Origin of the sequence: Streptomyces sp. NPDC058086 (genome assembly GCF_042885015.1) — a bacterium.
Classification (GTDB): domain Bacteria; phylum Actinomycetota; class Actinomycetes; order Streptomycetales; family Streptomycetaceae; genus Streptomyces.
The window spans coordinates 42,213-83,870 of the sequence record NZ_JBHVST010000051.1 but is presented as its reverse complement, the minus strand read 5'-3'; the positions used below and the strand labels follow the sequence as shown (position 1 = coordinate 83,870).

Sequence of the window (41,658 nt, the reverse complement as noted above, 5' to 3'; positions counted from 1 at the left end):
GTTGGTTTTTTTTATAACGTCCCGGGGCGGGGGGGGGGCGGGCGCGGGTTAGACCCGGGGCCCGCCGCCCCCGGCCCTACGCAGGGGGGGGCCCCCCAAACCCCCCGGGGCCCCCCCCGACGTCGTACGGGGACACCCTCGGGTCAGGGCGAGTCGGGGCCTCCGACGCCTCGGAGGCGTTCCATCTCACGGCGGTCGCGCTTGGTCGGGCGGCCCGCTCCGCGGTCGCGGACACCGGCCGGGGCGACCGCCTCGCGCGGCGGGGGCGGCGGGCTGTTGTCGACGTAGCACTCGACGGCGACGGGCGCGCCGACCCGCTTGCGGATCACCCGCTGCACGACGACGACCCGTTCCCGGATCCCCTGCCGCAGGCGCACCTCGTCGCCGACCCGCAGGGCGTACGCGGGTTTGACGCGCTCCCCGTTCACCCGGACATGTCCGCCCCGGCACGCGGTCGCACCCGCCGAGCGGGTCTTGACCAGACGTACGGACCAGATCCAGCTGTCGACCCGCACGCTCTCGCCGCCCGCGGGACGGGCGGCCTCAGCGGCGGCCACCGCCTTCTCCTTGTCGACCTTCTCGTCGATCTTCTCGTCGTTCCGCTCGACGTCCGCACCCTCAGAAGCCATGCCTCGACTCTAGAAGAGTCCGGGCCCGGCATGTCCCGATGGCTTTACTGCGAATTTGTTGCAGCTGCGACCTCTGTGCCAGAGAGTGGCTTCGGCGCTTGCGCTGACAGCAGGAAGCCCGCAGCAGGAAGCGCAGCAGGAAGCGCACCAGGCAGTAAGGACAGCACGTATGGTCACCGTCCCGGCTCCCGCCTCCCCGCAGCCCGCCGCCTCGGCGGGTTCGCGCCTGCAGCGGATCCGTACCTCGATGACCCGCAGGGAGTGGGCCCGGCTCGGCGGCATGGCGGCCTTCGTCCTCGCGCTGCACGTCATCGGCTGGTTCATCCTGGTGGTGATCGTGGCCCCGGAGCACTACAGCATCGGCACCAAGAGCTTCGGCATCGGGATCGGCGTCACCGCCTACACCCTCGGTATGCGGCACGCCTTCGACGCCGACCACATCGCCGCCATCGACAACACCACCCGCAAGCTGATGGGCGAGGGCAAGCGCCCGCTCTCCGTCGGCTTCTGGTTCTCGCTCGGGCACTCCAGCATCGTCTTCGCGCTGGCCCTCCTGCTGTCCCTGGGCGTCAAGGCGCTGGCCGGACCCGTCCGGGACGACAACTCCCAGCTGCACAGCGTCACCGGCATGATCGGTACGACCGTCTCCGGTGTCTTCCTCTATCTCATCGCCGGGATCAACCTCCTCATCCTCGTCGGGATCTGGAAGGTGTTCCGCCAGATGCGCACCGGGCACTTCGACGAGGCGGCGCTGGAGGAGCAGCTCGACAATCGCGGGCTGATGAACCGCCTCCTGGGCCGGCTGATGAAGTCGATCAGCAAGCCGTGGCAGATGTACCCGCTCGGCATGCTCTTCGGCCTCGGTTTCGACACCGCCACGGAGATCGCCCTGCTGGTCCTCGCCGGTTCCGGTGCCGCCTCCGGCCTGCCCTGGTACGCGATCCTGTGCCTGCCGGTGCTGTTCGCCGCGGGTATGTCGCTGCTGGACACCATCGACGGGTCCTTCATGAACTTCGCCTACGGCTGGGCGTTCTCCAAGCCGGTCCGCAAGGTCTTCTACAACCTCACCATCACGGGTCTGTCCGTCGCCGTCGCCCTGATCATCGGCACCGTGGAACTGCTGGGGCTGCTCGCGGAGAAGCTCGCTCTGCACGGAGTCTTCTGGGACTGGGTCGCGGGTCTGGACCTGAACGTCCTCGGCTTCGTCATCGTCGGACTGTTCTTCGTGACCTGGATCGTCGCCATGGCGGTGTGGAAGTTCGGCCGGATCGAGGAGAAGTGGACCGCCGGGCTGCGCCCCGCCGAACAGCCCACCGACTGACCCGCCGGGGGCAGGGCCGGGGGGAGGGCCGGGCGCCCGGTCGTACGGTGGGGGCATGGACAGCAGCCCGGCAGGCAGCAGCGATCCCGGCATCGTCGCCGGCCTGGGCGGTCAGGACGGCCTGGGCGCACTGGGTGATCTGCGTGATCTGGACGCACTGACTGATCTGGACGCTCGGATCGCCGGGTGCCGGGCGTGTCCGCGGCTGGTCGCGTGGCGCGAGGAGGTCGCCCGTACCAGGCGTGCCGCCTTCGCCGACCAGACGTACTGGGGCCGCCCGGTCCCCGGCTACGGACCGGCCGACGCCTCGCTGCTCATCGTCGGGCTCGCACCCGCCGCCCACGGCGGGAACCGGACCGGACGGATGTTCACGGGGGACCGTTCCGGGGATGTGCTCTACGCGGCGCTGCACGACGTGGGGCTCGCCTCGCGCGGGACCTCGGTGAGCGCGGACGACGGACTGGAGCTGTACGGCGTACGCGTCACCTCGCCCGTGCACTGCGCGCCGCCCGCCAACAAGCCGACACCCGGCGAACGGGACACCTGCCGCCCCTGGCTCGTACGGGAGTTGGAGCTGCTGCGGCCCACGCTCCGGGCGGTGGTCGTGCTGGGAGCCTTCGGCTGGCAGGCCGCGCTGCCCGCCTTCGCCGCGGCGGGGTGGACGGTGCCCCGGCCCAGGCCGGTGTTCGCGCACGGGGCGAGGGTTTCCCTGGGGGCGCAGGACGGTCAGGCGGCGGGATCCGTCGAGCTCTTCGGGTGCTTCCACGTCAGCCAGCGCAACACGTTCACCGGACGGCTGACGCCCGCCATGCTGCGGGACGTGCTGCGTACGGCGGCCGGGGCGGCCGGGCTGACGACACGACCGTACGACGGGTAACCTCGCCCGATGGGCCTGTATCCGGAGATCGAACCGTACGACCACGGCATGCTCGACGTCGGCGACGGCAACCGCGTGTACTGGGAGGTCTGCGGGAACCCCGACGGCAAGCCCGCCGTCATGCTGCACGGCGGTCCGGGGTCCGGCTGCGGTCCTTGGTTCCGGCGCTACTTCGACCCCGCCGAGTACCGGATCGTGCTGCTCGACCAGCGCGGCTGCGGACGCTCCACACCGCACGCCGCCGCGTACGGGACGGACATGGCCGTCAACACGACGGCGCATGTGATCGGCGACCTGGAGCTGCTGCGACGGCACTTGGGCATCCCGCGGTGGCTGGTGTGGGGCGTGTCGTGGGGATCGGCGCTGGGGCTGCGGTACGCGCAGACGCATCCGGACGTCGTCTCCGAACTGGTGCTGACCGCGGTGGCCACCGGCGCGAATTCCGAAGTGGCCCTGCTGACCAGGGGACTTGGGCGGTTCTTCCCCGAGGCCTTCGAGCGGTTCCTCGCCGAACTGCCCGAGGGAGAGCGGGACGGGAACCTCGCCGCCGCGTACAGCCGACTGCTCGAATCGCCCGATTCCGAGGTGCGGGCGCGGGCGGCGCGGGCCTGGACGGACTGGGAGACGGCGATCGTTCCCGCGCCGCCGCGGTCGGAGAAGCGCTACGAGGACCCGGAGTTCCGCATGGCGTTCGCGCGGACCGTCACGCACTACTTCGGCAACGACCACTTCCTGGGGGAAGGCAACGACGAAGGCGTCGTGATCCGCGACGCGCCCCTGCTGAAGGGCATCCCCGGCACCCTCGTCCAGGGCAGTCTCGACTTCGGGAACCTGCTGGGCACGGTGTGGCGGCTCCACCACGGCTGGCCCGACAGCGAGTTGATCGTCGTGGACGACGTGGGGCACACCATGGGGGCGAGGGGTGTGGTGGAGGCGTTGGTGGCGGCGACGGACAAGTACGCCCTGCGTTAGCCGACTTCAGGCTCGGGGAGTCTCTGTCTCGCCGAAGAGGTGCCGCACCGTCGACCGGTAGTTGGCCTGGACGTGGGCGAGGGCGTGCGCGCGGTCGCGCTCCGGGTCGCCGGAGGCGATGGACTCGTACAACTCGTCGTGTTCGGTGAGAAGTTGGAGCCACTCCTCGTTCTGCCGGGTGAGCCAGCGCAGTCGGCCGTCGACTGGCTCCATGACGGAGATCAGTGCGCTGCCTGGCAACGCCGTGCAAGCGCCCACTGATCATTCGAGGCCTTGGTGAGTGCACCGGCCCAGCGGGACGACGACAACGGCGTCAGCCCGCGCTTGCGCACCGCCCACGCGTCCGCGGAGTGTTCCAGGCCATCAGCACACCGCGCCTTGAGATCCCGAGACGCCAGCGCGCCGAGGTGCGCGCCGACCAGCCGCAGCACCCTCTCATCCTCGGCCGTCAGATGCTTGAGCCGGCCGCGTACCGCCACACCGGACGGGCCCGGAGCGACGAACGGCCCGGCCATCGTCCGTAGCCCGGAAGCCGATCGAGATCAACGAACCACCACGGCAAAGGTCACCCGTTCCCACCCCGAACATTCAAACGGCCCCTCCATCACGAGCAGGCGAAAGAGAACGCGCCCACTCCCGCACGCTCACACGCAGTAATCCGCAGTAATCCGCAGGAAACGCAGAGCAGTTGAATACCCCTCGGTGACGAGCGCGCGGATCGCCTCGCGCCCGGGAACTTGTGAGACCCCGAAACACTCGGCCAGTTCGTGTTCGACGAGACGGTCCCCGGGGCGCAGCCGCCCCGCGTCTCCGCCGTGATCGGCCGGACAGACCCTAGTCGCGGCCGTCGGACTTGGACTTGGACTTGGACTCGGATCCGAACTCGGGCTTGGACGTGGGGGTGAGGGTGGGGGTGGACTCGAACCTGGGCTCGGGTACGACCGCCGTCGCCGTGATCTCCACCAACTGCCCTGTGTACCCAAGGCAGGCCACCCCGAGCAGCGTCGACGAGTGGGGCCCCGTACTGAGCCCGGACGCCTCGACGACAGCCCACACGTCGGACAGCACCCTCGGCTCATCGCTGACGACATACACATCGGTCGCCACCACGTGTGCGAAGTCACTTCCCACCGCGCGGAGTTGTTCGCCGAGATTGGCGATCACCTGCTCGGCCTGCCGTACGGGATCCCCCACGCCGACGATCTTCCCCGCCGCGTCCAGCGGCACGGCCCCGGCGAGGAAGGCGAGCCGCGTACCCGCCTCGACGACCGACGCGTGAGCGTAGCCGGGAGGCGGAAAGAGACTGGGTACGGTGACGCGTGCGGGCACGGGAACTCCAGGAATCCTCGGCTGGGCGGGCAACCTTCCCATGATGTGGGCGGACGGACGGGGGCGCATGCGACTTTCCCCCGACTCCGGCCTTCCAGCGGCCGGAGGAAGCTCGAGCGCCCTCGCCCGGCGGGCGTTGCGCACCCACCCGACACCGCGGCGTTCGGCACGCTCGTCTACCGATTTCCTGGTCGCCGTCGAGATCGTCGAACGTCTCGCCGCTCGGTAACGAGCGCTGATCCGAGGATCTGCCGAGTGGTCCGGCAGCTGAGGGCGGCAGGATCCGCGTCGGTCACACGGCCCCCGCAGCCACCAGGTGGCCGCGCAGTACGGCCTCCACCTCGGCCGTACCGCCGACGGCGGGCAGCGGCTCCGGGGTCTCGTCGCCGTTCTCCATCGCCGCGCTGCTGGTGAAGCGCACGCAGGTTGGCGAGGGGACGTAGGAGTCGCGCAGCCACACGGCGAAGAGAGCCGCCTCGTCGGCGGTCACGCTGCCGAGGGTGATGTAGGCGTAGTCGGGGGAAGGCATCGCCGCGCTGCCCGTGACCCAGACCTCCGGTGCCACCTCGATGTCGAAGTCCACCACGCTCGTTCCGCGCAGGGGATCCACACGAGTCTCCAGGACCGCGTCGGGGAAGCCACGCTCGAGCGCTGCCATGAAGGTGTCCAGGCTGGACTGCCAGGCGGCTTCGTTGTTCTCCGGCGGATAGAAGCCGAAGGTGGTCCTGACGTTGCGCTGCGCTGTCACTGGATTCCTCGATCTCAAGGTACGTACCGTGCGGAGCCGGTGACGCCGTTCATGGAATCGATGACCGGGTCCCATGTGGGGTTGCCCTTGGCGTCGACCTTCACCGGCTTGGCGAGCGTCTCGTTGACCCGTTCGATGCTGCGGAAGCTCCGCTTCTTGCAGTCCGGGTCGCGTACGTGCTTGGCCTCGACCAGATAGCCGTCCGCGGGGCGTATGCCGTCGACCATCAGACCGCGCTTGCGTCCTTCGAGGGGGACTTCCCGCTCCGGATAGCCCGCCATGCGCAGTTGGTAGGCGTTGTCCGGATTGGTGGGGCCGCCGCCGCCCGCGAAGCCGCCGGTGCTGAGGGAGTTGAGCCAGGTCCGGAACTGCGGTTGTTCGCCCGGGCCGAGGATGCGGGTGGTGCCCGGCTGGGGCGGGATGGGGTCCTGAGCGGGGATCGACGGGTCGACCTTGTTGCCCATCGGCAGGATGCCGGGGGCCTGGCCGCGGTACGAGGCGAGCACGATCGGTACAGGTATGGGAACGGGTATCGGGAGCAGCGGCAGCCCGGGGAGGCCGGGCGGGCTGTCCGACCCGTTCGGCAGCTTGACGCGTTTCTCGGACTCGTCCAAGGCGTGGGCGACATCCCCGAGGCGGTGTATCCAGGGATCGTTCAGCACCGCGTTCTTGAGCCCGCCGTCGTCGCCGTTCCCGCCGAACATGGGCGAGTCCCACGGCGCGTCGATGTGGAACGGGTCCAGGTCATTTTGCTGGATCTGCTGCTTCGCCGACTCGACATGGTCGGCGTACTGGTCACAGGCCTTGGCCAGCTGGTTGCAGGCCGCCACGAGGTTCGCCACGAGGGTCTCGTCCTGCTGGGCCTGGTCCGGTGGGGCGGCGAAGCCGACGAACCCGGCGAAGTAGCGGCGGAACGCGTCGGCGGCTTCACCGGAGTGGGCCTTGTCGGCTGTGTGCGCGTAAGCCTGGGCGTCCTCCAGGAAGCGCAGCATCATCTTCCCGCCGGCACGCCAGGAGCCGGCGACATCGCGCAGCTTCTCGGGGGAGCCTCGGAAGCGGTCGCTCATGCCGCCGGGCGCGTACTGGTCGTACCAGGCGGTGTCGCCGACCACCTCGGGAAGCTCCTGTCCCAGGCCGAGGAAGCTCTCCGTGCAGTCCGTCCCCGGGTCGCCCATTCCCGGCGTGAGGTCGACCTGCTTCTTGAGGATCTCGGAGGCGATGTGACTCTCGCGCGCCATGAACTCACGGGCGTTGCGCATCAGCCCTCTGCCGGTCTCGCCCATGACGTAGGAGCTGAAGCCCATCTTGTCGAGGGCCGTGGCCGCGGCCGACCTGTACACCTTCGCGAACGCGTGACCCGCGTCGTCGTCCCCGGCATGCCGTGCTGCCGGTCCAGTTCGTGAAAGAGCGCGATGGCGGTGTCCCGGGCGCCGGGCATCACCGTGGTGACCATTCCCATGGACGCCTTGACCATGCCCTCGGCCATGACCTTGAGGTCCGGCGCCAATCCCACACGCATCCACTCCCCGTGAACAGGCCCCGTGGTCAAGGGTGTTGAGTGTCCGTTCCATCGCATCGAGATCACGCGCCACGGGCGGCCTCGCGCGCCGCCGCCCCGCGCCGGAAGGGCTGGTGCACACACTCGGGCGGGCGGAGGCGGTCTCGGACGCGGCGGTCATCCGGGCCGAGGAGGTCCTGGACGCCGGGGTCACCCGGGCCCGGGAATCCGGAGTCGAATAACCCCTTCGAAAAGCCCCCGCCGCCACTGCTACCGTCACCGACGTGGCGAAACTCAATCAGATCATCGCAGTGGAGAAGGGCATCAAGTCCAAGTCCCATCAGGACCTGACGGCCGCTCATCACGGGCTGCAGAAGCCCGCATTGCTGGCCGGTATCTCGCGGACCTATCAGCCGAAGGACGAGGAGGGTGAGCAGCTGCCGCCCGAGTCGACGCGGGTGCAGGTGCAGGCCGAGGACGTGTTGCGGGAGACCGCGGGGACACTCACCCGGCTGTTTGACGTGACCGCCACCAAGGACTGGGCGAACTGCACGGCCCGGGCGGATGTGAAGGTGGACGGACGGGTCCTCGTCGCCGACGTGCCCGTGTCGTATCTGCTCTTCCTCGAGAAGCAGCTCACCGATCTCAACACCTTCGTGAGGAAGCTGCCCGTTCTCGACGCCTCCGAGTCGTGGGTGCAGGACCCGTCGACGGACGCGTGGAAGACCGAGCCCGTGCGGACGCTGCGTACGAAGAAGGTGCCGCGCAACCACGTCAAGGCCGAGGCCACCGAGAAGCATCCCGCCCAGGTCGAGGTGTACTACGAGGACATTCCCGTCGGGTACTGGACGACCGTGAAGTTCTCCGGCGCCCTGCCCGCGCGGCGCGTGAACGAACTGCTCGACCGGGTCGAGAAGTTGCAGCAGGCCGTCAAGTTCGCCCGGGAAGAGGCGAACGGCGTGGACGTCGTCGACCAGCGTGTCGGGGACTCCGTGTTCGGCTACCTGTTCGGGTAGCCTCTAGAACTCCCCGGCCACAACGCACCACGGCCGGGGTGCGCGAGGAGCGCAAGCTGAACCTGAAGCTTGTCGTGAATGCACGGTTCCAGTGGAGGTTCGAGTCCTCCCCGCGGCACCACACGGCACTCCACCGAGTGCCCACGCGCCGCGGTAGCCCAACTCGGCAGAGGCAGACCGTGATCAAACTCAGACTCTTGCTCCAGACTCAGCATTCGCCGCCGATCGCCGGATCGACCGGGCCCAGGCCCCGGGACGCCGAAATGCTGGTTCAAGTCCAGTCCGCGCAGCTCGATGCGTGGTGGTCCAAAGGCAGGACGCGGCGACATAACGACTGACCTGGGTTCTCAAGCGTGCCGGCGTGTGACATGGGTGGCATCACAAGGGTCCGGGGGCCGGCTACGCCCTCGGACCCGCTCCATTTCATCCCCGGCTTCATGCCCGGCTTGATCTCCAGCTTCATCCCCGGCTTCATGTCCGGCCGACCGGCAGTTGCGTTCATAAAGAACGCGGCATCCTCGCGATGCGTCACCTTCCGGAAATACATACGTTCCATTTCCTCCAGCAACGCGATCTACCGTAGGTGGTACACCGCCCGGCCGACGTCGCCCGAAGGCGCCCCCGCCCTCGCCCGACAGGAGCCCCGTGTCCCGCCTCAGTGCCGCCGTACCACCCTGGCTCGCCCATGCCCTGCGCGCACAGCGCGGCCCCGTGCCCTGGAGCGCGGTCGTGCGGGGCGCCCTGGCCGCCGGGCCGCTGCTGCTCGTGGCGGTGCTGAGCGGGCGTACGTCCGTCGGTGTCGTCGCCGCTCTGGGCGCCATGCTCGCCGGGATCAACGACCGCCCGGGCAGTCGTAGGGCCGCGGTCAGGCGGCTCGGCGTGCCGGCGCTCGCGGGAGCCGGCGGGCTGCTCGTGGGGTCGTACGCGGGACAGCACGTCGGCGCGGTGACGCTCACCCTTCTTCTCACCGTGCTCGGGCTGCTCGCCGGAGCCGTCAGCGCCGTCGGGCCCGTCGCGAGCGGAGCGGGTACGCAACTGCTCGTCGCCGCCGCCATCGGGGCCGGGATGCCGCTGCCCGAGCCCGGCTGGCAGCGTGCGCTCATCTTCGTCGCCGGTGCCGGGTGGCTGCTCGCGCTGCGGCTCGCGCTGCCCACACCCGGGGCCACCGCCGGCGACTACCGGTTCGACGGTGAGCGGGACGCCGTCGGGAGTGTGTACGACGCCGTCGCCGCGCTGCTCGAAGCGGTCGGGGGGCCGGACGCGCCCGGTCGCCGGGTCGCTCTCACCGCCGCGCTCGACCACGCCCAGGACGCGCTCGGCGGGCCCCGGCTGCGGCGGTACGCCAGTTCCGCGGCCGAGCGGCGGTTGCACGCGCAGTACGCCGCCTCGCTCCCGCTCGCCGAGGCCGCCACCGCGCTCGCCTGGGCAGGCGAGGCGGTGCCCGCACGCGCCGCCGAAGGGCCGCGGCGGCTCGCCCTCGCCGTACGGACCGATACACACACCGGGTCGCTGCCCGCGCCCAAACGCTCCGCACCGGCCCTGCGCGCCCTAGACGACGCACTCCTGCACGCGGCCGACGCCTTCGACGGGGGTGGCGACGACAACGCGCTGCACACGCGGCGCCGTACCGGCACGTCCCTCGCCCGCACGGCCCTCGGTTCCGCAGGACGCGAGTACGGGCTCCGGGTCGCCCTCTGCTTCGGCGCCAGCGCGGCCGTGGCGCAGGCCCTGCACCACGCCCGCTGGTACGGCAGCCACGCGCACTGGTACTGGCTCCCCGCGACCGCCGTCTTCCTGGTCAAGCCCGACCTCGGACCGCTCGCCTCACGCGTGATCTGCCGGGCGGCGGGGACCGTGCTCGGCGCCGTTGTCTTCGCCGGGTTCGCGGCGCTGCTCCCGCGCCCCGCCGGGCTGGTCGCCCTGGTGGCGCTGTGCGGCGCTCTGATCCCCGTCGCCACCCGGCACTTCGCGGCGCAGACCGCCGTCGTCACCGTGCTCGTCCTCTCCCTCGTCATGGTGGGCGGGGAGCCGGGCGCCTCCTGGAGCCGGATCGGCGAGACGCTGCTGGCCTGCGCGATCGTGCTGCTCGTCGGACATCTGCCCGCGCTCGGACAGCGCGGGGGAGGGGTACGGGCACGGCTCACCCGCGCCGCCGAGGCCGCGCACATGTACCTCGCCCACGTACTGGACGACGGCACGACCGACGACCGGGCCGGCCGCTGGGCCCTGCGCCGCGAGGCCTACCGCGCGCTCGCCGAGGCCCGCGCCTCGATCGACCTCGCCGCCGCCGAACTCCCCGCCCTGGCCCGGCACGCCGAGGGAACGGACGAGGTCGCGGCCACCCTCGAACGCCTCGTCGACACCACGACCGCGTGTGCCGTGCAGCTCGACGACACCGGACGGCTCACCCCTCAGCACTCCGAACGCATCGCCGAACTCCTCGACGAACTGGCCGAAGGACGGGAACGCGCGGGGCTGGCGGTGAAGGAGAGGCAGGCGCCCCCTGTTCCGCTCGCGGGCTGAGCGCCGGGAGCCCGACGCGTCGTACGGTGACGCCATGACGCCGTCCGTCCCGGCCCCGTCCGCCACCACCCCGTCCGCGGCGGGCCCCGCCGACCTCCTCATCACCGGATGCACCGCGCTCGTGCACGACGAGCACGAGGAGATCGCGTTCGTCGAGGACGCCTCGATCGTCGTACGGGCCGGGGTCATCGAGGCGGTCACGCGCGAGACGCCCCTTCCGGACGCCGCCCTGCGCATCGACGCGCGCGGCCAGGTGGCGATGCCCGGCCTGATCAACTGCCATACGCACACCCCGATGGCCGCCCTGCGCGGGATCGCCGAGGACCTGCCCGCCGAGGAGTGGTTCAACGACTTCATCTGGCCCATCGAGTCCAACCTCACGCAGAGGGACGTGGAGTTGGGGGCGCGGCTCGCCTGCGCCGAGATGATCCGCGGAGGCGTCACCTGCTTCGCCGACCACTACTTCTCGATGGACGCGGTCGCCGCCGTGGTGACCGAGAGCGGACTGCGCGCGCACCTCGGCGAGGCCTTCTTCTCCTCGCAGGGCGCCGAAGGCCGCGAGAAGTCGCTGGAGTTCGCGCTGCGACAGCGCGGCGGCGCAGACGGCCGCATCACCACCGCCCTCGCCCCGCACGCCCCGTACACCGTGGACGGCGCCGATCTCGCCGCGACCGCGACCCTCGCCCACGAGCACGGCCTTCCCGTGCACCTGCACGCGGCCGAGAGCCGAGGCCAGACCGACACCAGCCTGGCCCGGTTCGGCCGCACGCCCATCGAGATCCTCCAGCGCGCCGGGCTCCTCGACAACGAACCCGGTCTGCTCATCGCGCACGGCACCGGCATCGTCGAACGCGACCTGCCGGTGCTGGCGGGCGCGGGCGGACCCGTCGCCGTCGCGACCGCACCCCGCGGCTATCTCAAGTTCGCCTGGGGCCCGACCCCGGTACGGGCCCTGCGTGAGATCGGCGTCCCCGTCGGACTCGCCACGGACGGGGCCGCGTCGAACAACTCCCTGGACGTGTGGGAGTCGATGGCGCTCACCTCACTCGTGCAGAAGTCCGCCGAGGGCGACCCACGATGGCTGACGTCCCGTCAAGCCCTGCACCACGCGACGCTCCAGAGCGCGCGGGCCGTCGGCCTGGGCGAGCGGATCGGCAGCCTCGCACCCGGGCGGCGGGCCGACATCGTCCTCGTCGACCTCAGCGGCCCGCACACCCAGCCCGTGCATGACCTCGCCGCCACCCTCGTCCACAGCGCCCGCTCCGCGGACGTGACGACGACGATCGTCGACGGACGCGTCCTGATGCGCGACCGTGTGCTGCTGACCGTCGATCTGCCCGCCACGGTCAGGGAGATGGGGGAGCGGCTGCCCGCGCTCGTCGACCGGGACCACGACAGTCGGATTCAGGAGTACGACACCTGATCCACTCTGCCTAGGGTGGAGGACATGGACCCCGCAGAAGGCCTCATCGACCACCCGTACGCCGTCTATGACCGCCTGCGCGACACCGCGCCCGTACATCGCGTCGCCGGTACCGACGGCAACCCCGCCTGGCTCGTCACACGGTACGAGGACGTCCGCGAGGCGCTCGCGAACCCGCTGCTCTCGGTGGACAAGAGGCATGCGCTGCCCGGGAGTTACCAGGGGCTGTCGCTGCCGCCCGCCCTCGACGCCAACCTCCTCAACATGGAGGCGCCCGACCACACCCGCATCCGGCGTCTGGTGGTCCGCGCCTTCACCTCGCGCCGCGTCGAGCAACTGCGCACACCCGTGCGGGAAACCGCCGACCGGCTCCTCGACGCGCTCGGACCGCACGGCAGCGCCGACCTGATCGCCGCGTACGCCGCGCCCCTGCCGATCACCGTCATCTGCGACCTGCTGGGCATTCCGGAGGAGCACCGCCGGGACTTCCGGGCCTGGACCGACGTGCTCGTCGCGCCGGACCCGACGCGTCCCGGAGCCGCCAAGGAGGCGGTCGTGGCCATGCTCGGGTTCCTCACCCAACTCCTCGCGGACAAACGGAAGAAGCCGGCGGACGACCTGCTCTCCGACCTGATCGCGGTGCGCGACGAGGGCGACCGGCTCACCGAGGACGAGCTGACGTCGCTCGCCTTCCTCATCCTCTTCGCGGGCTACGAGAACACCGTGCAGCTCATCGGCAACGCCATCCTGGGACTGCTCACCCATCCCGACCAGCTGGCCGCCCTGCGCGCGAACCCGGAGCGATTCCCCGACGCGGTCGAGGAGTTCGCGCGCCACGAAGGGCCCGCGCTGCTCGCCATCCGGCGCTTCCCCGTACAGGACGTGACGATCGGCGAGGTCACCGTGCCCGCGGGCGAGACCGTTCTGCTGTCCCTGGCCGCGGCCAACCGGGACCCGGCCCGCTTCCCGGACCCCGAGCGCCTCGACCTCGACCGGGACGCCTCCGGCCATCTCGCCCTCGGCCGGGGCATCCACTACTGCGTGGGCGCGCCGCTGGCCCGCCTGGAGACGGAGATCGCCGTGTCCGCGCTCCTGGCACGCCTTCCGGACCTCGCGCTCGCCGCCGACCCGGCCGAGCTGCGATGGCGGCCCTCCCTGCGCGCCCGCGGCCTGCTCGCGCTCCCGGTGACGTACTGAATCCAGAAATTCTCCGCCGGCGCCGATGAGTTCCGCTCCCGCGCCCGGTCACCACTGCGAAGGCACCGTTCCGTCCGGAGGAGGGGCACATGACGCTTCCGCAGATCGTCTCGAGCGAGGAGTGGCGCGCCGCGCGCGAGAAGCTGCTGGTCAAGGAGAAGACGGCGACCCGCGCAAGGGACGCGCTCAACGCGGAGCGGCGCGGGCTGCCGATGGTCGAGATCGACAAGGAGTACGTGTTCGAGGGCGGAGACGGCAAAGCGGCCTTGCTCGACCTCTTCGAAGGGCGCCACCAACTCGTCGTCCACCACTTCATGTTCGCGCCGGAGTGGGACGCGGGCTGCCGCAGCTGCTCGGCCTTCCTCGACCAGATCGGCCACCTCGCCCATCTGCGGGCCCGGGACACGGAGTTCGCCGCCGTGTCCCGGGCGCCGTACACGAAGATCCTGCCCTTCAAGGCCCGTATGGGCTGGACGGTGCCCTGGTACTCGTCGTACGACAGCGACTTCAACTACGACTTCAGGGTGTCCGTCGAGGTCGACGACGAGCCCTACGAGCGGCCGGGCGTGAGCTGCTTCCTGCGGGACCGTGACCGGGTCTTCCACACCTACTCGACGTACGAGCGCGGCCTCGACGGACTCGGCTCCACGACCACCCTGCTGGATCTCACGGCACTCGGCAGGCAGGAGGAGTGGGAGGTGCCCCGGGGGCGCGCCTCGGCACTGGGGGCGCCGGCGGGCAGCGAGCGGATCCGGTACCACGACGAGTACGAGGAATGACAAGAAGGTACGAGAAGGGAAAACTCATGAAATGAAACGCGCACAGGCCGAGAGTTCCCTCACAGCGGAGTAGTGAACGAGTGTTGACTATGTCTCAGTACCGTCACTGACCGAGCCGTTCACCCCGCCTTTGGCGTTTAACTCTATGAGTACGCGTCATGAGTACGGCGCGCTACATGGAGGTGCAGGGTGAACGGGCGAATGGTGCTGGAGCGCTTTCCCGCCGGAGGGCCGCGCGGTTCGTGGCCCGCCGAGGAGTTCGCGCAGGCGTGCCGCCTTCAGGGGCAGGCCGCCGAGGTCGTCATGGACCTCGCCTCGGACGCGTTTTTGGTGATCGTGCGTGCCGGGGAACTCGTCGAGTGAGGCCGGCCGAGGTCAGCCCACCTTTGGAGCGGGCACTGTCGGAGCGGGTACTTTCGTAGGAATCTTCGTGGGCACCTTCGTCGTGAACTGCTCGGCCTGCAAGGAGTACAGCTCGGCGTAGACACCGCCCTTCGCCAGCAGTTCGTCCGGGCTGCCGGACTCCACCAGGCGACCCTGGTCGAGGACATGCACCAGATCGGCGTGGCGGACCGAGGCCAGCCGGTGGGTGATGAGGACGACCGTCTGCCCGCTGCCCGCCAGGGCCCTGATCTTGTCGAAGACCTCCAGCTCGGCCCGGGCGTCGAGCGCCGCGGTCGGCTCGTCCACGATCAGGATGCGACCACGGCGGTACGCGGCCCGTGCGATGCCCAGCCGCTGCCACTGACCGCCCGACAGCTCGTGCCCGCCGCTGAAACCGCGGGCCAGCAGCGTGTCCAGGCCGCGGGGCAGGTCGGCGACCACGTCCTGGGCCCCGGCCTCCGTCACCGACGAGGTGACGCGCTCGTCCGTCAGCGGCGCCGAGGCACGGCCGACCGCCACGTTGACACGGGCCGTGAACGGCCAGCGTTTGAAGTCCTGCGCCACCATCGCGATGCGTTCGGCGAGTTGCTGCCGGTCCGCGGTCGCCGCGTCGACGCCGTCCCACAGGATCCGGCCCCGCTCGGGCGCGTACAGGCCCGCGAGCAGCTTCACCAGGGTCGTCTTGCCCGAGCCGTTCTCGCCGACGAGCGCCACGATCTTGCCGAGCGGCAGACGGAGGGTGACGTCCGCGAGCGCCGGACGGGTCGAAGCGCCCGGATAGGTGAACGTGACGTTCTCGAAGCGGATTTCGCTCGGATCGTCGGGGAGCGGCTCGCCGCCCACCGGGATCGCGCGCTCGGCCGCCTCCACGTACAGGCGCTGCAGATCGCCCACGAACAGGGCCTCCTCATGGAGGGAGTTGACCTCCAGGACGAGCGTGTCGAGGCTCGCGGAGCCGGTGCGGATCGCGATGACGGCCGTACCGGCGACGGAGAGTGCCATCGCACCGGCGAGCAGCAGTCCGCCGAGCGTCGCGTACGTCGCCACGGTGGCGATGCCCGTCCAGCCCGCCGCGACCAGGCCGGTGCGGGCGGAGAGACGGGCCAGGCGGGCCTGCTCCGCCTCCGCGGTCTCCGACATCGAGCGGAAGTGACGCAGCAGGAACGGGCCGACGCCGTGCACGCGGATCTCCGGGGCCGCCGCGGGCTCGGTGAGCAGACTGCTGATCAGATGCCCGGCGCGGGCGTGCTGCACCCAGGTGTGGAAGGACTCGTAGCGGCGCCGGGCGATCGTCAGGGAACTCCAGGCGCTCGGCAGGGTCATCGTCACGAGCAGCGGCAGCAGGGCGGGGTGCAGCACGGTCAGTACGCCCGCGGCCGCGATGAGCGAGATCATCGCGTTCACCACGCGGGTGGCGATCGCGATCATGCGGCGGGCCGAGGAGGCACCGTACTGCGCGGTGTCCAGCAGCTTGTGAAAGGCGTCGTCCTCGATCGCGGACAGTTCGACGGCCGCCGCGCGCTCCAGGTACAGCTCGGTGGCGACGCGTTCCACCTTGGGTTCCAGGCGCCCGGTGGCATACGTCGAGGCCGCCCGCAGCAGCGCGCCGAGCAGCATGACGGCGGCGACCGTGATCAGCGCCGGGACCGCGCCGTGCAGCCGGTCCCCGACGGAGCCGCTCGTCATCAGCCGGCCCAGCACGATGTTGACGGCCAGCAGGCTCACCGCCTGCGCCGCGCCCCGGGCCAGTTCGGCGGACACCACGATCCGGGCGGCGCGGCGGTCGGCGGTCCAGGCGAGCCGGAAACTGGACGCGAGCAGGGACGGCAGCCGCGTCACCATCGCGCGGAAGTTCAGCTCGAGGAACGCTTCGGAGTGCTGGGACCAGCCCATGTCATAGCGCAGCGGGCCGCCGAAGAGCAGGTGTTCGGAGGCGGACGGCGCCGGTTTGTCGTCGTCGCGTTTCTTCTTGCGCGCTTTCCCTGTGGTTTTTCCCACCATCGGCCTCCCCGGGAACGGATGAACGGTGCCCTCCCCAGGAACACGGCACTCCACTCGTGGTGACGGCCGAGTACGGGTGGCGACCGGCGCACTTCGGACACGCTCGCCAGCCCCCGAACCGGAGGACTACGCGCCGCTCGGCGACCGAGAGTCACGCGCTGATCGTCGAGAGGAGGGCTACGCGCTGATCGTCGACAGGAGGGCTACGCGCTGATCGGACGCGACCAGACGGGTGTCGTACCGATGACCCGGCACAGGGCCAGATAGAGGGGGATCGGCGGGGTGTACGGCAGGGTGCCGGCCGGCCTGTGGATGAGGCCGGGGGCGTGCGGGGTGTCCGGTACGACCGCCCCGGCGGCGTAGTGGGCGGGTGCGGGCCAGTCCAGGGCCACATCGGACTCGGAGGGCACGAGCCACCACCAGTGCGCCCCGTCGGCGTACACACAGCCCACCCGGGGCAGCCGGGTCATCAGCAGGGGTCCGAACCGGGCGGGCACCGCGACCGCGTCGCAGCCCAGCGGTACCGTCATGCCCTCGGGCACGGGGAGACGTCGCAGCGCCTTGGACGCCGTCTGCTCGCGCCTCAGGCGGACCAGCGTGTCCAGGCTCAGGACCTGAGCACAGGGTCCTGTCGCCGACGTACCCCTCACAGCCTTCCCCGATCCCGGCTTCGCCCGATCGGGGGGACCCCCATGGTCCGCGTCCCCCAGGAGGTTTCCCTCCTCCAGGACGCCTCCCTCCTCCAGGACCCTTCCGTCCCCCAGGAGTCTTCCGTTCCCCAGGACGCTTCCGTCCCGGTGCCCCGGCCGTCGGCCGGTGGCTTCCTCGCGCCCCATCCGAGGTCGGAGCGGGCCGCTGCGGCACCCGTGGCGTCGGCGGCCGGGGAGCGCGGGAGATCCGCCCAGACCAGCAGCCCCGGCGCGGTGTCCTGGGCGCCCCAGGACCGGCACACGGCCGTGACGAGCAGCAGCCCCCTGCCGTGTTCCTCCTCGGGACGCTGCGGCGAGGGGTGCGGCTCATCAGGGGCGCATCCCTCGTCACGTACGGCTATCCGCACCAGGTCGTCCCCGTCGTGCAGCTCGCACACCACACGCGCGCTCGCGCTGTGCACGATGGCGTTGGTGACCAGCTCGGAGACGACGAGGACCGCCGTGTCACAGGTGTCGTCGGACACGTCCCAGCCGGAGAGCCGGGCGCGCGTCAGGTGCCGGGCCTGAGCCACGGAACCCGGGTGTGCGGCCAACTCGAAGCGGAACCGGCGCGCGGCGGCGCCAGGGCGCACCCCTGCGGCGGCACGCAGACCGGAGCGGTCCTCGGCGGCGTCTGTTCCTAAGGGCGCGGACGGAATCACGCTTGCCACTATCTCCCCGCCGTGAACACTTGGCAAGTGTCACTCTGAAAATTGCAGAGTGCCGTGTGACTCTGAGAAGTGCCGTGGCACACTGCTGGCAACAGCACGCCGAGCGGCGCCAGTTGGGATCGTCGAAGAAGTCGAAGAAGACGAAGAGGACCCCGAACGGCGCCGTCCGGTCTGTCATGACGCAGTACCTGTTCAGAACCGTTCAGAACGGCGTCCGACCGTTCACAACGGCATCGACCGTCGCAGCAGCGTCTGTTCGGGACTCAGTGGAGGTGGGACGTGAGCGAACCGCGGTCCGCGCCGACGGTCGGCCAGGTCGTCCTCGGCCGGCGCCTGCTGGACCTACGGGAACGCGCGGGTCTCAAACGTGAGGAGGCGGCGCGCATCCTGCGTGTCGCGCCCGCCACGGTCCGCCGGATGGAGATGGCCGAAGTCGCCCTCAAAATCCCGTACCTCCAGCTCCTGCTGAAGTCGTACGGGGTGTCGGACGAGGAGGCCGAGGCCTTCGTCCAACTGGCCGAGGAGGCCAACCGGCCCGGCTGGTGGCAGCGCTTCCACGACATCCTGCCGGGCTGGTTCTCGATGTACGTCAGCCTGGAGGGCGCCGCCACCCTCATCCGTTCGTACGAACCCCACTTCGTGCCCGGAATCCTGCAGACCGAGGAGTACGCCCGTGGCGTCCTGAAGTCGGGCGCCATCGGCCAGACCAGACCCGAGGACATCGAGCGCCATGTGGCGCTGCGCATGCAACGCCAGAATCTGCTCACTTGTGAAGGCGCACCCCGGATCTGGGCCGTGATGGACGAGACGGCCCTGCGCCGCCCCGTCGGCGGTCCCGAGGTGATGCGCGCCCAGATCGACAAGCTGATCGAGGCCACGAAACTGCCCAACGTGACGCTCCAGGTCGTCCCGTTCTCCACGGGACCGCACCCCGGCACGTACGGGCCCTTCGTGCTGTTTCGCTTTGCCATGCCGGAACTCCCGGACATGGTCTACAGCGAGTACCTGACCGGCGCCGTCTATCTGGACGAGCGTTCCGAGGTGGCGACCCACCTCGAGGTCATGGACCGCATGGCGGCTCAGGCCGCCACGGCACATCGCACGAAGGAGATCCTCCGGGATTTCCGCAAGGAGCTGTGAATGGACAACATCAAGCAGCGGATACGCAATGAGCGGATCCGCGACGAGCGGATCTACAACGGGATGCCCGCCCGTGAACTGGGCAGCGAGGGCTGGCACAAACCGTGGAGCGGCGGCAACGGCGGCAACTGCCTGGAGGCGATGAAGCTCGCGGACGGGCGAATCGCCGTCCGCCAGTCGGCGGATCCGGACGGACCCGCGCTGATCTACACACCCGGTGAGATGACCGCGTTCATCCAAGGCGCCAAGGAGGGGGTGGCGGACTTCCTCCTTTCCTGAACTCTCTTGAAATTGGTGCTGAATAAATTGGTGCTGAATTGATTACTTGCAGCGGTAGAAGACCGAGACCGTAGAACCACGACAACAAACGCTTCACGCAACAAAACAACAAACGCTTCACGCAACAAACGCTTTACGCGACAAACGCTTTACCTGGCGGGGCGTCGGCCAAGAGGGTGTCTAAGGACCCGGCGGCAGCGCCCCGCACAACGCCTCCAACGCCGCCCCGTACGCATGCTCCGAGGGCGTCGCGTAACCCACCACCAGCCCGTCCGGCGCGGACATCGTCGCCTCCGGATGCCGGAACCCGGCGAGCCCGTCGAGCGCGACGCCCTGCCAGGTCGCGGCCTTGACGGCCGACCGCTCGGTGCCCGGCGGCAGCCGCAGCACCGCGTGCAGCCCGGCCGCGATCCCCGTCACCTCGATGTGCGGCGCCCGCTCCGCGAGGGCCGCGACGAGCCGGTCACGCCGCCCGCGATACCGCTGCCGCATCCGGCGGACATGACGGTCGTACGACCCGGAGGCGAGGAAGTCCGCGAGCGTCAGCTGCTCCAGGGCGCTCGCCCACGCCTCCCGTTCGCCTTTGACGGCGAGGACGGCGTCGACGTACCGCCGCGGCAGGACCATCCAGCCGAGCCGCAGCGCGGGCGACAGACTCTTGCTCACCGAGCCGATGTGGATGACCCGCTCGGGGTCCAGTCCCTGCACGGCGCCGACGGGCTTGCGGTCGTATCGGAACTCGCCGTCGTAGTCGTCCTCCAGAATCACGCCGCCACGCGCACGTGCCCAGTCGACGACGGCGGCCCGCCGCTCCGGGTGCAGCGGGCCACCGGTCGGGAACTGGTGCGCGGGCGTGAGCAGGACCGCCCGCTCCCGGCCCAACTCGCCCACCTGGGCGCCGTCCTCGTCCAGCGGCAGCGGCACGGTCCGTACCGACGCGGCGGCCAGCAGCTCGCGGTGGAAGCCGAGGCCGTACGACTCGACCGCCAGCGGTCCGCGCAACACGCCCGGGAAGAGCAGCCGCAGGGCGTGCGCGAAGCCCGAACAGATCACGATCCGTCCCGGCTCGGTGCGCACGCCACGCGCGCGTGCCAGGTACTCGGCGAGGGCCTCGCGCAGTTCGACACGGCCCGCGGGATCGCCGGGCCCGAAGGCCGAGTTGGGCGCCTGCTGGAGCGCCCGCCGGTACGAGGCGAGCCAGGCGGCGCGCGGGAACGACGAGGCGTCAGGTGTCCCCTGCCGCAGATCGTGTCGCGGTCCACGCGCGCGTGGAGGTGCCTTTTTCGGTACGCGCTCCGGGGCACCCAGTGGTTCGGCGCGCTCGGCAACGCGGGTGCCCGAGCCCTGCCGGGCGGTCAGCCAGCCCTCGGCGACGAGTTCGGCATACGCGTCGGCGACCGTGTTGCGGGCCACGCCCAGGTCGGCGGCGAGCGAGCGATACGGCGGCAGCCGGGTGCCCGGGGCGAGCCTGCCACCGCGTACGGCCTCGCGCAGCGCCCGGATCAGCGCGGCCCGCCGGCCGCCCGGCCCGGACAGCTCCAGATGCAGGTCGGCGCCGATCCTCTCCGCAGAATTGACCCATGATTCCGCCATGGAAATGCACCCTACAGCCGGTCTTTCCGGTCCGTAGATTCATGGTCATGACGACGAACACGAACACGACGAACGCGAGGGACACCATGAACACGACGGCCACCGTTCCCGCTCGCCTCGACTTCGCGAAGTCCGCCCCGAAGGTCTTCCGCGCCCTCGTCGGCTTCGACGCGGCGGCCCGCGACGGGCTCGACCCGGCCCTCGTCGAACTGATCCAGATCCGCGCCTCCCACCTCAACCACTGCGCGTACTGCCTCCACATGCACACCAACGACGCCCGCAAGGCCGGCGAGAGCGAAGACAGGCTGCACATGGTCCCGGTGTGGCGCGAGGCCCGGCACTTCTTCACCGAGAGGGAGCGCGCGGCCCTCGCCCTCACGGAGGCGGTCACGCGCGTCGCCGACGCCGGTGTGCCCGACGACGTCTACACGGAGGCCGCCGCCCACTTCGACGACCAGGAACTGGCTCACGTCCTGGCCCTCATCCTCACGATCAACACCTGGAACCGGGTCGCGCTGTCCACGGCGAAGGTGGCGGGAACGGACGAACGCCGCTGACCCGCACGGCTTCGCAGCCCCCGGGTCTCCCGCACCGACCGGCCGAGCCCTACGCGGTCATGGGGCGGTCGTACGGTCCGATCGGCGTCGGCAGCTGCGACGTCCCGGCCAGCGCGCGGTCCACGGCCGCCGCCACCGCCCGCCCCTCGGCGATGGCCCACACGATGAGCGACTGCCCGCGGGCCGCGTCCCCGGCGACGTACACCTTGGGGACATTGGTCGCGAAGTCGGTGTCGCGGGTGATCGTGCCCCGCGCGTCGAGGACCAGGCCGAGCTGGTCGATCAGACCGTCGTGCCGGTCGGGCCCCGAGAAGCCGAGAGCGAGCAACACCAGGTCGGCGGGGAGAGTCCGCCCGGAACCGGGGACCGGGCGGCGCCGCTCGTCGACCTCGACCAGATGCAGGGAGCGCACATGCCCGTCCGCGTCCCCGGTGAAGTGGAGCGTGGACGCCGCGAAGAGGCGCGCGTCCGCGTCCGCGGCGGGCGCCGTCTCCAGGTCCCGAGCCTCCTCGTGCGCGGCCGAGAGCCGGTAGATCTTCGGGTAGGTCGGCCATGGCTCGACGTCCTCGTCGCGCTCGGCCTCCGGCTGCGGATAGATGTCGAGCTGGGTCACGGACGCGGCGCCCTCGCGCACGGCGGTCCCCAGACAGTCGGCGCCCGTGTCACCGCCGCCGACGATGACGACGTGCTTCCCGACCGCGGACAAGGGCGAGACCTCCAGATCCCCCTCGCACACCCGGTCGGCCAGCGGCAGATACTCCATCGCCTGATGGATGCCGGCCAACTCCCGCCCCGGAACGTCCAGTTCGCGCCACGCCGTGGCGCCCACCGCGAGCACGACGGCGTCGTAGCGCGCCCGCAGCTCGGCCGCCCCGAGGTCCCGGCCGATCGCCGTGGACGTCCGGAACTTCGTGCCCTCCGCCCGCATCTGCTCCAGCCGCCGGTCCAGATGCCGCTTCTCCATCTTGAACGCGGGGATCCCGTACCGCAGCAGCCCACCGATCCGGTCGGCCCGCTCGTACACGGCGACGGTGTGCCCGGCCCGGGTCAGCTGCTGCGCCGCGGCGAGCCCGGCGGGCCCCGACCCGATCACCGCGACCGTACGGCCGGAGAGCCGGTCCGGTGGACGCGGTGGCGTGAAACCGTCCGCCCAGGCGCGGTCGGCGATGGCGACCTCCACATTCTTGATCGTCACCGCGGGCTGGTTGATCGCGAGAACACAGCCCGCCTCGCAGGGCGCCGGGCACAGCCGGCCGGTGAACTCGGGGAAGTTGTTCGTCGCGTGCAACCGGTCGCTCGCCGCCCGCCAGTCCTCGCGCGAGACGAGGTCGTTCCACTCGGGAATCAGATTGCCCAGCGGGCAGGCGTCGTGGCAGAACGGAATGCCGCAGTCCATACAGCGGTCGGCCTGCCTGCTGATGATCGGCAGCAGCGCACCGGGGACGTACACCTCGTTCCAGTCCCGCACCCGTTCCTCGACGGGCCGACGGGGGTACTCCTCGCGCGGAGTGGTCATGAATCCCTTGGGATCGGCCATGGCCGTCTCCCTCACGTACGCGTACCGGTACGGGGCCGCGCGACCAACGAACGCCTGCGGCCCACGGCCCTGGGCGGCACTCCTTTCCCGCCACGATACGTCGCCTCCACGTACCCTGCCGCTCAGCTGCGGGCCCCGGTCGTGGCTGGTGGCAGCCTCAGGTGAGGGCCAGCGTGTACGAGACCGCCGCGGCGGCCGAAGCGACCGCGCGAACGTGGTTCCACAGCGTCCACTCACGCACGTACGAACGCCAGTACACGGCCGCCTCCGGCGTACCCGGGTCCATCCTCAGCAGCGCGTCATTGCGCGGGACATTCGCGACGACCGTCACCCCGAACGTCCCGAACAGATACAGCGCGCTGCCCAGCAACAGCTCCACCGTCCCCCCGTCGGGCAGCAGCACGAAGGTGACCACGGCGAGCACGGCACACAGCCCCGCCGACCCGACGAACACGAGCATGAACGCCGGGCGCACCGCGGCCACGTTGATCGCGTTCATCGCCGCCACGCCCTGCGCGGGCGGCAACTCGGCGAGCCCCCGCATCACGAACGTCGAGAACCCGCAGAACACCCCGGCCACCAGCCCGCAGCCGAGCACCCCCAGCACGGTCAGCACGAAATACGGTCCATCGATCATGACAACTCCCCCGTCGCTCCCCGAAGCCCAAGATCCTGCACGCCACCCACCGTCACCACAAGTGAAATCCCGCACTGCCACAGTGACCATGGCCGAGGGGCGCGGCGGCATGCGCGAGCGTCCAGAACCTGGTGGCTACGCCCTCGCCGGGTGGCACGCCGTCACGCGCGTGCCGCGAGCTCGTCGTGCCACCCCTGGAGCCGCGCCTCCACCGCGGCCGCGATCCGCCGGCGTGCCTCGTGCCGCGGCACGCCACTCATCAGCAACTGGTCGTACGGAGTGTCCGTGTGCCGTACGGCGGCACGGACCGCAGCCGTCACCGCGGCCTCGGACAGCGCACGGCCCGCGGCGCTGCGCCCCACCCGGCCGCTCCCGCGCACCGAGGCGTGCGCGGCGATCGCCCGCGCCCGGTCGGCAGGACAGCCGGGGAAAAGCCCGCGTATCTCCCGCGCGAACGCCTCCGTGAACCGCAGATCCTCCGCCTCCCGCCGCCGCGCGTCCCGTGCCCGGCGCCGCCGTCGCGCCTCCGCGTCCGCCAGGCACCGCTCCTCGGCCCGGGCGAGCGCCGCCTCCTCGACGAGGACGCCCTGCCGCTCGTAGCGGCTCCGCCGCCGGTTGAAGCGCACCACCACCGCCGACAGCGCGCTGCCCTCCCGCGACCGGCGCGTCAGCGCGGTGTCGCCCCGCGGCAGGAACACCAGGTGCCCCAGGTCCACGCAGTCCAGACAGCGTGGCTCCCCCTCCTCCAGCACCAGCAGCGCCAACGGCCCGCTCCGGCACTCGGCACAGAGCCGCTTCTTGAGCGGCTGGATGACGAGAAGTCCGCCACGGGGCGGGGGAGTTGCGATCGGTGCCATAGGTCGTTCATTCCCCCGTCGGGGGCGGCTCCCTACGCGATGCCGCCGCCTTCTCGACACCGCCTCCTCCTCGACCCCCGCCCCCTGGGGCCCTCCCCCCGCCCCCTCCCCCCACCCTCTTCTCGCCCCGCCCCGCCCCGCCCCCTGGCCCTCGCCGCTCGCCGCGCCCACGAGAGCGACTCGTGATCGCGGCATCATGGGCCTGTGCGACTCGAAGCGATCACCTGGGAACGGCTCGGCGACCTCCTCGCCGAGCGCCTGCTCGACCTGAAACCGGACGACGGCAGTCCGTGGCCGCGGATCGCTTTCGACGGAGCCCCCGCCGCCCACCCCGGTGACCTCGCGCAGCGCGTCTGTGAGGCGCTGCGCATACGCGGCCGGTCCTCGCTCGTCGTCGGCACGGAGGGCTTCCTGCGCCCCGCGTCACTGCGGCTCGAATACGGTCACGAGGACGCCGAGGCGTACTACAACGGCTGGGTCGACACCGGCGCCCTGTGGCGGGAGGTCTTCGGCCCGCTCGACCCCGGCGGTGACGGCCGCGTCCTGCCCGACCTCTGGGACCCGGCCACCGACCGCGCCACCCGCAGCCCCCATGTCCAGCTCCCTCCCGGCGGGGTGCTGTTGCTCCACGGCCCCTTCCTGCTGCGGCACTGGTTCCCGTTCGACCTGAGCGTCCACGTCCTCCTCTCCCCGGGCGCCCTTCGCCGCCGCACTCCGGAACCCGAGCACTGGACCCTGCCCGCCTTCGAGCGCTACGAGACGGAAGTGGACCCGGGCGCCACGGCCGACGTCCTGGTCCGCGCCGACGATCCCCGCCACCCGGCCTGGAACGGCTGAGCGGCTGCCACGCAAACGCATCCCGGACTTCCGGGTGCGCGTCCCTGGGGACACGGCAAGAATGTAGGGCGCCGGGACTAGCGGTGTGTTCCGCGCCGCGCCGGCCGTCCGGCACCGGGAGGTACTTCATGACCACCGCCGGAGACATCATGCACCGTGGTGCCCAGTGGATCCCCGCTCACGAGACCCTGGACCGCGCAGCCCAGCTGATGCGGGAGCTCAACGTGGGCGCGCTGCCCATCAGTGACGAGAACGAACGGCTCTGCGGCATCCTCACCGACCGCGACATCGTCGTCGGCTGTGTCGCCATGGGCCACGACCCGGCCCAGGTCACCGCGGGCGAGATGGCCCAGGGCACCCCCCGCTGGATCGAGTCGGGCGCCGATGTCGGCGAGGTGCTCCAGGAGATGAAGGGGCACCAGATCCGCCGGCTTCCCGTGATCGAGAACAAACGCCTCGTCGGCATGATCAGCGAGGCCGACCTGGCCCAGCATCTGACGGACGAACAGCTCGCCGCGTGGGTCGAGAGCGTCTACGCGAGGAGCGCGTTGCGCTGACCGCGCGGACTCTTCCGACCGGAAGGGTCATGAGCGCGCACTCCCGCCCGGCCGGCCGTGCCGGGCGAGGAGCGGCTCACCACTCTCACAGCCAGCCGTTGCGCCGGAACCCCCGGTACAGGACGAGGCAGGCGAGGGTGATCACGCCGATGACTATGGGGTAACCGAACCGCCAGTGCAGCTCCGGCATGTGGTCGAAGTTCATGCCGTAGAGCCCGCAGACCATCGTCGGTACGGCGATGACCGCCGCCCATGCCGTGATCTTCCGCATGTCCTCGTTCTGTGCCACCGTCACCTGCGCGAGGTGCGCCTGCAGGATCGAGTTGAGCAGTTCGTCGAAGGCGGCGATCTGCTCGGTGACCCGGAGCAGATGGTCGGAGACGTCCCGGAAGTACGCCTGTATCTCCGGGGCGATCACCCGTATCGGCCGGGTGGCGAGCTCCTGGACGGGGCGGGCGAGCGGCACCACCGCCCGCTTCAGTTCGAGGAGTTCGCGCTTGAGCTGGTAGATGCGGCCCGCGTCCGCCCGCGCGCCGTTCTCGGCGAACACATCGGCCTCGACCTGGTCGATGTCCTCCTGGACCGAGTCCGTGACATGCACGTAGTCGTCGACCACATGGTCCGCGATCGCGTGCAGCACCGCGGCCGGCCCCTTGGCGAGCTGACGGGCGTCCGCCTCCAGCTCCTCGCGCAGCGGCCCCAGCGACCCGTGCCGTCCGTGCCGCACGGTGATGACGAAGTCGGACCCGACGAAGACCATGATCTCGCCGGTGTTCACCACCTCGCTGGTCGCCGTCAGCTCCTTGTGCTCGACGTAGCAGACCGTTTTGAACACCGCGAAGAGTGTGTCGCCGTACCGCTCCAGCTTCGGCCGCTGATGGGCCTCCACCGCGTCCTCGACGGCCAGCGGGTGCAGGTCGAAGAGGTCGGCGATGCCGGCGAACTCCTGGTCCGTGGGCTCGTGCAGCCCGAGCCAGACGAAGCCCTCGTCGCTCTTGCGGATCCGCTCCACGGTCTCGACGAGATCGCGTCCGCCCGGGACCATGGCGCCGTCCTGGTACGCCACGCAGTTCACCACCGCCGTGCCCAGCGGGGACCGGGCGTGGTGACTCAGGTCGACACGGGTACGCCGCCGGGCCAGCCGCGCCACCTTACGGAGGCCGCCGACCTTGCCGAGGCCCGTGACCTTCCGCAGATTCCCTGCCATGGACATCCGGAACTCCTTGCGTGGATCTCCCCGCGCCGTACTTCGCGCCCTGGCGTGCAAGTCTGCCAGTCCCTTTCGTTCGCCGGGAAAGCCTGTGGGAACGGAATGTTCCACTTCGTTTCGGTGGTGCCGGGCGGTCTCGGGCCGGACCGGGCAGGGTTGCTGTCCGAGCGTCAGAGGAGGTCGGTGCCCGCGGTGACGCACGGGTGGGGAGAACGGGAGCGTCGGCGATTCCGGACAAGCCGGTCAACTGGGATGATCGCCGTATGACGCAAACCGACGGCTATCTCCTCGACAACCGGCAGACCGAGGCGGGAAAGCGCTTCGACGCCTTCGCCACTCTCTTCGACCCCACGACCTTCCGGCACATCGAGCGCTTCGGCATCGGGTCCGGCTGGCGCTGCTGGGAGGTCGGCGCGGGCGGAACGTCCGTGGTGTCCTGGCTCGCCAAGAAGGTCGGCCCGACCGGGCGGGTCGTCGCGACCGACATCGACACGTCGTGGGCGGCCTCCGCGGCCCGCCCGCCGGTCGAGATCCGGGTGCACGACGTGGGCGCCGAGGAACCGCCGGGGGAGGGCTTCGACCTCGTGCACGCACGGCTCGTGCTGGTCCATGTACCGGACCGGGAGCGGGCGTTGCGGTCGATGGTCAAGTCACTGCGGCCCGGTGGACGGCTTCTCATCGAGGACGCCGACCCCGCGCTGCAACCGCTGCTCTGCCCCGACGAACACGGCCCCGAGCAACAGCTCGCGAACCGGCTGAGGAACGGCTTCCGCAAGCTGCTCGCCGAGCGCGGCGCCGACCTCTCCTACGGCCGTAAACTCCCTCGCCTGCTGCGGGAGGCGGGACTGCGCGAGGTGGAGGCCGACGCGTACTTCCCCGTCACCTCGACCGCCTGCGCGGACCTCGAGTCCGCGACGATCCGTCAGATCCGCGACCAGCTCGTCACCGCGGGACTCGCCACCGACGGGGACATCGACCGGCATCTGGCCAACGTGGCCTCCGGCTCGATGGACCTGGCGACCGCGCCGATGATCTCGGCCTGGGGACGCAAGTAGCGCCACTACCGGACCCGCGCCCCCTCGGGCCTGCCCCCGACCCGCTCCACCGCCATCGCCCCCGCGCTGCACCCCTCCACCGCCGCCGCCTCGGGCTCGGCGCCCGCGAGAAGGGCGGCGAGGAACGCTCCGGTGAAGGCGTCGCCGGCACCCGTGGTGTCGCGAGGGTTCGCGGGCACCGCCGGGACGTGGGCCCGTACGGCACCCGAGCGGGCCACCAGGGCCCCGTCGGGGCCCTGCTTCGCGACGACCAGGGGGACGTGGCGGCTCAACTTGGCCGCCGCGTCCGCCGGATCGGGCAGGCCCGTCAGCAGGAACGCCTCGTCGCGACTGGGCAGCAGCAGATCGACGCCCTCGGCGAGCGCGAGGAAGCGGTCCACGCCCAGTTCCGTGAGGAACCCCGCCGACGCGGGGTCCAGGCTGACCGGTACCCCCCGCGCGCGTGCCGACTCCAGGGCCACCGACACCAGCGCCCGGCTCGGCTCGGAGAAGAACAGATAGCCGGACAGATGCAGCCGCGCGACACCGTCGAGCAGCGCGGGCGACCAGTCGTCGGGGCCGAGCCGCAGGGAGGCCCCGCTGTCGGTGAGGAACGTCCGCTCGGCCGAGGCACCCTGGTCCACCAGGCAGATCACCGTCCCCGTCGGCGCCTGCGGATCGACGACGAGGAGGGGGCGTACGCCGCAGGCCACCAGCTCACGCTCGTGCCAAGCGGCGGCATCCGCCCCCACCCGGCCCAGCAGCCGCACCTCCGCACAGCCCCGATGCGCGGCCCAGCACGCGACGTTGGCGCCGGCTCCGCCCGGCAGGGTACGGATCGCGGCGGCCGTGTCGGTGCCCGCCGCGAGCGGCCCGTGGTGCCGGGCGACGATGTCCGTGACCACGTCACCGATGACGAGCAGCGCCCCCGGCGCCGGACCCGCGTCCCGCCCGGCACCGCCCCGGTCCGCCCGGTTCGCGCCCCGGTCCGGGCCGCCGTCGCGATCCGTCCCGTTCACGCCCCGGCCCAGGCCGCCGCGATCCGTCCCGCGAGTCGTACGTTGCCGCGCACCGCCGCCAGATTGGCGCTCAGCGACGCGCCGTCGGTGTGCCGCACCAGATGGTCGAGCAGGAACGGCGTCACGGCCTGCCCGCTCACGCCCTCCGCCTCGCACGCCCGCAACGCCTCGGCGAGCACGCGCGCGTGGAGCGCGGGATCGAGCTGCTCCTCCTCGGGGACCGGGTTCGCCACGATGAGCGCCGATTCCGGGCCGCCCAGCGCGTCCTGCGCGCGCATGACGTCCGCCACCTGCCCGGGGGAGTCCAGCGTCCAGTCCACGGGATGCCCCGAGTCGGACAGATAGAAGCCGGGGAAGCGAGCCGTGCCGTACCCGGCCACCGCGACGCCCAGTGTCTCCAGGCGCTGCAGCGTCGCCGGCACGTCCAGGATCGACTTGACGCCCGCGCACACCACCGTGATCCGGGTCCGCGCCAGCAGACCCAGGTCCGCCGACTCGTCCTGCGTCAGCGTCCACTCCCGGTGCACCCCGCCGAGGCCGCCCGTCGCGAACACGCGGACACCCGCGAGAGCGGCCAGCAACGCCGTCGCCGACACGGTCGTCGCGCCGCTCGCGCCCGCCGCCACCGCGAGTGGCAGATCGCGGTGCCCCAGCTTGCGGATCCCGTCCGCGTTGGCGACCCGCTCCAACTGCTCCTTGTCCAGTCCGACATGGGGCCGCCCGTCCAGCACGGCGATCGTCGCCGGTACGGCGCCCTCCTGCCGTACGACGTCCTCCAGCTCCAGCGCGACCTGCAGATTGCGCGGGCGGGGCAGCCCGTGCGCGATGATCGTCGACTCCAGGGCCACCACCGGCCGGCGCGCGTCGAGCGCTTCCCGCACCTCTTCGGACACCACGATCACGTGCCTGCCTCCTGTCTGTCGCCTTTCCTCATCTCTGGCGGGCGGTGCGCCCGGTCAAACCCTTGCGACCCGCGGCGTACGACACCAGCCTGGGGGCATGACGGACAACTCGGCACGTCTTGACCATGTCGTCCTCTGGGTGCGCGATCCGGTCGCCTCGGCCGACTTCTACGAGAAGACGGTCGGCCTGGAACCCGTGAGGGTCGCCGAATACGCGCAGGGGAAGGCACCGTTTCCCTCCGTGCGCCTCAACGAAGAGACCATTGTCGACCTCATGGCCCTTCCCATGGCCGCGTACATGAACATGATCCCGGGCGCCGCGGACAGCGCGGGGCACCCGGTCAACCACGTGTGCCTGTCCTTCCGGAAAGCCGATTTCGACGCGCTGCACACACGTCTGGAGGAACGGTCCGTCCCCCTTTCGGGCTTCTCGTACGACTCCTTCGGCGCCCGTGGCATGGCCAAGCGCAGCTTCTACTTCCAGGACCCGGACGGAAACGTCTTCGAGGCACGCCACTACGACTAGGTTCCGGGCCTTCCGGCCACCCTGCGCGTGAGGCTTTCTCGCATGCCCTTAAGGTGACCGCTCATGACCATGAACACGCAGGCCACCCCGTCCTTCGCCGTGCACATCCCCGACGCCGAGCTGGAACCGGAGCCCCTGGACCCGGCTCAGATCGTCTCCGGCGACCCGGTGGTGAGCGGCAAGGTCCTGTGGGAGTCGGCCGACGGCAAGCAACTGCGCGGCATCTGGCAGATCACGCCCGGCGTGGTCACGGACACCGAGGCCAACGAACTCTTCGTCGTCGTCAGTGGCCGCGCCACGATCGAGGTCGAGGGCGGTGACGTGATCGAGGTGGGTCCGGGCGACGCGGCCGTGCTGCGCGAGGGCGACCGTACGACGTGGACCGTGCACGAGACGCTCCGCAAGGCGTACCACATCAGCCTCTGAGGCCGTTAGGCGCTCACCGGCGGCTTCGGCCTCGGCGCCGCGTGAACAGCGCCAGCCCGCCCAGCGGCACCAGCAGGCACGCGGCGAGGAGGTTCAGCCACCCGTAGCTCGCCTGTGCGACGACGAGACCGGCGGTCGCCCCACCGACACCGGCCGCCGTGTTCATGGTCAGGTCGGACACCCCCTGGGCGGCGGCCCGCGCGGCCTGGGGCACCGAGTCCGTCAGGAGCGCCGAGCCGGACACGAGCCCGGACGACCAGCCGAGGCCCAGTACGAAGAGCCCTGCGGCGATCTGCCCGTGGCTGCCGCCCGCCGTGCCCGCGAGGAGCGCAGCGCAGGCCAGCAGGCCCACGGCGAGCCCGATCCCGGAGAGCCGCCCGAGCCGGTCCGAGAGCCGCCCCATGAGGGGCGAGAACGCGTACATGCCCGCGATGTGGCCACTGATCACCAGCCCGATCAGATCGATGCTCGCCCCGTGGTGTCCGAGGTCGACGGGGGTCATCGACATGATCGAGACCATCGCGGTGTGTGAGACGGCCACTGTCACGAGCGCCAGCCTGGCCCGTGGCGAGGCGGCGACCGCGGCGAAACCGGCGCGGATGGAACGCGCCTGAGCCGACTGCTCCTCGACGGGTGCCAGCGCCCGGGCGGTCAGCAGGGGATCGGGACGCAGCAGTACGGCCACCAGCAGCGCGGAGAGGAGGAAGACCCCGGCCGCCCAGAGGAACGGCCCCGCTGCCTCGGGTATCCCGAGCCCGGAGACGCTGCGTCCGGCGGGCGCGGCGATGTTGGGCCCCAGCACCGCTCCGATCGTGGTCGCCCACACCACGTTCGAGATGGCCCGGGCACGCCGCTGCGGCTCGGCCAGATCGGCGGCCGCGAACCGCGCCTGGAGGTTCGCCGACGAGGCCGCGCCGAAGCCCGCCATGCCGAGCAGCAGCAGCGGAAAGCTCCCCAGGCACGCGGCGACCACGACGACGCCCGCTCCCGACGCCCCGATGAGGTACGCCAGCACCAGGCCCGGTCGGCGTCCTCGCGCGGTCATCAGCGCGGCCAGCGGCACGGAGAGCACCGCCGTCCCGGTGACCGTCGCGGTGGGCGCGAGCCCGGAGAGCGACTCGGTGCCGCTGACCTGCTTGGCCAGCACGGTGGCGAGCGCGATGCCGGTGGCGACGCCGAGCCCGCCGAGGATCTGACCGGCGATGAGTACGGCGGTGATGCGGCGCCGCAGCGCCGGTATCTCCTCGGCGTCCACGGGCACGGCGAGCTGCCGCTCGACGGAGGTCACGGCGAACACCGGGATGCGCTGGAATCGGTTCGGGTCACCGGCGCAGTTTCCAGCCCGCGCCCCCAGATGAACAAGGGATATCGCGAGCGATGAGCGCTGTCGGCTCCGCAGGTACGGCAGGTACGGCAGGTACGGCAGCCCGCACCGGGCACGCCAGGCACCGTACACAGCCGCCAGCCGCCAGCCGCCAGCCCCGCCCGTCAGAACAACGGCTCCGGCAGCACCCCTTCCAGCGCCAGCAGCTTCCGCTTGGTCTCCAGGCCGCCTCCGAACCCCCCGATGCCGCCGTCGCTCTCCACCACCCGATGGCACGGCACGACGACCGGCAGCGGGTTCGAGCCCATGGCCACGCCCACGGCCTGCGCCGCGCCCGGCTGGCCGACCCGCCGGGCCAGATCGCCATAGCCCACGACCCCGCCGTACGGAACTCCCGCGGCCAGCTCGCGCAGCACCTGACGGTTGAACCCGGAGATCAGCGACCAGTCGAGCGGCAGCTCGAAGTCCCGCCGCTCGCCCGCGAAGTACGCCGCGACCTGGCGTATCGACTCGGCCAGGAGCGGTGACCCGGGTGCCTCGACCGGCTCGGTGCCCAGACGCGCGGCGAGCCGCTGGAGCGCCTGGTCGCGCACCGCGTCCGTGGCGTGGAAGACCACGTTCACCAGGCCGTCCGGTGTCGCCGCCAGCAGCAGCGGACCGATGTCCGTGCCGACGACGGCCCATACGACCCGCTGTTCGTCCTGCCCATCGCTGTTCATGCGATCCACCGTACGATCCGCCACTGACAATGCCCGCGGCACGGACGCCGCCCGGCGTCCGCACCACGGGCGAGAGGCCCGCCGGCAACCCGTTCAGGTCTGTTGCAGAGCGCTCCGGATCACGTCGGGCTTGTTCGTGATCACGCCGTCCACGCCGTAACCCGCCAGGCGCCGCGCGGTGTCCGCGTCGTCGATGGTCCAGGCGAAGACCTCCATCGGCCGGCGGTGCGGTCCGACGAACGAGTGGACCGCGGAGACATAGCCGGACGAGAGGGAGGTATGGTCCGGGTTGATCAGATCGGCGAACCGTGCGAACTCGTGCAGGCGCGCGAGCGACGGCTTGCCCAGGAAGGCCGTCGTGATTCCCGGACGCAGTTCGTGGACCGTCCGCACGCTCTGCTCGCTGAAGCTCTGGACGACCAGCCGGTTCCTGAGATGGTCCGGATCCAGCCAGCCTTCGTTGCTCAGGACCTTGAGGGTCTGCCCCTCGATACCGGGATAGAGCTCGGGGTTCTTGATCTCCAGCACGAGCTTCTGGTGATTGTGCGAGACGCGGTTCATGTACTGCTTCAGCGTCGGCACACGTGTGCCCGCGTACCGGCGACCGAACCAGCTCCCCGCGTCCAGGCGCGCGATCTCCGCCGCGGTGAAGTCCTTGACCTTCCAGGGAGCCCGGCGGGGATAGACCTTCTTGACGTCGGTCGTACGCGCCAGGCTTGCGTCGTGGAGCACGACGAGCTCGCCGTCCTTGGTGCGCTGGACGTCGTTCTCGACCCAGCCGAAGCCCATCGCGGCCGCCTTGTCGATGGAGGCGAGGGTGTTCTCGGGCGCGTAGGCGGACGCTCCGCGGTGCGAGACGATCACCGGAGCTCTGCGCAGGGAGCCGGCCTGTGCGTGGGAGGTGGGCAGTATCAGGACGGTTCCCCCGACAAACGCGGCGGTCGTGGCGGCGGCAACGCGCGCGTGCATACGTACTCCTCGCGTCGAGCGATCACAGACAGGTCAAGAGTGACAGCAGAGAGTCAACGACGGAGGGGTGCGGGATGGACACGGATTGAATGGAGTTGACCAAGTCCGCTCACCGGCATCACACAGGTGCGGCGAGGTCGTGATTCTTTGCCGGAAAATCGTTCGACCATTCAGGTGAGGGTCATACTCTCTGCCTCGACCCCGGCCGTTGTTTCGGTCCTGAGGGTGGGGGCATTTCCGGGAATTTCTGGCGTAAAAGGGCGGGAAGGGCAGCCGCGCATGCAGGGCACGGTCGACGGCTTCAGTTACGGACTCGTCACACCGCTGGTGGCGTACCTCATGGCCTGCCTGGGCGGAGCGCTCGGCCTGCGCTGCACCACCAGATCGATGCTCGTCGCCCACTCCTGGCGGGCCGGCTGGCTCGCGCTCGGCTCGGTGGCGATCGCCTCGGGCATATGGACCATGCATTTCATAGCCATGATGGGGTTCACCGTAAAGGAGACCCCGATCCACTACGACAAGCCGACGACGTTCGCGAGCCTGGGCGTGGCCATCGTGATGGTCGGCATCGGGATCTTCATCGTGGGTTACCGGGGCGCCACCGGAACGGCGCTCTTCACCGGGGGCACCATCACCGGTCTGGGAGTCGCCTCGATGCACTATCTGGGCATGGCCGGCATGCGCCTCAACGGGAACCTCGAGTACAACACCCTCACCGTCTCCGCCTCGGTGGTCATAGCCGTCGTCGCCGCCACCGCCGCTCTGTGGGCGGCGGGGCAGGTCCGGGGATTCCTCTGGAGCGTGGGCGCCAGCCTCGTCATGGGGCTGGCCGTCAGCGGTATGCACTACACGGGCATGGCCGCCCTCAGCGTCCATCTCCATGGCACGTCCAGCAGTCCCGGTGGCGACTCGGCCGCCGCACTGCTCGCGCCCATGATGATCGGCCCGCTGGTCTTCCTGTGTCTGGCGGGCGTCGTCGTGATGTTCGACCCGCTGATGGTCATGGGCAAACCCGACTGGAGGCCCACGGAGCACCGGCCCGGCGTCCCGGCCCACCCCACGGCCCAGTACGTCGGCCGCCGTCCGCTGCCGCGCGCCGGCCGGGAGCGCGGCCACCGCAGCTCACGCACCCCCCAGAACCGGTGATCCGGGCCCGTTGTCAGTGCGGGGTCGTACGGTGGAACCCATGCGGCCCGTATCAAAGATCGAACGTTCGGTGGCGCCCTTCGAGGTCGTCAGCCCCTACCAGCCGAGCGGTGACCAGCCGGCGGCCATCGCCGACCTGGAAAAGCGCATCCGCGCGGGTGAGAAGGATGTCGTCCTGCTGGGCGCGACCGGCACCGGAAAGTCCGCCACCACCGCGTGGATGATCGAGAAGCTCCAGCGCCCCACGCTCGTCATGGCACCGAACAAGACGCTGGCCGCCCAGCTGGCCAACGAGTTCCGCGAGCTGCTGCCGAACAACGCGGTCGAGTACTTCGTCTCGTACTACGACTACTACCAGCCCGAGGCCTACGTCCCGCAGTCGGACACCTACATCGAGAAGGACTCCTCGATCAACGAGGAGGTCGAGCGCCTGCGCCACTCCGCGACCAACTCGCTGCTCACCCGCCGCGACGTTGTAGTGGTCGCCTCGGTCTCCTGCATCTACGGCCTCGGCACGCCGCAGGAGTACGTCGACCGGATGGTCAGCCTCAAGGTCGGCGACGAGATCGACCGCGACGACCTGCTGCGCCGCTTCGTCGACATCCAGTACACGCGCAACGACGTGGCGTTCGCCCGCGGCACCTTCCGGGTCCGCGGCGACACCATCGAGATCTTCCCGGTCTACGAGGAACTCGCCGTCCGCATCGAGATGTTCGGCGACGAGATCGAGGCCCTCTCCACGCTCCACCCGCTCACCGGCGAGGTCATCAGTGACGACACCTCGCTGCATATCTTCCCGGCGTCCCACTACATCGCGGGGCCCGAGCGCCTGGAGCGCGCCGCCAACGACATCGAGAAGGAACTGGGGGAGCGCCTCGCCGAACTGGAGAAGCAGGGCAAGCTCCTGGAGGCCCAGCGCCTGCGCATGCGTACGACGTACGACCTGGAGATGCTCCGCCAGATCGGCTCCTGCTCCGGCGTCGAGAACTACTCGATGCACTTCGACGGCCGTGAGCCCGGCTCCCCGCCGAACACGCTGATCGACTACTTCCCGGACGACTTCCTGCTCGTCATCGACGAGTCGCACAACACCGTGCCGCAGATCGGCGCCATGTACGAGGGCGACGCCTCCCGCAAGCGCACCCTCGTCGACCACGGCTTCCGGCTGCCCTCCGCCCTGGACAACCGCCCCCTGAAGTGGGAGGAGTTCCAGGAGCGCATCGGCCAGACCGTCTACCTGTCGGCGACGCCCGGCAAGTACGAGCTCTCCCGCGGGGACGGCTTTGTCGAGCAGATCATCCGCCCCACCGGTCTGATCGACCCCGAGGTCGTCGTCAAGCCCACCGAGGGCCAGATCGACGACCTGGTGCACGAGATCCGGGAGCGCACCGAGAAGGACGAGCGTGTCCTGGTCACCACGCTCACCAAGAAGATGGCCGAGGACCTCACCGACTACTTCCTGGAGCTCGGCATCCAGGTGCGCTATCTGCACAGCGACGTCGACACCCTGCGCCGCGTCGAGCTGCTGCGCGAGCTGCGCTCGGGCGAGTTCGACGTCCTGGTCGGCATCAACCTGCTGCGCGAGGGCCTCGACCTGCCCGAGGTCTCCCTGGTGTCGATCCTCGACGCCGACAAGGAGGGCTTCCTGCGCTCGGGCACCTCGCTGATCCAGACCATCGGCCGTGCGGCGCGCAATGTCTCCGGCCAGGTCCACATGTACGCCGACCGGATCACCCCGGCGATGGAGAAGGCCATCGAGGAGACCAACCGCCGCCGGGAGAAGCAGGTCGCCTACAACGAGGAGAGGGGCATCGACCCGCAGCCCCTCCGCAAGAAGATCAACGACATCGTGGCGCAGATCGCCCGCGAGGACGTCGACACGGAGCAGTTGCTCGGCTCCGGATACCGCAAGGGCAAGGACGGCAAGGGAGCCAAGGCCCCCGTGCCCTCGCTCGGCGGGAAGGCGGCCAAGTCCGCCAAGGGCAAGGCCAAGGAGACGGTGCCGACCGACCGCCCCGCGGCCGAACTCACCGAGCAGATCGAGGAGATGACGGAGCGGATGCGGGCTGCCGCGGCCGACCTCCAGTTCGAGATCGCGGCACGGCTGCGCGACGAGGTGTCGGAGATGAAGAAGGAGCTGCGTCAGATGAAGGAGGCGGGCCTGGCCTGAGGCCCCCGTCTACTGGTCCGGACCTCGGCGGATGCGCGCTGTGTTGCAACACCGACACAAAGCGCGCCCCAGGGTTCGGCACGGTCGCCGGCGCTGCGTAGGGTTCTGGACATCCGCGGACTCCGCGGCAACAGGGGACAGCTCGAGAGGGGAACAGCGCGTGACGGTCAACATGACCAAGGGTCAGGCCATCAGTCTGCAGAAGAACGACGGGGGCACCCTGACCGCGGTGCGCATGGGGCTCGGCTGGCAGGCGGCTCCCCGGCGCGGCCTGTTCGGTTCGCGCACCCGGGAGATCGACCTCGACGCGTCCGCCGTGCTGTTCGCGGACAAGCAGCCCGTCGACGTGGTGTTCTTCCGTCACCTCGTCAGCGACGACGGATCCGTGCGGCACACCGGTGACAACCTGGTCGGCGGCGTGGGCCAGGGCGGCGACGACGAGGCGATCCTTGTCGACCTCCAGCGCGTCCCGGTCCACATCGACCAGATCATCTTCACCGTGAACTCCTTCACGGGCCAGACGTTCCAGGAAGTGCAGAACGCGTTCTGCCGTCTGGTCGACGAGACCAACGGCCAGGAGCTCGCCCGCTACACGCTCGCGGGCGGCGGCCAGTACACGGCGCAGATCATGGCGAAGGTGCACCGCGCGGGCCCTGGCTGGCAGATGACGGCCCTGGGTACACCGGCCAACGGCCGTACCTTCCAGGACCTGATGCCCGCGATCCTGCCGCACCTGTAGGCAGCGCGGCGCCCGGCACACGAAGCGACACGGGGGGACAAGGCGATGACGGCCGAGCTGGTCCGGGGGCAGAACCACCCGCTCTCCCAGGCCCGTCTTGAGGTCCGCGTATCGGCCGGCCGGCCGATCGTGGCCGGGGCCACGCTCAGCGACGAGCAGGGCAGGGTCCGGGGCGTCGAATGGGTGGCTCACCCGGGCGCGCCGACCCTGCCCGGACTCGAAGTCTCCAAGCAGGCGGCGGCCGACCACCGCCTCGCGTTCGACCTGGACGCCCTGCCGGGGACCGTGCACCGCGTCAGCGTGCTGCTCGCACTGCCGACCGGTGTCGGTGGCCCCGTCCGGTTCGGGGCCGTCGCCGCCCCCTTCCTCGCCGTCACCGGCCTCGACGGCTCCGAGGTCGCCAGCTACACCATCACCGGCCTGGACACGGAGTCGGCCGTCGTCGCCCTGGAGCTCTACCGCAGACAGGGCGCCTGGAAGGTACGCGCGGTCGGCCAGGGCTACGCGGGCGGCCTCGCCGAACTCCTCACCGACCAGGGCCTGTCCGAGGCCCAGCAGCTCGCGGGCAGCATCAACGAAGCGGTGGCCCAGGGGCTGGCCCGCTCGGTGTCGGCACCCCCGCCGCGTATGGCGGACACCGACCGCTCACGGCAGGCGGCCGCCTCGGCCCCGGGACCGGACCAGCCGTACGCCGGACCGCAGGGCGCCTCCGGGACCGTACCGCCGCGGTCCCCGTACGACGCGCCGGGTCCGCAAGGAGCCACGGTGCCGCAGTCTGGCTACCCGGCAGGCCCCGCGCAGCCCGACACCTCCGCCGTCACCCAGCCCTCCGCTCCCACGGGCGGCCCGGTCGACTACAGCCACCCCGGCAGGCAGACCGCCGCGCCGCCCCCGCCTCCGCCGACCGCACCACCGGCCGCGCCGGGGCAGTCCGCGCAGCCCGTCGCCGGTGACGCGACCGGCTGGTCCATGGAGGAGCGGCTCTACAACCAGGTGTGGGGCATGTTCGAGGACCTGGCGCGCACCACGGCCGCGTATCGCAGTGCCGTCGACTTCGCCGACTCACGCATGGAGCAGGAGCTCGACAAGGTCCTGTCCGACCCGCGCAGCCGGATCGGCGGTCAGGGCGACGCCGCGCGTGAGGCGGCCCAGGCCAAGCGCGCGGGCCTGGTCGACCAGGCCCGCGCCGCGCTCGACCGGGACCTCGCCCAGCTCGCGGCCGAGGCCGAGGTGGTCGAGCCCGCGCTGCCCGCTGCGTACGCGTCCTGGGACAACCCGGTCTGGCACGGCTACCGGGTGCCCATGGAGATCCCCATGGCCCTGCGCCTCGGCGACCTCCGGTTGCCCGAGAGCGAGAACCTGAGCATCCCGATGCTGGTCCGGCTTCCGCTCGAACGTGGCCTGTGGATCGACAGCGGACGAGCCGGCCTCGACGACCCGTTCGCCGACTCCGACGAGCTGCGCCGACTCGCCATGGACACGGCGGTGGCGCACGCCGCCCGGCTGCTCGCCGTCTATCCCGCGGGTGAGTTCACGGTGCACGTGATCGACCCGGCCGGTTCGGCGGTCTCGTCTCTCGCGCCGCTGGTGCGTTCCGGAGTCCTCGACGGTCCGCCCGCCGCCGGTGCCGCGGGGGTGGGTGAGGTGCTGGCCCGGCTCACCCAGCGTGTCGACCTGGTGCAGATGGCGGTGCGCGGCGGCGTGGCCGACTCGCTGCCGCCGGACCTCGACACCGCCGAACAGCTGCTGATCGTCAACGACTTCCCGCACGGTTTCGACGACCGCGCCGTGACGCAGTTGCGCTATCTCGCGGACGAGGGACCGGCCGTCGGCGTCCATCTGATGATGGTCGCGGACCGGGAGGACGCCGCCGCCTACGGGCCGCTGCTCGATCCTCTCTGGCGTTCGCTGTTGCGACTCACCCCGGTGCCCGACGACCATCTCGCCGACCCGTGGGTGGGACACGCCTGGACGTACGAACCCGCGCTCGTCCCGCCGGGCAGTCAGGTGCTCCAGCAGGTGCTCTCCCAGGTGGCGGTGGCCCGCCGCTCATGGAACCGCTGACCCCCAGAAGGCTTTACCAAGCATCAGTAAAGCGCCCTGACCAGGGTGTTTGGCCTTCCTTTTACTAATCGCTTTACCTTTCCTTGGTGTTTCGGGTACTGTCTTCCGTACGGAGGGGAGTACTCCCTACCAGTAGCGGCGTCCCCGTCAATACGGATCCGACCGGATCCCGGGGCGTCGGCCCGTGGACCGCGGACGCATCACGCGTCCCCTCGGTCGCGGGTGGAAGAGACCTCCGGCAGCGACGACGCTGGTATTTGCCGTTACGACTGCCGGAGGCGCAGTGAATGTTTCCGTGACCCTTTGGGTCCTCACGATCGTGGGCCTCGCCGCCCTCATCGCGGTCGACTTCTTCATCGGTCGCAAGCCGCACGACGTATCGATCAAGGAAGCCGGAATCTGGACGATCGTCTGGATCGCTCTGGCCGGACTGTTCGGCCTGGGACTGCTCGTCTTCTCCGGCGGCCAGCCCGCCGGAGAGTTCTTCGCCGGCTTCATCACCGAGAAGTCGCTGAGCGTCGACAACCTCTTCGTCTTCGTCCTGATCATGGCGAAGTTCGCCGTGCCGACGCAGTACCAGCAGCGGGTACTTCTCGTCGGCGTCCTCATAGCGCTCGTCCTGCGCACGATCTTCATCGCCGCGGGTGCCGCGATCATCTCCAACTTCGCCTGGGTCTTCTACATATTCGGCGCGTTCCTCATCTACACGGCCTGGAAGCTGATCCAGGAGGCGCGGGCCGACGAGCCGGAGGAGGAGTTCGAGGAGAACAAGCTGCTCAAGGCCGCCGAGAAGCGCTTCGGCGTGGCCGACCGCTATCACGGCACCAAGCTGTGGATCCAGCAGAACGGCAAGCGCGTCATGACGCCGATGCTGGTCGTGATGCTCGCGATCGGCACCACGGACGTGCTCTTCGCGCTCGACTCGATCCCCGCGATCTTCGGCCTGACCCAGGACCCGTACATCGTCTTCACGGCCAACGCGTTCGCGCTGATGGGTCTGCGCCAGCTGTACTTCCTCATCGGCGGCCTGCTCAGGAAGCTGGTCCACCTCAGCTACGGCCTGTCCGTCATCCTCGGCTTCATCGGCGTCAAGCTGGTGCTGCACGCACTGCACGAGTCCGGCGTCCACGTCCCCGAGATCTCCATCCCGGTCTCGCTCGGGGTGATCTGCGCGGTCCTGGTCGTCACGACGATCACCAGCCTGATCGCCTCCAAGAAGCAGGCGGCGCTGGAAGCGTCCGAAGACGCTTCGAAGACCCCGACGTCTGAGAAGTCCCCGACGAACAGCATCGACGTCTGATCACGTCGGAGGTGGCAACAGCCGCCCCGTGGCGGGGTGCGCGGCGCAGGGCCGCGCAC

The 41,658-nt window shown here is 70.6% G+C and carries 40 protein-coding genes and 3 pseudogenes; 22 read left to right on the top strand and 21 right to left on the bottom strand.

The features are described from left to right. Positions 1 to 143: 143 nt before the first annotated feature. On the bottom strand, positions 144 to 629 hold the full coding sequence (locus ACFVWD_RS32725; protein ID WP_389601347.1) for an RNA-binding S4 domain-containing protein: 486 nt from the start codon (positions 627 to 629) through the stop codon (positions 144 to 146). A gap of 247 nt (positions 630 to 876) precedes the next feature. On the opposite strand from ACFVWD_RS32725, the gene ACFVWD_RS32720 reads away from it, so the two are divergent. The 3 genes from ACFVWD_RS32720 to pip are packed head-to-tail and all read left to right on the top strand — an operon-like array spanning position 877 to position 3,799. Continuing rightward, on the top strand, positions 877 to 1,950 hold the full coding sequence (locus tag ACFVWD_RS32720) for a HoxN/HupN/NixA family nickel/cobalt transporter (protein ID WP_385375760.1): 1,074 nt from the start codon (positions 877 to 879) through the stop codon (positions 1,948 to 1,950). A gap of 55 nt (positions 1,951 to 2,005) precedes the next feature. After that, a complete protein-coding gene (locus ACFVWD_RS32715) occupies positions 2,006 to 2,827 on the top strand; it encodes a uracil-DNA glycosylase (RefSeq protein WP_389601345.1) in 822 nt (273 codons plus the stop codon). 9 nt (positions 2,828 to 2,836) lie between these two features. Continuing rightward, on the top strand, positions 2,837 to 3,799 hold the full coding sequence (gene pip / locus ACFVWD_RS32710; protein ID WP_389601343.1) for a prolyl aminopeptidase: 963 nt from the start codon (positions 2,837 to 2,839) through the stop codon (positions 3,797 to 3,799). A 6-nt stretch (positions 3,800 to 3,805) separates the two neighbouring features. On the opposite strand, the pseudogene ACFVWD_RS32705 reads toward pip, so the two are convergent. From ACFVWD_RS32705 to ACFVWD_RS32680, 6 genes and pseudogenes are all read right to left on the bottom strand, one after another. After that, a pseudogene (locus ACFVWD_RS32705) lies at positions 3,806 to 4,030 on the bottom strand (FCD domain-containing protein); the annotation flags it as partial. Beyond that, positions 4,024 to 4,314: pseudogene (locus ACFVWD_RS32700) on the bottom strand (IS200/IS605 family accessory protein TnpB-related protein); the annotation flags it as partial. The pseudogenes ACFVWD_RS32705 and ACFVWD_RS32700, both read right to left, overlap by 7 nt. Before the next feature lie 129 nt (positions 4,315 to 4,443). Beyond that, positions 4,444 to 4,782, bottom strand: coding sequence for a GntR family transcriptional regulator (locus ACFVWD_RS32695; RefSeq protein ID WP_389601341.1), 339 nt, complete (start codon positions 4,780 to 4,782; stop codon positions 4,444 to 4,446). Next, a pseudogene (locus ACFVWD_RS32690) lies at positions 4,730 to 5,128 on the bottom strand (RidA family protein); the annotation flags it as partial. The gene ACFVWD_RS32695 and the pseudogene ACFVWD_RS32690, both read right to left, overlap by 53 nt. 292 nt (positions 5,129 to 5,420) lie before the next feature. Then, the gene (locus ACFVWD_RS32685) at positions 5,421 to 5,876 is read right to left on the bottom strand and encodes a hypothetical protein (protein WP_389601339.1); all 456 of its coding nucleotides are present in this window, start codon (positions 5,874 to 5,876) and stop codon (positions 5,421 to 5,423) included. A 14-nt stretch (positions 5,877 to 5,890) separates the two neighbouring features. Next, a complete protein-coding gene (locus ACFVWD_RS32680) occupies positions 5,891 to 7,216 on the bottom strand; it encodes a restriction endonuclease fold toxin-2 domain-containing protein (protein WP_389601338.1) in 1,326 nt (441 codons plus the stop codon). Positions 7,217 to 7,658: 442 nt separating this feature from the next. Between ACFVWD_RS32680 and ACFVWD_RS32675 the strand changes: the two genes are divergently transcribed. Then, positions 7,659 to 8,390, top strand: a complete 732-nt coding sequence (locus ACFVWD_RS32675) for a hypothetical protein (RefSeq protein WP_054235966.1) — start codon at positions 7,659 to 7,661, stop codon at positions 8,388 to 8,390. 271 nt (positions 8,391 to 8,661) lie between these two features. Here ACFVWD_RS32675 and ACFVWD_RS32670 read toward each other — a convergent pair whose 3' ends face one another. Next, entirely contained in the window at positions 8,662 to 8,958 is a 297-nt protein-coding gene (locus tag ACFVWD_RS32670) for a hypothetical protein (RefSeq protein WP_389601336.1), read from the bottom strand. Between the two features lie 77 nt (positions 8,959 to 9,035). Here ACFVWD_RS32670 and ACFVWD_RS32665 point away from each other — a divergent pair, with 77 nt between their 5' ends. From ACFVWD_RS32665 to ACFVWD_RS32645, 5 genes are all read left to right on the top strand, one after another. Next, a complete protein-coding gene (locus ACFVWD_RS32665; RefSeq protein ID WP_389601334.1) occupies positions 9,036 to 10,913 on the top strand; it encodes an FUSC family protein in 1,878 nt (625 codons plus the stop codon). A gap of 34 nt (positions 10,914 to 10,947) precedes the next feature. After that, positions 10,948 to 12,336, top strand: a complete 1,389-nt coding sequence (locus ACFVWD_RS32660) for an amidohydrolase (RefSeq protein WP_389601332.1) — start codon at positions 10,948 to 10,950, stop codon at positions 12,334 to 12,336. 24 nt (positions 12,337 to 12,360) lie between these two features. Further along, on the top strand, positions 12,361 to 13,533 hold the full coding sequence (locus tag ACFVWD_RS32655; RefSeq protein ID WP_389601331.1) for a cytochrome P450: 1,173 nt from the start codon (positions 12,361 to 12,363) through the stop codon (positions 13,531 to 13,533). 89 nt (positions 13,534 to 13,622) lie between these two features. Then, complete coding sequence (locus ACFVWD_RS32650) at positions 13,623 to 14,312, top strand: DUF899 domain-containing protein (RefSeq protein ID WP_389601329.1); 690 nt, start codon at positions 13,623 to 13,625, stop codon at positions 14,310 to 14,312. A 189-nt stretch (positions 14,313 to 14,501) separates the two neighbouring features. Next, positions 14,502 to 14,675: a hypothetical protein gene (locus ACFVWD_RS32645; RefSeq protein ID WP_095855250.1), complete on the top strand. Its 174-nt coding sequence runs from the start codon at positions 14,502 to 14,504 to the stop codon at positions 14,673 to 14,675. Positions 14,676 to 14,687: 12 nt separating this feature from the next. Here the strand turns inward: ACFVWD_RS32645 and ACFVWD_RS32640 are convergent, their stop codons facing one another. From ACFVWD_RS32640 to ACFVWD_RS32630, 3 genes are all read right to left on the bottom strand, one after another. Beyond that, the gene (locus ACFVWD_RS32640) at positions 14,688 to 16,697 is read right to left on the bottom strand and encodes an ABC transporter ATP-binding protein (protein ID WP_389601327.1); all 2,010 of its coding nucleotides are present in this window, start codon (positions 16,695 to 16,697) and stop codon (positions 14,688 to 14,690) included. A 203-nt stretch (positions 16,698 to 16,900) separates the two neighbouring features. Next, positions 16,901 to 17,347 (bottom strand): hypothetical protein, encoded by a 447-nt coding sequence (locus tag ACFVWD_RS32635; protein ID WP_389601325.1) that lies wholly within the window; start codon positions 17,345 to 17,347, stop codon positions 16,901 to 16,903. Beyond that, positions 17,344 to 18,048, bottom strand: a complete 705-nt coding sequence (locus ACFVWD_RS32630) for an ATP-binding protein (RefSeq protein WP_389601323.1) — start codon at positions 18,046 to 18,048, stop codon at positions 17,344 to 17,346. The genes ACFVWD_RS32635 and ACFVWD_RS32630 overlap by 4 nt, the downstream gene beginning before the upstream one ends. Before the next feature lie 288 nt (positions 18,049 to 18,336). On the opposite strand from ACFVWD_RS32630, the gene ACFVWD_RS32625 reads away from it, so the two are divergent. After that, positions 18,337 to 19,197, top strand: a complete 861-nt coding sequence (locus ACFVWD_RS32625) for a helix-turn-helix transcriptional regulator (protein ID WP_389601321.1) — start codon at positions 18,337 to 18,339, stop codon at positions 19,195 to 19,197. After that, positions 19,198 to 19,476 (top strand): DUF397 domain-containing protein, encoded by a 279-nt coding sequence (locus tag ACFVWD_RS32620; protein ID WP_101405759.1) that lies wholly within the window; start codon positions 19,198 to 19,200, stop codon positions 19,474 to 19,476. It abuts the gene before it with no gap. Positions 19,477 to 19,656: 180 nt separating this feature from the next. Here ACFVWD_RS32620 and ACFVWD_RS32615 read toward each other — a convergent pair whose 3' ends face one another. Beyond that, entirely contained in the window at positions 19,657 to 21,069 is a 1,413-nt protein-coding gene (locus ACFVWD_RS32615; RefSeq protein ID WP_389601319.1) for a PLP-dependent aminotransferase family protein, read from the bottom strand. Between the two features lie 47 nt (positions 21,070 to 21,116). Here ACFVWD_RS32615 and ACFVWD_RS32610 point away from each other — a divergent pair, with 47 nt between their 5' ends. Continuing rightward, entirely contained in the window at positions 21,117 to 21,626 is a 510-nt protein-coding gene (locus tag ACFVWD_RS32610) for a carboxymuconolactone decarboxylase family protein (RefSeq protein WP_389601317.1), read from the top strand. Positions 21,627 to 21,675: 49 nt separating this feature from the next. On the opposite strand, the gene ACFVWD_RS32605 is transcribed toward ACFVWD_RS32610, so the two are convergent. From ACFVWD_RS32605 to ACFVWD_RS32595, 3 genes are all read right to left on the bottom strand, one after another. Further along, the gene (locus ACFVWD_RS32605; protein ID WP_389601315.1) at positions 21,676 to 23,163 is read right to left on the bottom strand and encodes a glutamate synthase subunit beta; all 1,488 of its coding nucleotides are present in this window, start codon (positions 23,161 to 23,163) and stop codon (positions 21,676 to 21,678) included. A gap of 157 nt (positions 23,164 to 23,320) precedes the next feature. Then, on the bottom strand, positions 23,321 to 23,800 hold the full coding sequence (locus ACFVWD_RS32600) for a DUF1772 domain-containing protein (protein ID WP_389601313.1): 480 nt from the start codon (positions 23,798 to 23,800) through the stop codon (positions 23,321 to 23,323). A 161-nt stretch (positions 23,801 to 23,961) separates the two neighbouring features. After that, entirely contained in the window at positions 23,962 to 24,657 is a 696-nt protein-coding gene (locus ACFVWD_RS32595; RefSeq protein ID WP_389601311.1) for a DUF2293 domain-containing protein, read from the bottom strand. Positions 24,658 to 24,861: 204 nt separating this feature from the next. Here ACFVWD_RS32595 and ACFVWD_RS32590 point away from each other — a divergent pair, with 204 nt between their 5' ends. Next, positions 24,862 to 25,494 (top strand): uridine kinase, encoded by a 633-nt coding sequence (locus ACFVWD_RS32590; RefSeq protein ID WP_389601309.1) that lies wholly within the window; start codon positions 24,862 to 24,864, stop codon positions 25,492 to 25,494. A gap of 128 nt (positions 25,495 to 25,622) precedes the next feature. Beyond that, entirely contained in the window at positions 25,623 to 26,051 is a 429-nt protein-coding gene (locus ACFVWD_RS32585) for a CBS domain-containing protein (protein WP_095855260.1), read from the top strand. Between the two features lie 85 nt (positions 26,052 to 26,136). On the opposite strand, the gene corA is transcribed toward ACFVWD_RS32585, so the two are convergent. Then, positions 26,137 to 27,264, bottom strand: coding sequence for a magnesium/cobalt transporter CorA (gene corA, locus ACFVWD_RS32580; protein WP_389601307.1), 1,128 nt, complete (start codon positions 27,262 to 27,264; stop codon positions 26,137 to 26,139). A gap of 260 nt (positions 27,265 to 27,524) precedes the next feature. On the opposite strand from corA, the gene ACFVWD_RS32575 reads away from it, so the two are divergent. Beyond that, positions 27,525 to 28,316, top strand: a complete 792-nt coding sequence (locus ACFVWD_RS32575) for a methyltransferase domain-containing protein (protein WP_389601306.1) — start codon at positions 27,525 to 27,527, stop codon at positions 28,314 to 28,316. A 5-nt stretch (positions 28,317 to 28,321) separates the two neighbouring features. Here ACFVWD_RS32575 and ACFVWD_RS32570 read toward each other — a convergent pair whose 3' ends face one another. After that, the gene (locus ACFVWD_RS32570; RefSeq protein ID WP_389601349.1) at positions 28,322 to 29,218 is read right to left on the bottom strand and encodes a carbohydrate kinase family protein; all 897 of its coding nucleotides are present in this window, start codon (positions 29,216 to 29,218) and stop codon (positions 28,322 to 28,324) included. Positions 29,219 to 29,310: 92 nt separating this feature from the next. After that, positions 29,311 to 30,216, bottom strand: coding sequence for a pseudouridine-5'-phosphate glycosidase (locus ACFVWD_RS32565; RefSeq protein WP_389601304.1), 906 nt, complete (start codon positions 30,214 to 30,216; stop codon positions 29,311 to 29,313). A 97-nt stretch (positions 30,217 to 30,313) separates the two neighbouring features. Here ACFVWD_RS32565 and ACFVWD_RS32560 point away from each other — a divergent pair, with 97 nt between their 5' ends. Both ACFVWD_RS32560 and ACFVWD_RS32555 read left to right on the top strand, forming a co-directional pair. After that, complete coding sequence (locus ACFVWD_RS32560; RefSeq protein WP_389601302.1) at positions 30,314 to 30,742, top strand: VOC family protein; 429 nt, start codon at positions 30,314 to 30,316, stop codon at positions 30,740 to 30,742. Positions 30,743 to 30,805: 63 nt separating this feature from the next. Continuing rightward, positions 30,806 to 31,168, top strand: coding sequence for a cupin domain-containing protein (locus tag ACFVWD_RS32555; RefSeq protein WP_389601300.1), 363 nt, complete (start codon positions 30,806 to 30,808; stop codon positions 31,166 to 31,168). A 13-nt stretch (positions 31,169 to 31,181) separates the two neighbouring features. On the opposite strand, the gene ACFVWD_RS32550 is transcribed toward ACFVWD_RS32555, so the two are convergent. From ACFVWD_RS32550 to ACFVWD_RS32540, 3 genes are all read right to left on the bottom strand, one after another. Continuing rightward, on the bottom strand, positions 31,182 to 32,456 hold the full coding sequence (locus ACFVWD_RS32550) for an MFS transporter (protein WP_168508086.1): 1,275 nt from the start codon (positions 32,454 to 32,456) through the stop codon (positions 31,182 to 31,184). 200 nt (positions 32,457 to 32,656) lie between these two features. Beyond that, entirely contained in the window at positions 32,657 to 33,211 is a 555-nt protein-coding gene (locus ACFVWD_RS32545) for a methylated-DNA--[protein]-cysteine S-methyltransferase (protein WP_389601299.1), read from the bottom strand. Between the two features lie 93 nt (positions 33,212 to 33,304). Further along, positions 33,305 to 34,180, bottom strand: a complete 876-nt coding sequence (locus tag ACFVWD_RS32540; RefSeq protein ID WP_389601297.1) for a glycerophosphodiester phosphodiesterase — start codon at positions 34,178 to 34,180, stop codon at positions 33,305 to 33,307. A 279-nt stretch (positions 34,181 to 34,459) separates the two neighbouring features. Here ACFVWD_RS32540 and ACFVWD_RS32535 point away from each other — a divergent pair, with 279 nt between their 5' ends. The 5 genes from ACFVWD_RS32535 to ACFVWD_RS32515 all read left to right on the top strand — a co-directional run bounded on the left by ACFVWD_RS32535 (position 34,460) and on the right by ACFVWD_RS32515 (position 41,599). After that, the gene (locus tag ACFVWD_RS32535; protein ID WP_389601295.1) at positions 34,460 to 35,326 is read left to right on the top strand and encodes an MHYT domain-containing protein; all 867 of its coding nucleotides are present in this window, start codon (positions 34,460 to 34,462) and stop codon (positions 35,324 to 35,326) included. Positions 35,327 to 35,366: 40 nt separating this feature from the next. Further along, the gene (gene uvrB, locus ACFVWD_RS32530; protein WP_389601294.1) at positions 35,367 to 37,496 is read left to right on the top strand and encodes an excinuclease ABC subunit UvrB; all 2,130 of its coding nucleotides are present in this window, start codon (positions 35,367 to 35,369) and stop codon (positions 37,494 to 37,496) included. Positions 37,497 to 37,656: 160 nt separating this feature from the next. Continuing rightward, entirely contained in the window at positions 37,657 to 38,235 is a 579-nt protein-coding gene (locus ACFVWD_RS32525; protein WP_054235941.1) for a TerD family protein, read from the top strand. A 45-nt stretch (positions 38,236 to 38,280) separates the two neighbouring features. Continuing rightward, positions 38,281 to 40,299, top strand: a complete 2,019-nt coding sequence (locus ACFVWD_RS32520; RefSeq protein WP_389601293.1) for a TerD family protein — start codon at positions 38,281 to 38,283, stop codon at positions 40,297 to 40,299. A 283-nt stretch (positions 40,300 to 40,582) separates the two neighbouring features. After that, on the top strand, positions 40,583 to 41,599 hold the full coding sequence (locus tag ACFVWD_RS32515; protein ID WP_389601292.1) for a TerC family protein: 1,017 nt from the start codon (positions 40,583 to 40,585) through the stop codon (positions 41,597 to 41,599). Positions 41,600 to 41,658 lie beyond the last annotated feature (59 nt).

What these genes read in the sequence shown, in the direction of transcription:
- ACFVWD_RS32520 (WP_389601293.1), top strand. Translation starts at nt 38,281, where the DNA reads ATGACGGCCGAGCTGGTCCGGGGGCAGAACCACCCGCTCTCCCAGGCC.
- ACFVWD_RS32575 (WP_389601306.1), top strand. Translation starts at nt 27,525, where the DNA reads ATGACGCAAACCGACGGCTATCTCCTCGACAACCGGCAGACCGAGGCG.
- ACFVWD_RS32555 (WP_389601300.1), top strand. Translation starts at nt 30,806, where the DNA reads ATGACCATGAACACGCAGGCCACCCCGTCCTTCGCCGTGCACATCCCC.
- uvrB (WP_389601294.1), top strand. Translation starts at nt 35,367, where the DNA reads ATGCGGCCCGTATCAAAGATCGAACGTTCGGTGGCGCCCTTCGAGGTC.
- ACFVWD_RS32605 (WP_389601315.1), bottom strand. Translation starts at nt 23,163, where the DNA reads ATGGCCGATCCCAAGGGATTCATGACCACTCCGCGCGAGGAGTACCCC.
- ACFVWD_RS32655 (WP_389601331.1), top strand. Translation starts at nt 12,361, where the DNA reads ATGGACCCCGCAGAAGGCCTCATCGACCACCCGTACGCCGTCTATGAC.
- corA (WP_389601307.1), bottom strand. Translation starts at nt 27,264, where the DNA reads ATGTCCATGGCAGGGAATCTGCGGAAGGTCACGGGCCTCGGCAAGGTC.
- ACFVWD_RS32600 (WP_389601313.1), bottom strand. Translation starts at nt 23,800, where the DNA reads ATGATCGATGGACCGTATTTCGTGCTGACCGTGCTGGGGGTGCTCGGC.
- ACFVWD_RS32640 (WP_389601327.1), bottom strand. Translation starts at nt 16,697, where the DNA reads ATGGTGGGAAAAACCACAGGGAAAGCGCGCAAGAAGAAACGCGACGAC.
- ACFVWD_RS32650 (WP_389601329.1), top strand. Translation starts at nt 13,623, where the DNA reads ATGACGCTTCCGCAGATCGTCTCGAGCGAGGAGTGGCGCGCCGCGCGC.
- ACFVWD_RS32610 (WP_389601317.1), top strand. Translation starts at nt 21,117, where the DNA reads ATGACGACGAACACGAACACGACGAACGCGAGGGACACCATGAACACG.
- ACFVWD_RS32615 (WP_389601319.1), bottom strand. Translation starts at nt 21,069, where the DNA reads ATGGCGGAATCATGGGTCAATTCTGCGGAGAGGATCGGCGCCGACCTG.
- ACFVWD_RS32535 (WP_389601295.1), top strand. Translation starts at nt 34,460, where the DNA reads ATGCAGGGCACGGTCGACGGCTTCAGTTACGGACTCGTCACACCGCTG.
- ACFVWD_RS32585 (WP_095855260.1), top strand. Translation starts at nt 25,623, where the DNA reads ATGACCACCGCCGGAGACATCATGCACCGTGGTGCCCAGTGGATCCCC.
- ACFVWD_RS32720 (WP_385375760.1), top strand. Translation starts at nt 877, where the DNA reads ATGACCCGCAGGGAGTGGGCCCGGCTCGGCGGCATGGCGGCCTTCGTC.
- ACFVWD_RS32595 (WP_389601311.1), bottom strand. Translation starts at nt 24,657, where the DNA reads ATGGCACCGATCGCAACTCCCCCGCCCCGTGGCGGACTTCTCGTCATC.
- ACFVWD_RS32545 (WP_389601299.1), bottom strand. Translation starts at nt 33,211, where the DNA reads ATGAACAGCGATGGGCAGGACGAACAGCGGGTCGTATGGGCCGTCGTC.
- pip (WP_389601343.1), top strand. Translation starts at nt 2,837, where the DNA reads ATGGGCCTGTATCCGGAGATCGAACCGTACGACCACGGCATGCTCGAC.
- ACFVWD_RS32620 (WP_101405759.1), top strand. Translation starts at nt 19,198, where the DNA reads ATGGACAACATCAAGCAGCGGATACGCAATGAGCGGATCCGCGACGAG.
- ACFVWD_RS32560 (WP_389601302.1), top strand. Translation starts at nt 30,314, where the DNA reads ATGACGGACAACTCGGCACGTCTTGACCATGTCGTCCTCTGGGTGCGC.
- ACFVWD_RS32715 (WP_389601345.1), top strand. Translation starts at nt 2,006, where the DNA reads ATGGACAGCAGCCCGGCAGGCAGCAGCGATCCCGGCATCGTCGCCGGC.
- ACFVWD_RS32660 (WP_389601332.1), top strand. Translation starts at nt 10,948, where the DNA reads ATGACGCCGTCCGTCCCGGCCCCGTCCGCCACCACCCCGTCCGCGGCG.
- ACFVWD_RS32725 (WP_389601347.1), bottom strand. Translation starts at nt 629, where the DNA reads ATGGCTTCTGAGGGTGCGGACGTCGAGCGGAACGACGAGAAGATCGAC.
- ACFVWD_RS32540 (WP_389601297.1), bottom strand. Translation starts at nt 34,180, where the DNA reads ATGCACGCGCGCGTTGCCGCCGCCACGACCGCCGCGTTTGTCGGGGGA.